48 protein-coding genes (2 of these 48 only partly in view) are annotated in these 57671 nt (G+C 54.0%); 9 read left to right on the forward strand and 39 right to left on the reverse strand.

Annotation, left to right across the window (positions count from 1 at the left end; all coding sequences use genetic code 11):
* The 33 genes from MT962_RS18020 to MT962_RS18180 all read right to left on the reverse strand — a co-directional run.
* Window positions 1–515, reverse strand: the start of a protein-coding gene (locus tag MT962_RS18020; RefSeq protein ID WP_024561406.1) for a glycosyltransferase family 4 protein. It extends 607 nt beyond the left edge of the window; 515 of the gene's 1122 nt are visible here — the first part of the coding sequence; it begins with the start codon at window positions 513–515; its stop codon lies beyond the left edge, outside the window.
* A gap of 3 nt (window positions 516–518) precedes the next feature.
* Entirely contained in the window at window positions 519–1616 is a 1098-nt protein-coding gene (locus MT962_RS18025) for a glycosyltransferase (RefSeq protein WP_247366163.1), read from the reverse strand.
* Window positions 1613–2767 (reverse strand): EpsG family protein, encoded by a 1155-nt coding sequence (locus MT962_RS18030; RefSeq protein ID WP_281732750.1) that lies wholly within the window; start codon window positions 2765–2767, stop codon window positions 1613–1615. The genes MT962_RS18025 and MT962_RS18030 overlap by 4 nt, the downstream gene beginning before the upstream one ends.
* A 1-nt stretch (window position 2768) precedes the next feature.
* On the reverse strand, window positions 2769–3659 hold the full coding sequence (locus MT962_RS18035; RefSeq protein ID WP_007869137.1) for a glycosyltransferase: 891 nt from the start codon (window positions 3657–3659) through the stop codon (window positions 2769–2771).
* Window positions 3656–4648: a glycosyltransferase family 2 protein gene (locus MT962_RS18040; RefSeq protein ID WP_247366165.1), complete on the reverse strand. Its 993-nt coding sequence runs from the start codon at window positions 4646–4648 to the stop codon at window positions 3656–3658. The genes MT962_RS18035 and MT962_RS18040 overlap by 4 nt, the downstream gene beginning before the upstream one ends.
* Window positions 4632–5918 carry an O-antigen translocase gene (locus MT962_RS18045; protein WP_247366166.1) on the reverse strand — a complete coding sequence of 429 codons (1287 nt, stop codon included), beginning with the start codon at window positions 5916–5918 and terminating at the stop codon, window positions 4632–4634. The genes MT962_RS18040 and MT962_RS18045 overlap by 17 nt, the downstream gene beginning before the upstream one ends.
* Complete coding sequence (locus MT962_RS18050) at window positions 5906–7012, reverse strand: DegT/DnrJ/EryC1/StrS family aminotransferase (RefSeq protein WP_032988331.1); 1107 nt, start codon at window positions 7010–7012, stop codon at window positions 5906–5908. The genes MT962_RS18045 and MT962_RS18050 overlap by 13 nt, the downstream gene beginning before the upstream one ends.
* A gap of 4 nt (window positions 7013–7016) precedes the next feature.
* The gene (locus MT962_RS18055; RefSeq protein ID WP_048888092.1) at window positions 7017–7550 is read right to left on the reverse strand and encodes a GNAT family N-acetyltransferase; all 534 of its coding nucleotides are present in this window, start codon (window positions 7548–7550) and stop codon (window positions 7017–7019) included.
* Window positions 7543–7944: an FdtA/QdtA family cupin domain-containing protein gene (locus MT962_RS18060; RefSeq protein ID WP_048888093.1), complete on the reverse strand. Its 402-nt coding sequence runs from the start codon at window positions 7942–7944 to the stop codon at window positions 7543–7545. The genes MT962_RS18055 and MT962_RS18060 overlap by 8 nt, the downstream gene beginning before the upstream one ends.
* A 1-nt stretch (window position 7945) precedes the next feature.
* Window positions 7946–8809, reverse strand: a complete 864-nt coding sequence (gene rfbA / locus MT962_RS18065) for a glucose-1-phosphate thymidylyltransferase RfbA (RefSeq protein ID WP_038880095.1) — start codon at window positions 8807–8809, stop codon at window positions 7946–7948.
* Window position 8810: 1 nt separating this feature from the next.
* Window positions 8811–9884, reverse strand: coding sequence for a dTDP-glucose 4,6-dehydratase (gene rfbB, locus MT962_RS18070; RefSeq protein WP_007869148.1), 1074 nt, complete (start codon window positions 9882–9884; stop codon window positions 8811–8813).
* 413 nt (window positions 9885–10297) lie between these two features.
* Window positions 10298–11188 carry a UTP--glucose-1-phosphate uridylyltransferase GalF gene (galF, locus tag MT962_RS18075; RefSeq protein WP_007869151.1) on the reverse strand — a complete coding sequence of 297 codons (891 nt, stop codon included), beginning with the start codon at window positions 11186–11188 and terminating at the stop codon, window positions 10298–10300.
* Window positions 11189–11360: 172 nt separating this feature from the next.
* Window positions 11361–12776, reverse strand: a complete 1416-nt coding sequence (gene wcaM, locus MT962_RS18080; RefSeq protein ID WP_024555786.1) for a colanic acid biosynthesis protein WcaM — start codon at window positions 12774–12776, stop codon at window positions 11361–11363.
* Window positions 12777–12789: 13 nt separating this feature from the next.
* The gene (gene wcaL, locus MT962_RS18085) at window positions 12790–14010 is read right to left on the reverse strand and encodes a colanic acid biosynthesis glycosyltransferase WcaL (RefSeq protein ID WP_024555785.1); all 1221 of its coding nucleotides are present in this window, start codon (window positions 14008–14010) and stop codon (window positions 12790–12792) included.
* Complete coding sequence (gene wcaK / locus MT962_RS18090; protein ID WP_247366167.1) at window positions 14007–15287, reverse strand: colanic acid biosynthesis pyruvyl transferase WcaK; 1281 nt, start codon at window positions 15285–15287, stop codon at window positions 14007–14009. The genes wcaL and wcaK overlap by 4 nt, the downstream gene beginning before the upstream one ends.
* A gap of 39 nt (window positions 15288–15326) precedes the next feature.
* Entirely contained in the window at window positions 15327–16805 is a 1479-nt protein-coding gene (locus MT962_RS18095) for an MOP flippase family protein (RefSeq protein WP_024561396.1), read from the reverse strand.
* A 9-nt stretch (window positions 16806–16814) separates the two neighbouring features.
* Window positions 16815–18209: an undecaprenyl-phosphate glucose phosphotransferase gene (gene wcaJ, locus MT962_RS18100; protein ID WP_024555782.1), complete on the reverse strand. Its 1395-nt coding sequence runs from the start codon at window positions 18207–18209 to the stop codon at window positions 16815–16817.
* 185 nt (window positions 18210–18394) lie between these two features.
* On the reverse strand, window positions 18395–19765 hold the full coding sequence (gene cpsG, locus MT962_RS18105) for a colanic acid biosynthesis phosphomannomutase CpsG (protein WP_247366168.1): 1371 nt from the start codon (window positions 19763–19765) through the stop codon (window positions 18395–18397).
* 172 nt (window positions 19766–19937) lie between these two features.
* Window positions 19938–21380: a mannose-1-phosphate guanyltransferase gene (gene cpsB, locus MT962_RS18110; protein WP_024555780.1), complete on the reverse strand. Its 1443-nt coding sequence runs from the start codon at window positions 21378–21380 to the stop codon at window positions 19938–19940.
* A gap of 3 nt (window positions 21381–21383) precedes the next feature.
* Complete coding sequence (gene wcaI / locus MT962_RS18115) at window positions 21384–22607, reverse strand: colanic acid biosynthesis fucosyltransferase WcaI (protein ID WP_247366169.1); 1224 nt, start codon at window positions 22605–22607, stop codon at window positions 21384–21386.
* Window positions 22604–23083, reverse strand: coding sequence for a GDP-mannose mannosyl hydrolase (locus MT962_RS18120; protein ID WP_247366170.1), 480 nt, complete (start codon window positions 23081–23083; stop codon window positions 22604–22606). The genes wcaI and MT962_RS18120 overlap by 4 nt, the downstream gene beginning before the upstream one ends.
* 3 nt (window positions 23084–23086) lie before the next feature.
* Window positions 23087–24052: a GDP-L-fucose synthase gene (locus MT962_RS18125; protein WP_024561255.1), complete on the reverse strand. Its 966-nt coding sequence runs from the start codon at window positions 24050–24052 to the stop codon at window positions 23087–23089.
* A 2-nt stretch (window positions 24053–24054) separates the two neighbouring features.
* Complete coding sequence (gene gmd, locus MT962_RS18130; protein WP_024555776.1) at window positions 24055–25176, reverse strand: GDP-mannose 4,6-dehydratase; 1122 nt, start codon at window positions 25174–25176, stop codon at window positions 24055–24057.
* Between the two features lie 147 nt (window positions 25177–25323).
* Complete coding sequence (gene wcaF, locus MT962_RS18135; protein WP_024561256.1) at window positions 25324–25923, reverse strand: colanic acid biosynthesis acetyltransferase WcaF; 600 nt, start codon at window positions 25921–25923, stop codon at window positions 25324–25326.
* A gap of 23 nt (window positions 25924–25946) precedes the next feature.
* Window positions 25947–26699 carry a colanic acid biosynthesis glycosyltransferase WcaE gene (wcaE, locus tag MT962_RS18140; RefSeq protein ID WP_024555774.1) on the reverse strand — a complete coding sequence of 251 codons (753 nt, stop codon included), beginning with the start codon at window positions 26697–26699 and terminating at the stop codon, window positions 25947–25949.
* A 14-nt stretch (window positions 26700–26713) separates the two neighbouring features.
* Window positions 26714–27934 carry a colanic acid polymerase WcaD gene (gene wcaD, locus MT962_RS18145; RefSeq protein WP_024555773.1) on the reverse strand — a complete coding sequence of 407 codons (1221 nt, stop codon included), beginning with the start codon at window positions 27932–27934 and terminating at the stop codon, window positions 26714–26716.
* Entirely contained in the window at window positions 27909–29126 is a 1218-nt protein-coding gene (gene wcaC, locus MT962_RS18150) for a colanic acid biosynthesis glycosyltransferase WcaC (protein ID WP_247366171.1), read from the reverse strand. The genes wcaD and wcaC overlap by 26 nt, the downstream gene beginning before the upstream one ends.
* Entirely contained in the window at window positions 29123–29611 is a 489-nt protein-coding gene (gene wcaB, locus MT962_RS18155) for a colanic acid biosynthesis acetyltransferase WcaB (protein WP_024555771.1), read from the reverse strand. Before wcaB ends, wcaC begins: the two co-directional genes overlap by 4 nt.
* A 2-nt stretch (window positions 29612–29613) precedes the next feature.
* Window positions 29614–30459 carry a colanic acid biosynthesis glycosyltransferase WcaA gene (gene wcaA, locus MT962_RS18160; protein ID WP_024555770.1) on the reverse strand — a complete coding sequence of 282 codons (846 nt, stop codon included), beginning with the start codon at window positions 30457–30459 and terminating at the stop codon, window positions 29614–29616.
* Between the two features lie 177 nt (window positions 30460–30636).
* Complete coding sequence (gene wzc, locus MT962_RS18165) at window positions 30637–32799, reverse strand: tyrosine-protein kinase Wzc (protein WP_247366172.1); 2163 nt, start codon at window positions 32797–32799, stop codon at window positions 30637–30639.
* Window positions 32800–32801: 2 nt separating this feature from the next.
* The gene (wzb, locus tag MT962_RS18170; protein WP_024561259.1) at window positions 32802–33245 is read right to left on the reverse strand and encodes a low molecular weight protein-tyrosine-phosphatase Wzb; all 444 of its coding nucleotides are present in this window, start codon (window positions 33243–33245) and stop codon (window positions 32802–32804) included.
* A 6-nt stretch (window positions 33246–33251) separates the two neighbouring features.
* Window positions 33252–34391 (reverse strand): polysaccharide export protein, encoded by a 1140-nt coding sequence (locus MT962_RS18175; protein ID WP_034881860.1) that lies wholly within the window; start codon window positions 34389–34391, stop codon window positions 33252–33254.
* Window positions 34392–34639: 248 nt separating this feature from the next.
* The gene (locus MT962_RS18180) at window positions 34640–34804 is read right to left on the reverse strand and encodes a hypothetical protein (protein ID WP_154663415.1); all 165 of its coding nucleotides are present in this window, start codon (window positions 34802–34804) and stop codon (window positions 34640–34642) included.
* A gap of 308 nt (window positions 34805–35112) precedes the next feature.
* Between MT962_RS18180 and MT962_RS18185 the strand changes: the two genes are divergently transcribed.
* Window positions 35113–36690 carry a TerC family protein gene (locus MT962_RS18185; protein WP_247366173.1) on the forward strand — a complete coding sequence of 526 codons (1578 nt, stop codon included), beginning with the start codon at window positions 35113–35115 and terminating at the stop codon, window positions 36688–36690.
* Between the two features lie 37 nt (window positions 36691–36727).
* Here the strand turns inward: MT962_RS18185 and asmA are convergent, their stop codons facing one another.
* From asmA to udk, 3 genes are all read right to left on the reverse strand, one after another.
* The gene (gene asmA, locus MT962_RS18190; RefSeq protein WP_024561261.1) at window positions 36728–38572 is read right to left on the reverse strand and encodes an outer membrane assembly protein AsmA; all 1845 of its coding nucleotides are present in this window, start codon (window positions 38570–38572) and stop codon (window positions 36728–36730) included.
* 29 nt (window positions 38573–38601) lie between these two features.
* Complete coding sequence (dcd, locus tag MT962_RS18195; protein WP_024555765.1) at window positions 38602–39183, reverse strand: dCTP deaminase; 582 nt, start codon at window positions 39181–39183, stop codon at window positions 38602–38604.
* An 84-nt stretch (window positions 39184–39267) separates the two neighbouring features.
* Window positions 39268–39909 carry a uridine kinase gene (udk, locus tag MT962_RS18200; protein WP_024559524.1) on the reverse strand — a complete coding sequence of 214 codons (642 nt, stop codon included), beginning with the start codon at window positions 39907–39909 and terminating at the stop codon, window positions 39268–39270.
* Between the two features lie 322 nt (window positions 39910–40231).
* Here udk and MT962_RS18205 point away from each other — a divergent pair, with 322 nt between their 5' ends.
* Window positions 40232–43564: a diguanylate cyclase gene (locus tag MT962_RS18205; protein WP_229701874.1), complete on the forward strand. Its 3333-nt coding sequence runs from the start codon at window positions 40232–40234 to the stop codon at window positions 43562–43564.
* Here MT962_RS18205 and alkA read toward each other — a convergent pair.
* Window positions 43546–44406, reverse strand: a complete 861-nt coding sequence (gene alkA / locus MT962_RS18210) for a DNA-3-methyladenine glycosylase 2 (RefSeq protein ID WP_247366174.1) — start codon at window positions 44404–44406, stop codon at window positions 43546–43548. The genes MT962_RS18205 and alkA overlap by 19 nt on opposite strands.
* A gap of 133 nt (window positions 44407–44539) precedes the next feature.
* Between alkA and yegD the strand changes: the two genes are divergently transcribed.
* The gene (gene yegD / locus MT962_RS18215; protein WP_024559442.1) at window positions 44540–45892 is read left to right on the forward strand and encodes a molecular chaperone; all 1353 of its coding nucleotides are present in this window, start codon (window positions 44540–44542) and stop codon (window positions 45890–45892) included.
* Window positions 45893–45895: 3 nt separating this feature from the next.
* On the opposite strand, the gene MT962_RS18220 is transcribed toward yegD, so the two are convergent.
* Both MT962_RS18220 and MT962_RS18225 read right to left on the reverse strand, forming a co-directional pair.
* The gene (locus MT962_RS18220) at window positions 45896–46192 is read right to left on the reverse strand and encodes a helix-turn-helix transcriptional regulator (RefSeq protein ID WP_024559443.1); all 297 of its coding nucleotides are present in this window, start codon (window positions 46190–46192) and stop codon (window positions 45896–45898) included.
* Window positions 46189–46509, reverse strand: a complete 321-nt coding sequence (locus MT962_RS18225; RefSeq protein ID WP_235146954.1) for a type II toxin-antitoxin system RelE/ParE family toxin — start codon at window positions 46507–46509, stop codon at window positions 46189–46191. The genes MT962_RS18220 and MT962_RS18225 overlap by 4 nt, the downstream gene beginning before the upstream one ends.
* A gap of 261 nt (window positions 46510–46770) precedes the next feature.
* Here MT962_RS18225 and MT962_RS18230 point away from each other — a divergent pair, with 261 nt between their 5' ends.
* The 6 genes in view from MT962_RS18230 to baeR are tightly spaced (at most 4 nt apart) and all read left to right on the forward strand, a layout consistent with a single transcriptional unit that may run on beyond the window.
* Window positions 46771–48042: an MdtA/MuxA family multidrug efflux RND transporter periplasmic adaptor subunit gene (locus MT962_RS18230; protein ID WP_247366175.1), complete on the forward strand. Its 1272-nt coding sequence runs from the start codon at window positions 46771–46773 to the stop codon at window positions 48040–48042.
* Window positions 48042–51164, forward strand: coding sequence for an MdtB/MuxB family multidrug efflux RND transporter permease subunit (locus MT962_RS18235; RefSeq protein ID WP_247366176.1), 3123 nt, complete (start codon window positions 48042–48044; stop codon window positions 51162–51164). The genes MT962_RS18230 and MT962_RS18235 overlap by 1 nt, the downstream gene beginning before the upstream one ends.
* Window positions 51165–54254: a multidrug efflux RND transporter permease subunit MdtC gene (gene mdtC, locus MT962_RS18240; RefSeq protein ID WP_024561785.1), complete on the forward strand. Its 3090-nt coding sequence runs from the start codon at window positions 51165–51167 to the stop codon at window positions 54252–54254.
* 4 nt (window positions 54255–54258) lie between these two features.
* Window positions 54259–55674, forward strand: a complete 1416-nt coding sequence (locus tag MT962_RS18245; RefSeq protein WP_048888104.1) for an MFS transporter — start codon at window positions 54259–54261, stop codon at window positions 55672–55674.
* Window positions 55675–57096: a two-component system sensor histidine kinase BaeS gene (baeS, locus tag MT962_RS18250; protein WP_188724300.1), complete on the forward strand. Its 1422-nt coding sequence runs from the start codon at window positions 55675–55677 to the stop codon at window positions 57094–57096.
* On the forward strand, window positions 57093–57671 hold the 5' portion of the coding sequence (baeR, locus tag MT962_RS18255; protein WP_247366177.1) for a two-component system response regulator BaeR. Its footprint extends 144 nt past the window's final position; only the first 579 of its 723 coding nucleotides appear in the window; its start codon is at window positions 57093–57095; the stop codon falls past the right edge of the window. Before baeS ends, baeR begins: the two co-directional genes overlap by 4 nt.

Consider the following 57671-nt stretch of genomic DNA (forward strand, 5'->3'; position numbering starts at 1 on the left):
ACCTGAATACGATGTTCAATTAGTAAATCTTTATAATCATCGCTGTTAAGAAACAATACTTTTCGTGTCAAAGGCAACGATAACTTATAGAGTAATGTTTGTATTTTTCTGACAACTCTCTTTTTGAAGTTTTCCTGAGTAGCGCCTTTGGTAAAACAATACCCTAATCCCTCTAATAACACATTAACATTTTTTACGCCAGCGAGACGTGCTGCCAATGTACCAAAAATAACAGGCTTGGGAAAAAAGCAAAAAACGACATCAGGTTTAATTTCTTTTATTGTTTTAGCGAGCCTGATAGTATTAATCGCATCCGAGACAGGATTCATACCAGAACGTGAAAATCGATAACAGCCCGGATGTGCGCCTAATTCAATTATTTTTTTGAATGCATTGACGTCACTGTCCATCGTTAAGGTATGAACAACTGCCCCCTCTTCAATAAACTTCTCTATAAGACGCTTTCTGAAAAGCAAAATGGTACTTGTCTGGTTACCAATTAATAGCACTTGCATATTTCAAACCTGCTTAAGTGAATATATATCCAGCCAATTATTAACAATGGAATCGATAGAAAAGGTATCGACAATGTGATTTCGGTTTCGCTGCATAATTTTCGTTTTAGTATTCGCATCAGAATTCGTCACTTCAATTATTTTGCTAGCCAACGCATTTGCATCCGAAATTGGTACAATAAAACGTTTATCGCCGACAACTTCAGCAACTCCGCCAGCGTTAGTAGCGACGACAAGACGTTCACAAGACATTGCTTCCGCAACAACCAGACCAAATCCTTCCCACTGCGATGAAGAAACATAGATATCACATGCTGAATAATATCGAGCAACATCCATTATTCTGCCGAGTAGCATGACAGCGCTCTGAAGTTGCAGATCAATAATATTCCGTTCAACTTGATGTCTGGCTTCTCCTTCTCCTATAATGACGAGCTTGTAATTATCAGGCAATTTTTGCATTGCGCTTAACAAATTAGGATAATCTTTCGCCTCTGTAAGTCTCCCTACAGCTAATATAAGAAAACAGTTATCATTGATATTGAGCTGCTTACGCAATTCGTTTCTTATATTTTCATCATATTTGAATAAATCCGTATCGATGCCGTTATAAACCACTCGTGATTTATATTTTCGAAAAGCATTTTTTTTAATAAAATCAGTAAGTGCTTCATCGCTGACATTCGTAGTTATGTCACACAGGCAGTCGGTAACCCTGTAAGCCAACATACGAACCTTTCCACCTTCATTTTTGCTATGCGCGGTACAGACTAGTTTATAATTTCCCGGTGCGACCAGTCTGGCCAGCCTTGCAATAATATTTGCGTGGAACATATGCCCATGCACGATCTGCGGCTTAGAATCTCTAATAATCTTAGCGAGGCGCAGTACGGCGTTTAGCAAACCCAATGGATTCTTTTGCATTCGTAAATTGATAAGCTTAACCTCGTTACTCTGAGGGGTAACTTCTATTTCACCGTTAAGAGCGACTATAGCCACGTCGTAATTGCGTTGAACTAACTTATCAGCAAGTAGACATAATTGCTTTTCGGCACCGCCCAGACCAAGGCCGGTGATAACAAATAATACTTTTTTTTTCATAAAATGTTATTCATATCCTGCGTGGCATCATAATACTTATCATTTGCAAGTTTCCGGACATAATCATCTTCAAAAAAGGATAGCAATCTGAAAGTCATGTTACTAAATTGTACAGGCGCCTGATCATTTCTAAAGTAAGAAATAAAGTTTAGGGTCAACATGCCTGAAAAGAATAATGCCAATATGAGTGTATTGTAGCTTCTAATAGAGAATAATCTTGTAGATTCTCCTTTTGGTACTACGCAAAATACATAAATAGCAATAAAATAGAAAAAGAAACAAACCCTTGCAAGGAAAGTAATTGAACCACTAAATAAGTGAATGGTTGCCCCTACGAAAATTAGCCGTGTTAATAATCTCACTGACGCAACACGATCAATACTTGCACGATAGATGAAATAAAACAGGACGAATATTAAGTCAAGGATATTTAACCAGCCAAAACTTAGGCTAATAGGGTTTTGCTGGAGATAATACGCAATTTTTGTAAAGGCAAGATTGGCATTCGCCAATGCAGTCACTATAGCAGCTCCGGTAAAGAAGAACCCTATAAAACCTACAATCGAAACTAGCGTCAGCAGGGTAAAAGTCGTGACATTACGGAATGATGCCAAAGCTATAGCGGGGAAAACAATCAGTGAAGATACATGAAAGCAAGCCGCGAGAAAAATCCAAAAAATCAACCAATTTATTTTTCCGTCATTATTATATTTGAGCAATGCATAAAAAATGATAATACATGCTATGAATTGACGAAGTTGCTCCAATATCAAGTTATAACCAAATATCAAAAATAAACATGCCCAAAAAAGCGGTTCGTTCGTTTTGAATCTCTTTATAATGAGGCAAAGAATGCTAAAAGTAATCAAATAAAACAGGAGTATAGCCAAACCATAGTTATTATTTGTTAAAAATAAAATCCCTTCAAAAAAAAGAACAAAGCCGAATTCAAAAGATGAATACGGATCACCTTCATCAACGAATTTTAAATAATAAATGCTCCAGTCCATTCCATTTAAGTAATACGATGTAAAAAACAGACTAAATAGAATGACAAATAGAAACCGAAGAATTGTTTGCGAACTAAAAGCGAACTTATTCCAGATCAGAGATAATAATAGCAATGGCGATGTAAGAAGTAATATAAACATATTATTGCTTTAAGCTCTCATACAAACGAATAACCAGATTAAAAGGATTTATTGTTTTCAGATACCTATAAAAAGCTGTTCTTTTTAGTGAGCAATGTAGATTAAACTTGTGATGTAAATAAGCTAAGTAATGCTTCCGCATTAAGCGAAATTCATTCAGATGTTTTAAATCATTAATCAGAACGTTATTTACTTTTGGGTTAGCTAAAGAAGTAATCTGCGAATCATGTAATCGATATAACACTGTTGTATAGTCAAAAAATAATGTAACTGCATTCTTCTCAATTAATTTTAGCCATAAAGGAAGATCTTCAAGTAATCTATAGGAAGTATCAAATCCATCGAAATGACTTCTATTAATAAAAGCGCAGGGGGCGACATTATTAAAATGGAGCATGGCAAGTTGCCGTTTTAACCACGATGCTCGCATTTTGCATATGTCACGAGTCCAGGATAAAGGATAGCGACTGGATTTCTTTACGTTTGCACCAAAAGTTTCGAAATAGGTAAATACCGCTCCAATATTATCCCAGTGCGCATATAAGTTTAGGCGTTTAATGAACTCAGAAATTGCCTCGGGTAGAAGAATATCGTCTGACCCGATACACTTTATCCACTTACCTTTTATTAAGGGCAGGCTATTATTCAAATTTGCAGGGATACCACTATTCCTTTCACTTTTCACTAAAGAACAAGGAATCGAAGGATGACTAATTTTCTTTTCATCGCACCATTGTTCTATTATCTGCACACTGTTATCGTTTGAACAGTCATCAACAATAATAATTTCAATGTTCTGATAGGTCTGATTAATGCATGACTCTAGCGTTTCTAAGATATATTTCTCTGCATTAAAAGACGCAACAACAATCGTTACAAGCGGTTTATTCATATTCTCACAAGTAAATAATAAATTATAAATAATTGCACAGTAGATTTTTTATTTAAACGAACACTGTGATTAATATTGTCCAACCGTAAATCGTCAACCGCTTTTTTAATAGCCTTGCGCCATTCTGCTTTAACCTCCTTGTTGAAAAGATGTCTCCATCTAATATAGCGAACCGATACACCCCAGACAGTACTGACAAGTAATTTGTACGCTTCACTTATATAGTCAAAACTTCCTGACTTTTTCTCTGCAGCCAAATAACCTTTAAGATAACAAGCGTTATTAATCACTTTGTAATAATTAATATTTACTTTCCTGGTTGTCGACTCAAGATTATGGATAAAATAATATTTTCCAGAAGATAAAAAAATCAATCTGGCCATACCAAAACAAATTCGTGAAATTATTTCGTCATTATTAATATAATTAATTCTGTCTTTATTATATTTGTAATAAGTATTATACGCTTTAGTCAGGATTTTTTTCTTATAAATCCCAAAGCCGTGTAACCCCCATGAAGATATACAGTGAGTTAATGCATCCTCGCCTTTGATCAATGTCGAATCCGTATAATATTTAAATGAAGTTCGATTAAGATCAGCGTGCGATTTAGTATGTATAAGCTCAAATAATGATATCCCTATATCATCATTTTCAAGCATCGGCTTTATTGCTTGTTCCAGCGCATCGGCGCTGAGCGCATCATCACAGTCAACGAATGCGATATAAGTACTTGTCGCCGCATTGATTGCCTTCTCTCTTGCCTGAGCCGCGCCCATATTTTGCTGCTGCACTAGAGTTAATTTGTATTTTGAAGAGGTATAATTTTTTACTATGGAGGCGGTATTATCCTGTGAGCCATCGTCTATAACCACCACTTCAAATCCACTCAGCGTTTGCTCATTCAGATTTTGCAGTATTTTAAGTATATTTTTTTCTTCATTATAGGCAGGTACAATAACACTCAAGCCATTACTGGATACAATCATTAATATGAGTCACCTTAGTTTTTAGATGCCAATAATAAATGCACGCTGTCACTATAAAATACAATGAATAAGTTATACAGTAAGCGATGCTTACACCTTCCAATGCGAAATGGCTAACAAACATTTTAACTAAAACCGGGAACATTATTGAAAAAATAATTTCCAGAATGGCATTTATTTTGAAATAACCTTTAGCCAGGAGAATGGTGGCAAAAAGCCAACTGCATATTCTTAAAAAATCACCAATATTTTGAAATAAAAAAAGATCTCGTGCCTTTGTAAAATCTGCAGTAAACAACACTTTAATAATAATGTCTTTTAAAATGAAAATTGAAAAAGCCATAATCAAAGCAAGAGGAACAACAACGGTAGCGCCGGTTTTTAATATTGATATATATTCATTGTATGATTTAGCTGCGGCTGTTTTGGGGAAATAGTATACCGTTAATGCTGTTGTTAAAACTGCAAGATAAGCTTCAGAAATTTTTGCCACAGCCTGCCAGTAACCTGCATCCTCTAATGAAAAATCATTTGTTAATATCGTACGTACAGCAATCAGGGATATTGGGCCTGTCAAAGCACCTATGATTCCCATAAGGAAGTATTTACGCATTTCTGCGATATGATGTGTTGGAACCTGGCCAACCCAATATTTCCATTTGAACCACGGCCTTTTCATTATAATGAATATAAGCCATGTCCCCGCTACTGCATTATTTAGAGCTGCCGATATCAACGCGCCCTTGAGGCCGAAAAAATATACTAATCCGGTCATTGACAAGAGAGATGATATGATAGCAAAAATATTAGCCAGGAAAAATTTATTATACTCATTTAACCCATTAAGCACGCCCAAAAATATATTATTAATAATATTTAATGGAAGCACGCATAACGCTACTATTATCAGCCAGTAAAGATCGGTCCGATGAAAAAGATATGCTGAGAGTTTTCCTGAAAACAAGACGCCGATGCTAATGATAAAACAGCAAGCTATCGTAGAAAGTTTTACCGAAGCACGCCAATAAGGCTGAGCTTTAGAGTAATCGTTTTTATTCTCAGCAGAATAACGATTTACTCCTTGAGAGACTTGGGAAGAAATGAATCCATTAACAAAGGTGACAAAGTTCTGTAGTTGCCCAAGGTTAGCAATTCCAGCTGGGCCTGTATAAATTGCAACAACTTTTGAAATAAGCAGTCCGCAAACTAAACGCAAACAAGTTACAATCCCGCTAAGGATTGTAACTTTTGCAAAATTCAACTTTTCCATCCATTAACCGCTTCAATAACAGCATCGACATCTTTAGAGCTCATTGTTGGATCCATAGGTAATGATAAAACTTCTTTATGGATACATTCTGTGAGCGGCAAATGGATATGATTATATTCTTTATATGCAATCTGATGGTGTGGAGCGAGCGGATAATGGATAAGAGTTTGAATACCTTTTTCCATTAAATAAGATTGCAAATTCTCTCTTTCTGTTGTGCGGATAACATAAAGATGCCAGGCATGAGAATCCTTTCCTTGAGCGACAACAGGCAAATTTATATGGCTATTTTCAATTCCACCTGTATACTTCTGAGCGATCGCTCTTCTGATTTCATTCTCTTTATCAAGATATTTTAATTTAACATTCAATATAGCTGCCTGCATCTCATCGAGACGGCTATTCACACCTTTATATCTATTTTGATATTTTACGTGGGAACCATAGTTTCGGAGAGCTTTGAGAACATCAGCCAGATTATCATCATTAGTAGTAATAGCTCCCGCATCGCCTAACGCGCCTAGATTTTTGCCCGGATAGAAACTGAAAGCAGCCGCGTCTCCCCAACTCCCTGCTTTTTTATTCTTAAGCTCAGCTCCGTGCGATTGAGCGCAATCCTCCAACACAAGCAAATTATGCTTGTCTGCTATTTCCATAATCTCATCCATCGGAGAGATCTGGCCGTACAGATGAACCGGCAGAATAGCCTTGGTTTTTTCTGTGATAGCCTGTTTTACTGTTTTGGCTGAAAGGTTATACGTTTGGGGGTCCGGCTCAACCAAAACAGGAACAAGTTCATTTTCAGTAATTGCAAGTATGGAGGCAATGTATGTATTGGCTTGAACAATAACCTCATCACCTTTTTTGAGCTGGCCTGTTTCGATCCAAGCCCGTAATACAAGATTCAGTGCGTCAAGGCCGTTCGCAACACTGATACAATGCTTTACGCCACAATATTCAGCGAATTGTTTCTCGAAGTTTTTGACTTCTTCGCCCAGAATATACCAGCCAGATTTAATTACGCGTTCGCATGCCAGCAATATTTCACTCTGATATTGCTCATTTATTTTTTTTAGATTTAAAAAAGTCACCATGTCATTATGCCTCTAAATATTTGTAATATTTATTTTTAAGCTCTATGTAGTCTTCATATTCAAAAATGAAGTTAAAATTTATATCATCTTCAGATACAATCTTAGCGCCTGTTTTTAAATGAAAAGAAATCACACCCACATTTTTTTTATCGACCTGAAAATAAGATGACTTAAACTGTTTATCTTCAAAAGCAAATTTGTAAACGAGGCAGGCGCTCTCTATAGCAGCACTTTTTGTTTTATGTTCATTCAGTATCCAACTACCCCAACAAAATTGCTTATCGTTAGTCAAACCGTAGATTCTAACTGTGCCAACCTCGCAATTCCCTTCATTTTTTTCGATAATAAAGTAAAACTCTTCATTAAGAAGCTCACGCTTTTTGTATTCCTGCAGCCATTCCTTTTGCGTTTCTGCAGAGCCTGAAACCTTTGAAATATGTTGATTCAACGAATCATTTATTCTGAGTGAATAGATGAATTCGGCATCAGAAGCGTCAGCAAAACGTAAGTGAATAGTTTTTGACTTTAAATTATCCATTTGTTACTCGCTGTTTGAATTCCTCATAGTTGCGAATATAATCACTTTCATCGTAATAATCATCCGCCAATACCATGAGTACACAGTTTTCGGAATAATCAAACATTTCATGCCAGATCATAGGTTCTATCATCAGCCCTTGAGTGGGATTATCTACTAAAATTTCAATAGATTCATTACCATCATCAAGCAAAAATTTGCAATGACCTTGTACAGGTATGGCGAGCTGACGTAATTTTTTATGAGCATGAAAACCGCGTCTGACATCCTTTTTTGTATCGAACATGTAATAAATTCGTTTTACATCAAAAGGAACACTTTTTTGTTCTTCCAGAACAACTAACGCGCCTCGCTCATCACCATGCTTAGGGAAATTGATAATTTCTATTTTCATATTAATTAATAAGTTTTAGTAGATATTTGCCGTAATGGTTTTTCTTAAGCATTTGCCCGCGCTCGCGAAGTTCGTCTACTGTTAACCATCCATTACGCCAGGCTATTTCTTCGGGACAGGCCACCATCATGCCTTGTCGCTTCTGAACTGTCTCAACAAAACTGCCAGCCTCAATTAAGCTGTCATGCGTGCCGGTGTCCAACCAGGCGAAGCCACGGCCAAGTTGCTCAACATGAAGTTTATTTCTTTTCAGGTACTCTTCATTTACGGTTGTAATTTCTAATTCGCCGCGTGCAGAAGGTTTTACATTTTTAGCAATTTCAATTACGTTGTTATCGTAAAAATATAAACCAGTCACCGCCCAGTTTGATTTGGGCGCTTTCGGTTTTTCCTCGATAGAAATTGCTTTATTGTTTTCATCGAATTCAACTACGCCGAAACGTTCAGGATCCATAACCTGATAGCCGAATACGGTAGCCCCATCATTACGCTCAACCACGCTTTTGAGTTTAGGGCTAAAACCTTGGCCGAAGAAAATATTATCGCCCAACACTAAGCAAACAGGGTCTTTGCCAATAAATGCTTCTCCAATGATAAAAGCCTGAGCAAGACCGTCCGGTTTTTCTTGTATTTCGTAGGATAATTTTATACCGAACTGACTTCCATCGGACAGGAGCCGTTTAAAGCTATCTTGATCTTCTGGAGTCGTAATAATAAGTATATCCTGTATCCCTGCCAACATTAATACTGACAGTGGATAGTAGATCATAGGCTTATCATAAATAGGGAGGAGCTGTTTTGAGACGCCCATAGTTACGGGATATAAACGAGTTCCTGAACCACCCGCCAGTATTATACCTTTCATATTATTCTAATCCTAAACGTTCGCGCTGATAGCTGCCATCCTGCACCCTTTGGCACCACTCTTGATTTTTTAAATACCATACAATCGTTTTTTTAATACCAGTCGCAAACGTCTCTTGTGGTGTCCAGCCAAGCTCGCGATTAATTTTATCGGCATCAATTGCATAACGTCGGTCGTGACCAGGACGGTCCGCTACATAGATAATCTGCTCACGATATGGCTTTGCCTTAGGCACCATTTCATCCAATAGGTCACAGATAGTCTGTACCACATCGATGTTTTTCTTCTCATTATGGCCACCGATATTATAAGTCTCGCCAACCTTGCCTTTAGTTACTACGGTATAGAGTGCGCGTGCATGGTCTTCGACATATAACCAATCGCGAATTTGATCGCCCTTCCCGTAAATGGGCAGCGGTTTGCCCTCCAGGGCGTTAAGAATGACCAACGGAATCAACTTTTCTGGGAAATGGTATGGACCATAGTTATTTGAGCAATTAGTCACAATTGTCGGTAAGCCATAAGTGCGTAACCACGCGCGGACCAGATGGTCGCTTGAAGCCTTAGAAGCGGAATAAGGGCTACTAGGCGCGTAAGCCGTCTCTTCTGTAAAAAGCGGCAAAACCTTATTTTGATGCCACTCATCCGGGTGCGGCAAATCACCATAGACTTCATCTGTGGAAATATGGTGGAAACGAAAAGCTGCTTTACGCGTTGCGTCTAACTGCGTCCAATAAGTACGTGCAACTTCAAGTAGGGTATACGTACCTACGATATTCGTTTCGATAAAAGCAGCTGGACCTGTAATGGAACGATCAACATGGCTTTCCGCTGCAAGGTGCATGACCGCATCAGGTTGGTGCTCAACAAAGATTTTTTCAAGCGTTAAACGGTCGCAAATATCGGCTTGTACAAAGCTATAACGACGATGACCGGCAATCTCAGCAAGCGACTCGAGGTTTCCTGCATAGGTCAACTTGTCAACATTAATCACTTCATCCGGAGTATTATTAATAATATGGCGAACCACAGCTGAGCCAATAAAGCCAGCCCCACCGGTAACAAGTATTTTCACGTGAAATAGTCTCGCTGATTAAATAAATTTAACTTTCATTTTTAGCTCTGTAGAAATATTCCTTGCTCTACTTTTACACATGACTGTTTTCGAGGAATATTTCAACAATGCTACCGCCCCTGGCTCTACAGCTACCAGTGCACTGAGGGTTGGCTTGGGTTTTGCCGTCACGAATTCCCATCAAAAAAACCGTTTTACTGCATAATTAGCGCTAAATGGATGCTAATTTTGCGCGCTTCGGACAGTAGAAACAAGAAGAATGTTGGTTCTACAAAGCCCCTGTCCACTTTTAATCCTTTGTTTTAAAAGCTTTAATAAAAAAACGGCAACGAGTATTGAGTCTCAGACCCGAACGCTCAGATTGCCGTTTCTCACTTTAACTTCCTCGCCAGCCTCAATGCTGGCAATTGCCATTACGCCAGCAGCTTCTTGATGCTGTCGCGAAACTTCTGACCTTCTTTCAGGTTACGAAGGCCATAGTTTACAAACGCCTGCATGTAGCCCATTTTCTTGCCGCAGTCGTAGCTTTCACCCGTCATCAGCATCGCTTCTACAGGCTGCTTCTCATTGAGGCGCGCAATGGCGTCGGTCAACTGGATACGGCCCCAGGCGCCCGGTTCGGTTTTCGCCAGCTCTTCCCAGATATCCGCCGAGAGGACATAACGGCCAACGGCCATCAGATCGGAGTTCAGCGTCTGCGGTTGATCCGGTTTTTCAATGAAGTCAACGATACGGCTTACTTTACCTTCGCTGTCCAGCGCTTCCTGAGTAGTGATGACAGAGTACTCGGAAAGATCGCCCGACATCCGTTTCGCCAGTACCTGGCTGCGGCTGGTTTCATTGAAACGCGCCACCATAGCGGCCAGGTTATAGCGCAGCGGGTCGGCGGTGGCATCGTCAAGAATGATATCGGGCAGCACAACCACAAATGGGTTATCGCCAACGACCGGGCGAGCGCAGAGAATGGAATGGCCAAGGCCAAGCGGCTGCGCCTGACGTACGTTCATAATGGTCACGCCCGGCGGGCAGATAGACTGAACTTCCGCCAGCAACTGACGCTTAACGCGCTGTTCAAGCAGCGCCTCAAGCTCATAAGAGGTGTCGAAGTGGTTTTCCACTGCGTTTTTTGAAGAATGGGTCACCAGTACGATTTCTTTGATGCCTGCAGCCACAATCTCATCGACAATGTACTGAATCATTGGCTTATCGACGATTGGCAGCATTTCTTTCGGAATGGCCTTCGTGGCAGGCAGCATGTGCATACCCAAACCCGCTACCGGAATTACCGCTTTCAAATTAACCATTTACTCTGTCACCTCAAAATTGGGTTGATGAATTATAGACTGTTGGAATCTCAAAGCCAGCATGAATTGTCAAAAGTTGACGCTTAACCGAGGTGTAACTAATTTCCCTTTACATAAAATATGACGCTTTGATTAGGTGAGGACTCAGAATCCTCGCAAAGTTGATAAAGGCTCACTTCTGGGCTACCGCCAGCTTAAAATTCAACCTTTGCGCGCTAACATGCTGCTGATCCACCCGATCTATATCTACCGACTGCCGGCCTCTTTCATCGATTGCGTGAATATCAGCCAGCGAAAGCAGCGTATCTTCCTTCGCCATAAAGCGCCCCCGCACATCCTTGCGCAAATCAAAGTGCATTTTTAGCGCCGGGCCAACGGCGGAATCCTGCATGACGCTGACATTTCTGAGGAAAAGATGTTGCGGCTTGTTATGGAGCTCAAGCGTAGCGCGCTTCATCGTCAGGTTGGTGATAGCGACGAACGATGTCGCGTTGCCAGACGAGATTTGAATGCCCCGGCTCTTATAAGGCATGTGGGTATTATCGAGGTGGATATCGTTGAGCTTGAAGTTTTGCGGGATGGAAAGGTAGTTACCCTTAACGACGCCATAACCAATCAACATGCCTGCGCTGTTGGTCATATTTACTTGATCGATAATAAAGTTATCGCAGCCATAAATCGCCACCGTGGCGTTATCGATACCCGCTTTTTTACTGAAGGTGTGATTAATATTCTTCGCTTTGATATTGCGAATCACAAAATGTTTGCCGTTTTCCACATGCACCAGCTGGCGACAATTACTGCCGGTGATATTTGCCACAACGAAGTTTTTCACCGCCTGGCTTTCAGGGTAGTCGTTATCATAGGTGCTGCCGGCAAGCCCAATACCGATCCCCCAGTTGATTTTGCCGTTGGTGCAGTCGATATGGTCAATCACATGGTCTGAGATAAGGATATCGCTGTCGTTGATAGCCACGTTCCATTCAATGGCGTCGCCCTGTAAGTGCGTAAAGCGGCCATTGGTAATGCGCACGCCCTCCATTTTGTCGCGGAACCCCTGGCGGAGGATGCCGTAATTGGCATCGTGCACAGTGATGTTATCAATCAGGAGGTTACGCATCGTAGCCGGCTCCTTCTGGCCGATATAAATCTGCGCTACCGGGCCGAAACCGCTTAAGTCTATCCCCTTGATAACACAATCGGAACCGCGGACATCCAGCGTAATATTGTGCAGGCGGCCGCCCTGCTCTCCCACAACCTGACAGCCATCCTGCAACACGAAACGTCCTTTCCCGTTGCCCTTGATGCCGCCGCGCACCAGCAACGTTTTTCCCGCCGGAATAAAGACGGCGCTGTTGAAATTATCGCACACCATATCAGCAGGCACTTCTACCGTCTGCGCCTCGGCGAAAGCCTGTTTAAACGCGGCAGGCATGTCGTTGCGGTTGTACCGGGCAATACTGACGCTGTCGGCGCGGCTTTGCGCGCGAGCGGCGAAGGGGAAGAGCGGAAGAAGCGCCAGCGCGGAGCTGGCTTGCAGAAGGGAGCGGCGGGAAAGAAGGAGTGAAGTTTTTATCTCTTTACGCATGATACCTCAGGCTCTATAGCGCTTGCAGCAGACCGGCAAGCTCACGATAAATGACCTGCTGATTGAAGTCGGTTTCCACTTTGCGGCGGGCGAGGCTTAGCATCGGACGAAGCTCCGCTTCCTGCAGGCTTGCGAAAGCCTGCAGGCGCTCAGCCAGCGCCGCAGCGTCATTCTCCGGCACCAGCCAGCCCGATTTGCCCGCGTCGATAAGTTCCGGGATGCCGCTGTGCAGGGTTGAAACGACGGGAATACCGACCGCCATCGCCTCCATCAACGCCACCGGGATACCTTCCATATCGCCATCAGCGCCAGTGACGGAAGGCAGCAGGAAGAGATCGGCCTGATCGAGCATCGCTTTCACCTCATGGCTTGGCTTAAAGCCCGGCATGAAAACGCGATCCTGCAAATCATGTTGTTGGATAAGCGCGCGCAGGCGCTGCTCCCAGGGACCGATACCCAGAATGTTGTAACGAAAGTTCACGCCGCGCGCTTTTAACAGGCGGCAAGCGTCAATCGCCACATGCAGCCCTTTTTTCTCGGTAAGCCGGGCGACAGAGATAATCTCCAGCGGCGAACCGGGCACTTTAAGCGGACGCAGGGAGAATTTCTCCATGTCGACACCCATACGCGACACCGCAATTTTCTCGTCCGGACAGCCCATCGCCTTCAGCCGGCTGGCCCACAGCTCGCTGATGGGCAACATCAGGTCGCCACGGCGAAAAAGCTGTTGATATTCGGGCGTGTAGTGCGCGAGCGCGTCGCGGTGCGAAATATCGATGCCATGGAAGACGGTAGCGATTTTGCCCTGCAAAATCCCCAGCTCGCGCAGCTTCGCGGCGGTAACGCCTGCCGGGCCGAAATGGGCGATAAACACATCGGCCACGAGCGGCTCTTTTACCCGTCCACAAATGGCGGAGAGGATCAGGTTACGCGCTTCATCGCCGTAGCGTTTTTTATCCAACGCTTTCCAGGTGCGGGGGCGCAGTGCCCCCTTTAAGGTGTTGCCCGCCCGCGAGCGCAGCTTCGCCAGCTTGCCTTCGGGCTCATCCAGCAGCCAGGTGGTTTTTTGCGCAAGGCCGTACTGGGTGTAGGCCGCGTGCGTATTCTGCATGTCCCCTTTTTGCAGAGCCACAATCTCCACCTCATACCCCATGTCGATAAACGCGACAATCTGGTTGAGTACGAACGTTTCCGACGCCACCGGGAATTTTAGCAGGAAGAAACCAACCTTCATTTCCCCTCCCGCGCGCGTTGCAGCACAGCCTCCACCATGCGCAGGCCATTTTCGCGCTCAGCCTGCACCGCCGTCTCCAGGCGTTGGTTAATCTCCGGCAGCTTCTCTAGCGTTTCGCTCACCTTCTGCTGGAGAGAGCCATCAAGCAGGTTGCGAATTTCCACCGCCATTTCCGGCATGCCGAGCTGCTTCATGATGCCCGCAGACTTGTGTTCATAGTTGATGGCGATGGCTGGCGTGCCGAAGTTCATAGAGATAATGGCGGAGTGCAGACGGGTGCCAACAGTGAGCTGGCAGGCGCCGAGCAGCTTGCCCATTTCCAGGTCGTTAAGTTCATCCATCACGACATGATAGTGTTCCGGCTGCTCAATCAGGGATTGCAGCTTAAGCGCCACCATGCGGTCATCTTTGTTATAGCTGTCGATGCCGGTACAGGTGGAGAGCGCCAGCACCTGATAACCGTCGGCGATAAGCTGATTGACCATAATGGCGAAAGCTTTTTCATAAGCCTGCTGCGTAGTGCCAAGGCGTTTGTCGAACGGCGCGAGGTCACGCAGGGTAATCGCCACGGTTTTGCGCTGGCGAATCACGTTCAGCCAGTGGTCAACGGCGTATTCCAGCGTTATATCGTTAGCCTCGCGGTCCACCAGCCAGGCGGTATCCACGCCCTGCTCTACCTTCTCCGTATTAATACCGGACTTTTCCATCAGATCGCGGCTTACCGTTTCGCGCAGCACCAGCGCATCGGCATGGCTAAACACATGGTTAGCCACTTCGTTAAACTGCGGGTCGTTGAACGGCCCAACGCTGTGGCCAATCATGTAGATAGGCTTCTTCGCCATAAAGCTGCACAGCGCATGTTCAAACTGGGAAACGCCATACAGGTCGACAAAAAACGAGCCGCCCACCTGAATAATGGCGTCATACTGCTCAAGCGTATTAACGAAATCCGTAAACGCTTTCGGTACCGAGACCTTACTGAGCTTGCCGCGCTCGGTCACTTTCGCCAGCAACACTTTATGTTGATACTTGCGACGCAGCACTTTTTTCATGCGGCCCATCACGCCCGCCGCGTTATTCGCCTTTTTCATGTGTTCATAGAGGCCATCTTTTATTACCGGGCGGCCTAACAGGCTTGCGGAGCTTACCGGGTAGCGGCTCATCACATCGATTTTTACGCTTTTATCCAGCGAATGGATGGCGTCAATCAGGCCGCGGAGAATGGCGCTGTCGCCACGGTTACCGCAGGTATGGTTACCCAAAATTAAAATCTTCATTATGACCTCGTCATCTTAACAACAGCGCGTGTTTAAAATTCAGCTCACGCGCAATAAGGCTTTCAACTTGTCGCTACGGCACAGCTGTCGCTTAATCTCAAGCACCAGCGGTTCACGAGAAAAAAGCAAGGTCAGCGCAAATGCCGCGACGCCAGCAACCACCTGAAGAATTAGCAACGCCGCGAAAGGGAGTTGCCCCGGGAGGAAATACCCCAGCCCGCCGCTCACCAGAACGGTGGGCAAAGATAAGCGGAAAGGTAACCAGATGCTGTAAATGTAGTCGCGATAACTCGGTCCAAGTATCGGTTTAATAAGAACAAAATAGGTCAGTACGGTATTAATTATCTGCACCGACAAAAAGCCGATGGTCACGCCCAAAACGCCGCCCATATGACCGCCGACGATAATGGCGGGCACAAACAGCACCGTTTTAAACAGGTTGAATTTAAAGCTGATATCCATGCGCGCTTTCGCCATCAGCAGCGAGCCGATAGGGTTGCCGATGGCGCGCAGCAGCCCGACGATGCACAGCAGTTGCAGCACCGGCGTAATAAACAGCCAGCGCTCGCCGAACACCACCCGCACGAAAGAGTCGGCAACCACCAGCAGCCCCAGCAGCGCCGGGAAGTTAATAATCCCCACCATGGAGATGAGTTTGTAATAGTTCACGCGCAGTTTCTCGGTATCGTCCTGAATTTTGGCGAAAGCCGGGAACAGCACGCGGGTAATAATCGGGTTGAGCTTGGCAGGCGGGACTACCGCCAGGTTATAGGCAAGGTTAAAGCCCCCGGCCGCACCCGCGCCAAGAATTCGCGCCAGCACCAGCGTCGAGAGGTTGGTGTTGATGTAGTTCACTACGCTGTCGGCAGTGAGCCACGCGCCAAACTTGAGGTTAGAGGCAACAGAAGGGAGCGAGAAGTGCAGCCCCGGGCGGTAGATTTTACGTCCAGCAAAACCAAACAGCGCGGTGCGCACCACGGTATTGACCAGATAACCGATAATCGCTGTCATCGCCACCGGCCAGTAATGCGCGCTAATCACCGTGAAGGTAAAGCCCGACAGCACCGCCAGCGTCTCTATCATGCCTATCTTGTTAAATTCCAGCTCCTTTTGCATCAGGGCGCGGAATTGCTGACCGTGGGGGATGACCACAAAAGCAAAGGCCAGCGTTTTGATAAGCGGCGCGAGATCCGGGTTATGCAGCAGCGCGGCGATAACGCCGCTCAGCGAGAAAACCACCACGCACACCAGCACGCCAAGCCCGACGTTTAGCCAGTAGAGGGTTGTTAACTCAAGATGGCTAATCTCTTTACGCTGGATAATCGAGTTGGCGATACCGAAGTCGGAAAGCGTATCGGCAAGGGCGATTATCACAAGCGAAATGGTCAGCAACCCGAACTGGTGGTTATCCATCAGGCGGGCCAGCCACGTCATCTGCAACAAGCCGAGGGCGATGATGATGACGGTGGAAATAGCGGACCATTTGGCGCCGCTGATGGTTTTTTCTCTGAGGCTCATGACAAATCCTTAATATGCCGCTTTGTTCACAAAGCCTTTGAAGATAGTGAGAAAGACGATTTTGATATCAAGCCACAGGCTCCACTCGCGAATATACTCGAGGTCAAATTCGACACGTTTTTCCATCTTCTCCAGAGTATCCGTCTCGCCGCGCCAGCCGTTGATCTGCGCCCAGCCGGTGATGCCTGGCTTCACTTTATGACGCAGCATGTAACCTTCAATCAGCGCACGATACTGCTCGTTATGCGCGACCGCATGCGGGCGCGGGCCGACAATCGACATGCCGCCGGTGAGCACATTAATAAACTGCGGCAACTCATCAAGCGAAGTACGGCGCAGGAAACTGCCCACTTTGGTGACGCGCGGATCGTTCTGCGTCGCCTGCACTACGACCGCGTCGTTCTCCATCACCCGCATAGAGCGGAACTTCCAGACCTTAATCGGCTTGCCGTCCATCCCGTAGCGGGTCTGGCGGAAAATAATCGGGCCTGGCGAGCTCACTTTCACCGCCACCGCGATGCACAGCAGCACCGGCGAAATCAGCAGCAGGATTAAGGACGAGAGAATGATGTCCTCAATGCGCTTGAGTACGCGGTTAATGCCCGAAAGCGGCGTGTCAAACAGCGGTACCACCGGCACGCCGTTCACTTCATCAAGACGCGAGTGCAGGATATTGAAGGTGAATACATCCGGGATCATCATCACCGAGCAGGTGGTATCGGAGAGATCGCGCACCAGCTTTTTGATGCTCGCGGCGTCGTTCATCGACATCGCGATATAGACGTTATGAATTTTTCCCGCTTTCGCATCTTCCACCAGCTGTTCCGTGGTGCCTGCCCACTGCGACGGCACGCCGTCCGGCAGCGGGTCGTGATAAACGCCCATCACCTCAAAGCCCAGCCACGGCTCGTTGCGAAAGCTTTCCGCCAGCTCCTGGCCTACCGGCAACGGCCCGGCAATCGCCACCCGACGGGTGTTGTAGCCGTGGTTGCGCAGCCAGCCCGCGCCGATGCGAATACAGGAGCGGCATACCACCATGCCGACGCTGGAAAGCAGATACCAGGCGAGGTAAGTGCCGAAGCTGACGTTAAAATCATCGTTAAAGGCCAGCAGGCCAGCGCTGAAAACGAGCGCCAGCGTCCAGTTTTGCAATAGCAGCAACAGTTCGGTTGATATCTTCACGCCGCGCCAGGAGCGGTAGAAGTCGGTCATGCCGCCAATCATCTGAAATACCACAAGGGCTATCAGCGCCATCAGCAGATGCATATAGAAGAAAGGCAACCCACTGAGCCGGCACACCAGCCATAGCCCGGTGAACATGATGGTGATATCAGAGAACCGTTGCACCATGGAGATTAACGATGCATTCGTTTTAGCTCGTTCGCGCTTTTTTAGATTTGCCATCGTCGTACCTGTAGGGCGCCCAAAGGCGCTGTTAAGCGATCTCACCTTAATGCCCCTCCTCTTCTCCTCCCATGCACCGGGAGGAGGTTGTTCCTTTAGCCCCTTGCGGGACCGTGATTCTTTTATCCCTCGCTACAGAAGGCGCTCTCCCCTTTTGCTGCCGGGGCGAAGGTTCTACCGCCTGGTTACTGATTCAGCAGCGCCAGGATCTCCTGCGTTTTAGCCTGCATGAGTTCCGTGTCGCCGCGGGACTCCACGTTCAGGCGCACCACCGGTTCGGTGTTGGAGCTGCGCAGGTTGAAGCGCCAGCCGGTAAATTCCATGCTGATGCCGTCGGTGCGATCAATGCTGTCCGCCTGCGGGGCAAAATGCGTTTCCACACGCGCAATCGCCGCCGCCGGCTCCGCCAGTTTGCTGTTGATTTCACCGCTCGCCGGGAACGCCGCCATGCGATCGCGAACCAGTTCGCCGAGCGTCTGGCCTTTCAGGCACAGCAGTTCGGTGACCAGCAGCCACGGGATCATCCCGCTGTCGCAGTAGGCAAAATCGCGGAAGTAGTGATGCGCGCTCATCTCACCGCCGTAGATGGCGTCTTCATGGCGCATGCGCTCCTTGATAAAGGCGTGGCCGGTTTTCGACATCACCGGCGTGCCGCCAGCGGCCTTCACCACGTCCACGGTGTTCCAGGAAAGACGGGGGTCGTGAATGATTTTCGCGCCGGGGTGTTTTTCGAGGAAGGCTTCCGCCAGCAGGCCGACAATGTAGTAGCCCTCGATAAACTGCCCGGTTTCGTCGAACAGGAAGCAGCGGTCGAAGTCGCCGTCAAAGGCGATGCCCATGTCGGCGCCGTGTTCGATAACCGCGTTGCGGGTGTCGTCGCGGCATTCCGGCAGCAGCGGGTTGGGAATGCCGTTCGGGAAGTTGCCGTCCGGCGTGTTGTGCACCTTGATAAAGCTCACCGGCGCGTTCATCGCCTTCAGACGCGCTTCAATAGCGTCCACCACCGGGCCCGCCGCGCCGTTGCCAGAGTTAATGACCAGTTTCAGCGGCCTGAGGTTGTTCACGTCGATATAGGAGAACAGATGGTCGATATAGGCCTCGCGCAGGTCGATGCGTTTATAGCCGCCGCGCTTCGCCTCGTTTACCGGCGGGAAGTCGTTGGCCTCGGCGAGACGCTGCACGTCACGAAGCCCGGTGTCGCCGCTGATCGGGCGTGCGCCCTCGCGCACCAGCTTCATGCCGTTATAGTCCATCGGGTTGTGGCTGGCGGTCACTTCAATGCCGCCGTCCACGCCCAGATGGAACGTGGCGAAATAGATCTCCTCGGTGCCGGAAAGCCCGATATCCAGCACGTCGACGCCCGCATCCTGCAGCCCTTTCGCCAGCGCCAGCTTGAGCGCCTCGCTGGTCAGGCGCACGTCGCCGCCCAGCACAATGGTTTTCGGTTTCAGGAATTCGCCATAGGCGCGGCCGATGCGCCAGGCGATATCTTCGTTCAGCTCCTCGCCAAGACGGCCGCGAATGTCATAGGCTTTAAAACAGGTTAACTTTTCCATTTTTATCTCTTGGTTAATCTTTTTTCGGAAAATCCAAATCAGTAAGGCGTCTGCCTGCGGTTTTCACGTTGCGGACAGGCGGCAGCCGCGTGCACTCCCGGGCGCATGGTCCGCCACGCGCCCGGCGCGCAAGGGCGGTCAGCGCGCCTGCGGCGTGAAAAACAAAGCGGGATCAGACGCGGCCATAGCGGTCTGCGAACCGCACCACGTCGTCCTCTTCCAGGTAAGCGCCGGAGCGCACTTCAATCAGGTCGAGGGGAATTTTTCCCGGGTTTTCCAGGCAGTGGGTGGCGCCAAGCGGAATGTAAATCGACTCGTTCTCGCCAAGCAGCGTCACCTCGTCGTTGATGGTGACCTTCGCGGTGCCCGCCACCACAATCCAGTGTTCAGCGCGGTGATGATGCATTTGCAGCGAGAGGCCCTCGCCCGGCTTCACGGTGATGCGTTTCACCTGATAGCGGTCGCCCTCGTCGATGGAGTCATATTTGCCCCATGGACGGTAAACCTCGCGGTGGATATGGTGCTCACGGCGGCCGTCCTGCTTTATCTGCTCCACCACTTTTTTCACATCCTGCACGTGGTTGCGATCGGCTATCAGCACCGCGTCTTTGGTCTGCACCACCACCAGGTCTTTTACGCCCACCGTGGTCACCAGACCCGATTCGGCATAGACGTAGCTGTTCTCGGTGTTGTGGCTGATGACGTCGCCGTGATGAACGTTGCCCTCCGGCGTGCGGCTGGAGATCTCCCACAGCGACGACCAGGAGCCGACATCGCTCCAGCCGGCGTCCATCGGCACCACCACCGCGTCGGCGGTTTTTTCCATCACCGCATAGTCCACCGACTCTTCCGGGCAGGCCAGGAAGGCGGCCTCATCCACACGAATAAAGTCGAGATCCGGGTCAACGGCGCGCATCGCTTTTTCACACGCGTCCAGAATGTCCGGGCGGTACTTGTTAAGCTCTTCGAGATAACGCCCCGCGCGGAACAGGAACATGCCGCTGTTCCAGTAGTATTCGCCGGTATTAACGTAAGCGCGGGCGGTTTCCAGATTCGGTTTTTCCACAAACTGCGCCACGCTGAAGGCCACGGCGTCGACATTCTGCTCGGGGTTGACCACCTCGCCGCGGCGAATATAGCCATAGCCCGTTTCCGGCTGATCCGGCACGATGCCGAACGTCACCAGCTTGCCGCTCTCGGCGAACGGCATCGCCGCGCGCACCGCGTCGCGAAACGCCTCTTCGTTCTGAATGACGTGATCCGCCGCCAGCACCAGCATCAGCGGGTCGCTGTCCGGGCTGTTGCGCTTCGCCGCCAGCGCCGCCAGGGCGATGGCCGGCGCGGTGTTGCGCCCGGCGGGTTCAAGAATGATGTTTTCAGTCAGCTTGTTCAGCTCGCGCAGCTGTTCGGCGACGATAAAACGGTGCTGTTCGTTGCAGATAACCACCGGGCTTTCGCACTGCACGCCGTTTAAGCGAGCAATGGTCGCCTGCAGCATGGTCAGCTCCCCTTTCAGGCAGAGGAACTGTTTTGGGTAAAGCACGCGGGAGAGCGGCCACAGACGGCTGCCGGAGCCGCCTGCCATAATGACTGGGTAGAGTGTCGACTGACTCATGGCTTAACCCCGAATATCAGCAATAAATTGACTTAACACGTTCTCTTTTTCGAGCGTGCGTTCGGCATATTCACGTGCCACCGTGTTGAATTTGGGAAGCTCCAGACAGGCTTCGATGCCCTGCGCCAGGGCGGGTGTTGATTCCGGCTCCACGCAGACGGCGATGCCCGGGTAGTTCAGGCAAAGCTGGCCGAGCTCGGTTTCGTTTTCTGCGGTAATCACCGCATTGCCGCCCACCGCCAGAATGTTGGTGAGTTTGGAAGGCAGCACCGCGTCCGCCGCGCCGCGCTTTTGAATCACCAGATGGCAGTCGGCCATCTTTAGCAGCGCCGGCAGGGCGTCATAAGGCTGAAGCGGGAAGAAACGCACGTTAGAAAGGCCTCGCTCCGCCGCCATCTTTTCAAGGCGCACCTTGCCGCCGCCCTGACCTACTATCACAAATTCCCAGGGCTTATCTTTCAGGCGTTCCGCCGCTTCAATGGCGGTTTCCAGCCCCTGTTTCTCCCCGATGTTGCCGGAGTAAAGAATGATTTTTTTATCCGCTGGCAGGCCAAGCTGCTGGCGAAGCGTTGCGGCTTCTTCCTGCGTCACGTCGCGAAAACGGGATACTTCCGACCAGTTGGGGAAGAAAATCACGCGCTCTTGCGGCACGCCCTTCTCTCTGGCTTTATTCATCATTGAACGAGAGATGGTCGAGACGTTGTCCACGTTATGCAGGCCGCTGCGCTCAAAGCGGGTCGCCAGACGGGCGATTTTGCCGCCTTTTCCCTTGCCCGCCATGCCAAGGCCCAGCATGGCGTCCACTTCGTAATCCTGAATATGCAGCAGCGTTTTCGCGCCGGAGAGCTTCGCCAGCAGGCGCATGCCCGGCGTACAGAACAGCGTCGGCACCACGCCGATAATGCGGTCCGGCTTCCAGTTGCGCTGCGCCAGCAGCGGGAAGAACGAACTCACCGCAAAGCTGCCCAGGTGAATCAAACGCTTCAGCGTCGAAGGCTGCTTCGGCACATAAAGCGGGCAGCGCCAGACGGTGGCGGCGCCCTGCTCTTTGCGGTAGCGCCAGGCGGAGTAATTCTCCCCCACCTGCCACTGCGGGTAATAAGGGGGTGCGGTAATGACCCGCACCTCATGGCCCTGACGGGCCATCCATTCCACCATCTCGCCGGTGTACTTACCGATGCCGGTCAGCTCCGGCGAGTAGTTGATGCCGTAGACCAGGATCTTCATAGCCCCGGCACCTCCGCCTTGCGTTCGGGAAGGAAATAGGCGCGGCTGTTGTCATGCACCTCTTCGCTTACCGTAAGCTGTTCGGGCTTCATCCAGCGGTAGGCATTGTGCTGTTCGGTCGGCAGCGTTAACGCCGCCTCTTTCACCCGCAGGCGAAAGCCCAGCACGATGTAGTGCGTGGAGAAATCCTTCCCGGAGAAGTTGTCGTCGTAAAAATGTTGCCAGACGCCGTAAAACTCCCCTTCTTCCATGGCGAAACGCTTGCCGAGCTCGGCCTGCGTCAGGCGCTCAAAGGCGAGCGCGAGCGGTTCGTCCTTCTGCACGCGCCCGCCCGGCACAAACCAGTAGCCCTGCGCCGGTCGGTTGGTGCGTTTGCCCAGCAGGAACTCCCCGCGCTCGTTCTCCACGATCAAATCGATGGAGATGAGCGGCGTGGAACGCACCACGGTGGCAAAGTCTTCCTGGCTTAAAAACATCGCTTACCCCCGGAACCGGTGCTGGTTTTCAAGGAACCACTGGTAAGTGCTGGCGAGGCCCGCCTCCAGGGTTATCTCGTGATACCAGCCCAGGCTGTGCAAACGCGTCACGTCCAGCAGCTTGCGCGGCGTGCCGTCCGGTTTCGAGGCGTCGAACACCACGCGGCCCTTGTAGCCCACCACTTTGGCGATGGTTTGCGCCAGTTCGCGAATGGTGCAGTCCACGCCGGTGCCGACGTTGATGTGAGAAAGCATCGGCTCGGTATTTTCCAGCCACACCTCATGCGCCAGCTCCATCACGTGAATGCTGGCGGCCGCCATATCATCCACATGCAGGAATTCGCGCATCGGCGTGCCGCTGCCCCAGACCACCACGTCGGCCGCGTTCTCCTGCGTCGCCTCGTGGAAGCGTCTGAGCAGCGCCGGGATCACGTGCGAGTTGCTCGGGTGGAAGTTATCGTTCGGCCCGTAGAGGTTGGTCGGCATCACGGAGCGATAATCACGGCCATACTGGCGGTTGTAAGACTCGCACAGCTTGATGCCCGCTATCTTGGCGATAGCGTACGGCTCGTTGGTCGGCTCAAGCGTGCCCTGCAGCAGCTCGCTCTCTTTAATCGGCTGGTTCGCCATCTTCGGATAGATGCACGATGAACCGAGGAACAGCAGCTTATTCACGTCATGCTTATGCGCCGCGTGAATAATGTTGCTCTCAATCATCATGTTCTCGTAGATGAAATCCGCCGGGTAAGTGTTGTTAGCGACAATGCCGCCCACTTTCGCCGCCGCCAGGTAAACCTGATCGAGCTTCGCGTCGGCGAAGAAAGCATCCACCGCCGCGCCGTCCAGCAGGTTCAGCTCGTCGCGCCCCTTAAGAACCAGTTCAACGTCGTCGCGCTGCTCAAGCTGGCGGACGATGGCCGAGCCCACCATTCCACGGTGGCCGGCGACAAAAACACGTTGTTTCTTCATCCTCAGGACTCCAGCGCGATGGCCACCTCGTAGCCGTGAGATTTGAGCAGCGAGTGTTTTTTGGCCGCTTCAAGATCTTTGGCTACCATCTCAGAAACCATCTCCTGCAGCGTGATTTCCGGTTTCCAGCCCAGTTTTTCATGCGCTTTGGTCGGGTCGCCGAGCAGGGTTTCCACTTCAGCCGGACGGAAGTAGCGCGGGTCAACCTGAACGATAACGTCGCCCGGTTTTACGCCCGGCGCGTCATGGCCGGTTACAGAAACCACGATGCCTTTTTCTTCCACGCCTTTGCCTTCAAAGCGCAGTTTGATGCCAAGCTGTGCGGCGGCCATTTCGACAAACTGGCGAACGGAGTACTGCACGCCGGTGGCGATAACGAAATCTTCCGGCTGCTCTTGCTGCAGCATCATCCACTGCATTTTCACGTAGTCTTTGGCATGGCCCCAGTCACGCAGGGAGTCCATGTTGCCAAGGTGCAGGCAAGACTCGAGGCCCTGGGCGATGTTGGCGATTGCGCGGGTGATTTTGCGGGTAACGAACGTCTCGCCGCGACGCGGAGATTCGTGGTTGAACAGGATGCCGTTGCAGGCGTACATGCCGTAGGATTCGCGGTAGTTGACGGTAATCCAGTAAGCGTAAAGTTTGGCCACCGCATACGGGGAGCGCGGGTAGAACGGCGTGGTCTCTTTCTGCGGGATCTCCTGCACCAGACCATACAGCTCAGAAGTAGAGGCCTGGTAGAAGCGCGTTTTCTTCTCAAGACCCAGGAAACGGATGGCTTCCAGCAGGCGCAGGGTGCCGATGGCGTCTACATCCGCGGTGTATTCCGGCGATTCAAAAGAGACCGCTACGTGGCTCATTGCCCCCAGGTTGTACACTTCATCCGGCTGCACTTCCTGCAGGATGCGGGTCAGGTTAGACGTATCAGTCAGGTCGCCGTAATGCAGGTGGAATTTCGGGTTAGCGGCGTGCGGATCCTGATAGATATGGTCAACGCGCTCGGTGTTGAACGATGAGGCGCGACGCTTGATGCCGTGTACTTCATAGCCTTTCTCAAGCAGGAACTCAGCCAGATAAGAGCCGTCTTGTCCGGTTACGCCGGTAATGAGAGCAACTTTACTCATAATGTCTATTTCCTCTGTTTAAATCGGACCTTGCCTGCCCACCAGGCTCGTTAATCATTCAGGGTTCAGTCGCCTGTTCCCCTTACTCAGGCCCTCTCGCCTGGAGAGGGGAAAATCTTTCTTATCTGGCGGCGTGACGCCGCCGCGTTAATTCATGCCCGCCGCTTTCTTCCGCTCCTGATGGAGAGGATCCAGGGGGGTGGTTTGCGCCACCCGCTCGCGAACGATGTGCGCCGGGTTGCCGCGACAAATCACATTCGCCGGCAGCGGCTTAAATACGCTGCTTCTGGCGCCGACAACCGTGCCGTCGCCAATGGTCACGCCAGGGGCGACAAAAACATCTGTCGCCAGCCAGCATTTCTCGCCAATCACAATTGGCGTGGCGTTAATATCGAAATGGTCTGACATATAGTCGTGGCTGCCGGTGCAGAGATAACATTTCTGCGAAACCACCGAATTGGCTCCGATGGTAATATCGCCAAGGGTATATAAAACGGCGTCGTCGCCGACCCAGGCATAATCCCCAAGCGTTAATTTCCAGGGGTACGTTATTTTTACCGAAGGGCGAATAACCACCCCTTTGCCGATTCGCGCGCCAAAAAGCCGTAATAAAAAGGCGCGCCAGCGATAAAGCACTTGCGGGGACCAGGCAAATAATGTCGCCTGAACCGCCCACCACAGTTGAACCTTAATAGGGTGCCCGCCCCGGAAGCCTTTCGGCACCGAGAATCCGCTTAAATCCTGCATAGTTTTTCCTTATGCTTCAGGCGTTATGCTTTGTGATACATCGCCTTGGCTTTGCCGGTCGTACGCAGGCGCAATAAATAAGATAATTCCGCCCAGAAGCCGGGCACGCCTAATATTTTACGCTGAACATTTCTGGCGTCGCGGCATAATTCCAGATTATTCGAGGTTGACACGCCGCCCATCGAAAATTCCGAAACCAGACCTTTTAATTTTTTAAAACCGTAGCCTGCTTTATAGAGACGAGCGGTTAAAGCGTAATCGGATGAGACTTTATATTGCAGGTCATAAGGATAATTGCGCAGCCCTTCTACCGGAAAGAAGATAGCCTGATGGCTGGCTGGCAGGCTGTGATAAATATACCAGCCATGTTTCGCGCCGCGGCGCACTTTATTGCCATCGCCAAAATCGAGCAGCGCGTCGCCAATATACATAGCGCGTTCAGTGGTCGGCGTAGCGGCGAGTTGATGCGCGACCTCCGCCACTTCCGAATGAAACACGTCGCCGGAATTCAGAAAAATAGCGTAACGGCCTTTAGCCATTGCGATGCCTTTATTCATGGCATCATAAATGCCTTTATCCTTTTCGCTAACGTAGCGTAAATTATATTGGCCGTGCAGATTTTTCAGAAATTCCTCAGTACCGTCGTTAGAGCCGCCATCGACGACAATCCATTCAAATTCAATCCCTTTGGCTTTCGCCAGATGGGCCAGCGACTGCCAGGTTTTCACCACCCCTTCGTAATTGCGCCAGGCGACAGTAATTACACTCAAAAGCATCATGGCTGACCTCATCAGGAAGCTGTAATGTTTAACGCTTTACGCAGAATAAACGGACAAACTATTAAAAACGCATATTCCGGGCTAAATATCGAACCGGTGAAGAACAGCGATACCGGCGTGAACAACCAAAGCTGAACGCGAAAATTCTGATTATTACCAAACGCGTTAAGCATCATTTTCACAACCCGGTACATATACCAGCACGTTAATAAAACCGCGAACCATGAAAAATAAATGATTAGCAGATACAGCCCATTGTCTATGGTTTTACCGACGTCCGCACCGTTAAAAATTCCGAATGATGCGACATATTCATAAAGCGAACCGAAACGCACAACGCCATCGATGTTTGTCAGCGAATACCCGACCATCGCCAGCGGACCGATAATTCGGTAATAAGAGGAAGATCCTTCCGTTCCGAGGTCGCCGAGACGCGTCGCAATATAGGGAAAAGCAAACACAACGCCGACAATGAACACCGCCAGTGAAATAATTGCCAGGGGCAACTTTTTACGGATCGCATTTTTGTTGAGATACTGAAACGCCCATTCCAGCAGATAGAAGAGAATAAACGTCATTACCCCTGAAAACGACCCGGATAAAATTATCCCCAACAGAATCATACCATCCGTTTTCGGTGTTTTGATACCAAACTGTTTGATACTGAGCCAAATTGAGATTAACGCCAGAGCGAAGAAGGCAGGTTCAAAATAGAGCGCCGTAGTTCGCCGCCCGCCAAACTTGATAAAATTCAGTACATAGCTATTGCTGTAGATAAGAAATTTAGAAATATTCTCCATCAGGCTGCTGCCGCCAGTGAGAATAATCTGAGCCATTTCCATCGCCGCGAGCGCCACAATAATCCCCACCACGATGTAAAATAAACGTAATATCTTACGATAGTTTCGCGGCGAGATGGTTTTGAAGCGGATGCTCCAGGTCATGCCAATAATGATGACGATATAAACAAAAAGCATCGTCGAGGTAACATACTTGCTGGCGTCGAGCGACTTACCAAAAACGAAGTTAAACAGCGTCAGCCCGGTCCCGATCCCCAGTGCAATAAGTAATTTCTTAACGCTTATTTTTTCCACGTACAGCAGCAAAATAAGCGGCAAGAAAGTGACAACGGTAATGGGGAAGCTTTCGCCGAGCTGCAGCAGCTTAACGTTCACCACGAGGTAGATGAACGGCAGCAGCAGATAGCTACAGACTCTGATAGAACGAGACATATTCCTCCAGCATCTGTTCGCCGCTGTATGCCGCCCGGCTGCGCGCGGTAAAGTCCTCAAGAGAGGCGTTAAAGACAGCCTGAGCGATTTGCGCCTTACCCTGCTGCGCTAATCGCAGCGCGGTCTCGTCATCCACGGTTTTACCGCCCGATTTATGCAGCACTTCACGGGCCGCGTCGCTGTGGGTGGCGATAACGGGCACACCAATAGAGAGCGCTTCGCACAGAATGAGCGGGTAGTTATCCACGCGTGAGGTAAACAGCAGCGCGTCCATTTGATTCAGCTCGCTCATCAGCTGGCGCTTGTCAGTCAGAAAGCCGTGATTAATCACGTTGCCGCCTTCGAAGGGGGAAAACTTGCCGAAGGTATGCACTTCCACTTTATCCCCCAGCGCCACCAGTTCACGCATCAGGCGCTGGTTAGTTTTTCCGTCGTAGCGCAGGTCATGCGCCACCACGGCAATCTTCGGCCTGGCTGACGCCGCCTGGACCGGCGGCAGCTCCGCCAGAATCGCCTCGGTGGCAACGTCGATGCCGTTGTTGATGATGTGGCAACGCCCTGCCCCGTAGAGTTCGTTAAACGCGTCCGCCACATGCTGGCTTGGCGAAATAAAGCGGCAGCCCAGGGCCAGCATGTCACGAAAGAGCTGGCGCTTGCCTTCCACCAGGCTGTGGGCGCGGTCGATTTTTACCGGCGGATAGTTGCTGAGCGTCGGACATTTGCGACAGCCGCTCTTCCAGCCTTCGCAGCCGTCGAGAAAGGCACAGCGGCCGGTCACGCTCCAGTGGTCATGCAGCGTCCAGACAAACGTGACGTCCGCTTTATGCGCTTTCAGTCGTTTGCAGAAATCCACTACCTCTTCCAGATTCAGCCAGTAGCTGTGCAGCACATGAAAATGCAGCACCACTGGTCCTTCGGTACGGGTCAGACGACGATAAAGGCCGTTGAGATTGCCGAACAGGTCGCGGTTGAAAAGCCGAAACAGCGCGATATTGGCGACTGACGTTAAACGCGGCGTATGTTTTTCAACATGCGGGAAGCGGTCATGGCTGACGCTTTTTTTGCCGCCCTTGCCATAGCCGTAGATAAAGCGAGAACGCAGTCCCTTTTGCAGCGCGCGCTGGTGAAGATCCAGCGCCACGCCCGCCGCCCCGCCCTCGGCGAGGCGAACATTAAATTGCAGAATGTTCATTTAATTACCTTTACCCGCGCTTTTTCGCCTACCACCAGCGCGTTGTCCGGCACGCTGTCCAGCACCACGCTGCCTGCGCCAACGGTCACGTTATTGCCGATGGTGATATCGCCAATCATGACGACATTCGCCCCCAGTTCGACGTTATTGCCGATAACCGGACAGGCGAGGTTTTCGGCGCCGCGGTTGCCAATGGTTACGCCGTGACGGATAACGAAATCGTCGCCCGCCACCACGTTTTTGTTAATCACCACCGCGTAGCCGTGATGGATGGTGAAGCGGCGCCCGATGGTGGCGGCCGCCTGAATTTCATAACCAAACAGGCATTCCGTAACAAAACGGTAAAGCAGCAGTACCGGCGCCGCCCAGAGGTTGTTCAGTACGTTTTTCTTGCGCCAGACTGAACAGAAATGGGCCACGCGATAGGCGGTCACCATGCAGCAGGGGCGAAGATTCCATGAGTTGGCGCGTAGATCCTCAAGCAGCATTATTTCCCCCGCAGTCCGTCAGCCAGTCGCTTGGTATTGCGAACGGAGAGCAGCGTCAGCAGCGTGCGCCAGGTCATGCGTTTGTTGCGGATCTGGTAGAGCGTGAAGAGCTGATACTTTTTGCTCGCACGGTCGAATTTATCTTTGTGTTTACGGTAGAAGTGAAAATAGCCGGCAAACTTTTTCGCCGATTTGGTTATCTGCATCTCGCCGTGGTTTACGTGCAAGATTTGCGTCGCCTCTTCCACTTTCCACGGTTCGCCGTATTCCACCACCATGCGCAGGAAGATGTCGTAATCTTGCGCGGCGGCAAGCTCCGTATCGAACAGGCAGCTTTTAAAACGCCAGGCGTAGGTAAAAACTTGGTTGCCGACGATATTGCGCTTGAAGAAAAGCTTCAGCGACCAGGGCGATTTGGGATAGAGCGGCAGGCTGGCTGGCTGCGAATAGACCTGCCCTTCGCACAGGTAATCGTTGGCGTATAAAAACGCATGAGTGACCAGCTGGTGCTTATGCTCAAGAAACGTGGAAAGGCGATCCGGCATCCACTCGTCATCGTCATCGATACCGGTAATAAACTCCCCTTTCGCCTGCAAAATAGCCTGGTTGCGTACCGCGCAGGCGCCGGAGTTGTAATCATTGCGGGTATAACGCACGCGAGGGTCGTTCAGCCCCTCCACGAAGCTTTGCAATTGTTCATAAGAGGACGAACAGTCATCAACTATGATCATCTCCCAATGCTCATAGTCCTGGCGCAGCACCGAATTGATGGCGCGGATGGCCAGCTGTTGGCGATTCCATGTCGGCATATAAATGGAAATTAATGGGCGCGCTGTGCGGGTCATTGTTGTTTCTCCGAATGCAGATGGAAGTTATGCACGTTAGCGGCGACTACCTTTGACTTCCGGCTTCGCTCAGGGAGGAAAACCAGAAGCGTTCTCTTTGTCGTATTCCCCCTCTCCCGGGCAGGCGCTTTTCCCTCTCCCTTTGCGGGAGAGGGCGGGTTCAGGGACGATCGGGGGTTATTTGTGGTCGGACTTATACTCGTACTCGTAATAGCCGTAATCCTGGTACCCGGTCGCGCGGCGGAAAATGGAGTTCAGAATCACCCCTTTAACCTGAATGCCGTTCTGCTCGAAGCGGCTCAGGCTGGTTTCCACCTCTTTCAGGGTGTTGACCGCGTAGCGCGCCACCATCAGCGTGGTGCCCGCATGGCGGCCCACCACGGCGGCGTCGGTGACGGCGAGGATAGGCGGCGTATCGATAAGCACCATGTCATACTGGCTGCTCGCCCACTTCACCAGCTCAGCGAAACGCTCGCTCATCAGCAGTTCAGACGGGTTCGGCGGGATCTGCCCGCGCGGCACCAGGTCAAAGCCGGGGATAGAGGTTTTCTGCGCGCAGCGGGAGATATCCCCCTGCCCTGCCAGCACGTCGGAAAGACCGTTGACGTTAGTGGTGCCGAGCAGCTCGTGGGTATATCCCTTGCGCATATCGCAGTCGATGAGCAGCACGCGCTTGTTGGTCTGACTGATAACCGCCGCCAGGTTGGCGCAAACGAAGGTTTTACCGATAGAAGGGCTTACCCCGGTCAGCATCAGCACGTTGTTGCGCGCCTGCATCATGGCGAAGTGCAGGCTGGTGCGCAGGCTGCGGATCGCTTCAACCGCCAGATCGGTTGGGTTGCCCACCGCCAGCAGTTGGCTTTGCTTGTAACGCTTAACGCCTTTGACGATTTTCACGCTGTCGCGCTCTTTTTGCCATTCAGAGAGCGGGATGCTGGCGTAAACATTGATACCCGCCTCTTCCAGCGCCTGCGGGCTTTCAATGCCGCGGTTAAAGAGCGAGCGCAGCAGCACCACCACGACCGAGAGCAGCAGGCCAAGAATCAGGCTGCCCAGGATTATCAGCGCTTTTTTCGGCTTCACGATGCCCGGCTGGGTGATAGCCGGGTCGACGATGCGCACGTCGCCCACGGTGCTCGCCTGGGTAATTTTCAGCTCCTGCTGTTTGTTCAGCAGCTGCATGTAAACCTGCTGGCCCGATTCCACATCACGCGTCAGGCGAACAATCTCCTGCTGCGTTTTCGGCATCGCGGTCACGCGCTTGTTCAGCTTCGCTTTTTCATCTTCCAGCGCCTGACGTTTTTCCAGCAGCGTGCGGTACGCCGGGTGCGCCTTGGTATAGAGCTTGGAGATTTCCGCCTCTTTAAAGGTCAGCTCGTTGAGCTGGGCGTCAATGTTAACCATGGAATCCAGCACCGACTTGGCCTCAAGCGGCAGGTCGACCGAGTCTTTTTCCTGGCGGTAAGCGTTAAGCTTGTTCTCTGCATCATCCAGGCGCGCGCGCACTTCCGGCAGCTGTTTATCAAGGAAGGCCAGGCTCTTCGCCGCCTCTTCCGACTTGCGCTGCACGTTCTGCTCAAGGTAGTTGCGGGTAATGCTGTTAAGAATGTCGCGAATCTTATCGCGGTCTTCGCCGGTGAAGGTCAGACTCAGCACGCCAGTATCTTTACCGTTTTCCGTCACCGTCAGGTTGCCCTGCAGCTGATTAATCATGCCGAGCGTGGAGTATTTGGTTACGGTAAAATCGCTGCCTTCGCCAGCCTGAATGGCGCTGACCATCATCTGCACGCCATCTTTGGACAGCATCTGGCCTACGGTGCCGCGCGCGCTAAAGCCCGCATCGCTGGTAAGCTGATACTGCTGCGGCCCCAGCACTTCCAGAGTGAACGTATCCTGCGCCATGCCTTTTGGCAGGTTGAAGGTCGTCACCTTCACCGTGTCATTGGCATGCCCTGTCAGGCGATCCCAACCGGCGCCGAAGACGGGAAAGGTGTTTTTCTCAACCGCGATATCAAGGTCAAGATCGTCCACCGTTTTGCCGAGCACCAGGCGCGACTGGATCAGCTGAATTTCCGCATCGGATGCGGGCGGCTTGTTGGTCAACGCGCTATTGATATCCTGCACCAGCGAGTTGCCGGCATCCTGTTCTATCTGCACCAGCGCGTCGGCGCTGTAAATAGGCGTGGCGAATAAAACATAGATAAGCGCCAGCAGGCCGAACAGCGCGGTGATGCCAAGCACCCACCACTTCGCTTCAATCACCGTGCCGATAAGGCGCCCGATATCAATTTCGTCACTGCCCTCAGACGAGGCGGCAGAATGTCTTACTTTCTCTGTCATCGTTATCCCTGCTGCGTATTCAGTGCCTGCGCCCACTTACGGGCCGACCGATCGAGAAGTGAATAGACCGCTTCAAACGCTTCGCGGCTTTTACGGTAAGGGTCCGGAATTTCGCTCTCGCCATCCCAGTGGCCAAACAGCATGACCTTGCCGCGCATTTCCGGCGCGATGTCGCACAGCGAATGAATATGCCGCCGCTCCATCGTCAGGATCAGATCGTATTCACGGCACATCTGAGCGGTAAGCTGACGGGCGCTATGCCCGTCAAGCGACAGATCGTTAGCCTGCGCCACGCTCACCGCATTGGCATCGGCCGGCTTTCCCACCAGCGCGCCAAGGCCCGCTGAGTGGACGGTCAGTTCCGGCTGGTAGCGCTTAAGCAAGCGCTCCGCTGTGGGGGAACGGCAAATGTTCCCCACGCACACCACAAGAATTTTGTTAAACATAGGCCGTTACCAGTTGTGAACGTCGCTTGCCGTATCCGTCATATAACGAACACCACTGATGGTCGGCAGCAGTTGGTTGATAAGGCGGTTCCAGCGGGCCACCGGCGCGGTTGTGACGTAAACCACGTCGTACGGCTGCAGGCGGAACTCGGTCGCCATCACAAGCGAGGTGGCATCCGACATATCCAGCTGGTAGATGTTGGCAATCTTGCCGTTGCGCTGCCCTTCGCCTTTGAGCGGACGAATAACGAAGATGCCGCTGGCGTTGGAGGTATTGAGGTCGATGCCCTCCGCCTGGCCGAGCGCTTCGGTCAGCGTCATGCCGCTGAAGTCCATCTTGAGCGTGCTCTGTTTCTTCACTTCACCCATGACGAACACTTTGAGATCGTCATTACGCGGCACGAAGAGGATATCGCCCGGATAAAGCAGGCGGTTCTGGCTGAGATCGCCGTTTTGCATCAGCGCCTGCAGAGAAATGCGGTTTTCACGTCCGTTATGGGTAAGCACGACGTTGCGCCAGTCGGCGTCTTCGGTCAGACCGCCTGCGGCGTTGATCGCATCCAGAACGGTAAGCGGCACGTTGGTGATAGCCTGCTGCCCCGACTTCTGCACCTGGCCTGATACATAGGCTTTTTGCGAACGGAACGCGGCGATATTAACGTCCACCTGCGGGTCAGCGATGTATTGCGCTAAACGGCCGGTAATATCACTACGAATTTCCGAAAGGGTTTTACCCGCGACATGGACGCGACCGATATAGGGGTAGAACATGGAGCCGTCGGGCTGCACCCAGTTGCCGGTGTCGCTGGAGCTGCGGTACTGCCCCGCTGGCGTGGTCAGTTCAGGGTGATCCCAGACGGTGACGTTAAGCACATCGCCCGGCCCTACCCGATACTGATAATTAGAGATTTCCTGATCCAATGACATATTGGGCTGCGCGACATTGGGCCGGGGTCTTAATTGCTCAACCAGCCTTGGCGTAAGAGGATAAACATTTACCATCCGGTCAAGGTCAAAGTCTGCATCCTGTTGTTTGATCACATCTTTGCCCATTGTGGACATATTACTACCGGGAAAGACGGTGCAACCACCTAGCAAGGTTACAGACACCAATAAAGGCATCAGTTTCAGTCTGGATCTCATCATTGAATATTTATCACTTAGGCAAAGTTATTATCCAGGATGTTTTAAATAAGCAACCCTGTTTTTCACTGCCCGCAATAGTGATGCCTGCGGGCGAAGTTAATAAACAGAATCAGTCCTAAAATTGCTTATTAAACCGCATATCGTTGACAGAAAAATTATCGGCTCATCTCCGGGCGCGGGCATGCTACCGCCCTTGGCTTACAGCAACCAACCCACTGAAATAACGCAGATAATTTAGAGAGTATGAGTTAAACCAGAATAATCTTATTTATTAATACCATCAGCAAAACAGCAGTATCCGGCCCCGCAAAGCGTGCGGAAAAAGAATAGCCGGCGCGGCGTTGATGAATATCGAAAGTTAGTTTTGCAGTTCCTGCTCTTTCAGGCAAGGCATGCGGACGGGAACGATTCATTTTAAGAAAATCCCGGTAAATACCCCTCTGGTTTTAGGATTTTCTTCATCTTGACGAAATGGCATTGATAAATTAAAGCCCCAATATTTAATGAAGTGCTACATGCGGAAATTCTTAAAAAAAAGGAGCCATCAGAAAGCGCTATGAAATAATAATGAAGGGTTCATGGCATATCAGTGATTAAATAATGACAAAACAATCAGCCGTCCCGAAATAATAAGATAAATCTCAGTAGTGATTGCTTTTCAGGACGCCTTTAACCATGATCATCAAAGACATTTGTAGACAACACAGGTAAATAACCCTTTATGGAATGGATTGCCGATCCGTCAATCTGGGCCGGGCTCGTGACGCTGATTGTCCTCGAGTTGGTGCTCGGTATTGATAATCTGGTGTTTATCGCCATCCTCGCCGAGAAACTTCCCCCCGCTCAGCGCGACCGCGCCCGTATCACCGGCCTGCTGCTTGCAATGGGGATGCGGCTGCTGCTGCTCGCCTCTATCTCCTGGCTGGTGACGCTCACAACGCCGCTTTTTACGCTTTACAGCCACGCGTTTAGCGCCCGCGACCTGATAATGCTCGTCGGCGGGCTTTTCTTACTGTTTAAGGCGACGGTAGAGCTCAACGAAAGGCTGGAGGGGAAAGACGCGCAGGGAACCACGCAGCGGCGCGGCGCGAAATTCTGGGCGGTGGTTACGCAAATCGTCATTCTCGACGCTATCTTCTCGCTGGATTCGGTGATTACCGCCGTCGGCATGGTGGATAAGCTTGCGGTGATGATGGCGGCGGTCGTTATCGCCATCTCGCTGATGATGCTCGCCAGCAAGGCGCTTACCCGCTTTGTAAACAGCCACCCGACGATAGTTATCCTCTGCCTGAGCTTTTTGCTGATGATAGGCTTTAGCCTGATTGCCGAAGGCTTTGGCTACCACATTCCGAAAGGCTACCTCTATGCCGCTATCGGCTTCTCGATAATTATCGAGGCGCTGAACCAGCTTGCTATCTTTAACCGCCGCCGCTTTCTTTCCGCCACCAGCCAGAACCTGCGCCAGCGTACGGCGGAAGCGGTGCTTCGTCTGTTGAGCGGCAATAAAGAGGAAGCGGATCTGGACCCGCACACCTCATCCCTGATCGCCGATTATGACAACACCCCGGTGTTCGACCCGCAGGAGCGGCGGATGATTGCGCGCGTGCTGCACCTCAACCAGCGGCGCGTCGGCAGCATTATGACGCCGCGTCACGATATTGAGCATATCGACCTCAGCGCGCCCGAAGAGCAGGTGCGCGCCTTGCTGGATAAAAACCAGCATACCCGCGTGGTCGTGACCGGCGGCGAGGAAGACCTGCTGGGGGTGGTGCATATTATTGACCTGCTGCAACAGGCGCTACACGGACAACGGCTCGACCTGCGCGCGTTGATTCGCCAGCCGCTGGTCTTTCCGGAGTACTTGCCGCTGTTGCAGGCGCTGGAGCAGTTTCGCAATGCGCGTACTCACTTCGCTTTTGTGGTGGACGAATTTGGCTCGGTGCAGGGGGTTGTCACGCTGAGCGACGTTATGGAAACCATCGCCGGCAACCTGCCAAATGAAGTCGATACCCTGGACGATCGGCACGACATCCAGAAAAACCCGGACGGCAGCTGGACGGCGAACGGCCACATGCCGCTGGAGGATCTTATCCAGTACGTGCCGCTGCCGCTGGAGGAGAAGCGCGATTACCACACGCTTGCCGGGTTGATAATGGAATACCTGCAGCGCGTTCCGCAGGAAGGCGAAGAGGTGCAGGTGGGCGACTACCGGCTGAAAACCGTGCAGGTAGAAAACCACCGGGTGCAGAAGGTGCATATCACGCCGCTGGCGCAGCCGGAGCATAATTACGACATGTAGAAAAGAAAAACCGGGAGACAGGCTCCCGGTTTTTTTATCAGAGTTTATCAAGCAGCTTCTTCAAATCCTTGCTTTTGCTGCTGTCCTGATGGCGTTCCACCCAGCCGTTCAGCCGACGCTTAGCCTCTTCCTGCAGCCGCTTACGCAGCAGGTCGTCAACTTCAAGGTTGTAGTTAAGTTTCTGCCAGGGGCCGTAAACCCGCAGCGGCACCGGCGTCTCTTTCAGCCAGGCGATCAGCTTGTCATTGCCCTGCCAGCCGCCGCTGACCAGCACCTTAAAGCGCGTATCGCACTGCTCGCGAACCAGGTCCAGCGCCCCTTCGCCCGTAAGCGTCAGCAAAGACGAGCGCCCCTGCATATCGTTAAGCGTCAGCTCGCCGTTATCCAGCGTCGCCGCCGCGCTGAACTGCTCAAGAGTGGTGGCGTTATCGTAATCCTGCTGCGCTTTTACGTCGCCGTTGCTGCGGGCCACCGCCTGCTGAATAAGCTGCTGGAAGTTCATGCCTTCAAGCCGGGAGTGACTCATCATCACGGAAGCGTCGCCGACCCAGCGCTCGCGGAAGGCTCTGGCATCAATTCTGTCGCCTTCAAACTCGCCATTCAGGGAAAGCTTGCCGGTCAGCGCAATGGGGTAATCAAAGGCTTTAAGAATCGAGCCGACTTCAATGTTCTCTAACTGCGCTTTGAACGCGGCGTGCGGCTCGTCGTTTCGCGCGTCCAGGCTGCCCGGCAGCGAAAGTTTGCCGTCGCCGAGATGGCCTTCCAGTTGCGAAATCGTCAACATTCCCGCGTCATTGGCAAGCTGGGCGCCAACGTTGGTGAATTCGAGCCCGCGCCAGCGCACTACGCGGGCGTGAAGATTGGCCCTGGCGGTAAAACCGCGCAGCTCATGATACTGCGCTTCCTCCACCTCGCTTGCGACGACAGGGCGCGGCAGCGAAGCCTGCTGCTGCCCCTGCTGGGGCGCGGCTGAATCGGTGGCGGCGTCAGAGACCAGCAGGTTTTCGAAATTAAGCCGATCAGACTGCAAATCAAGCGTCCACTGCGGCTTATCCGCCAGCACTACGCTCCCCTGCCCTGTCAGCGCGCTGTCGTTCGCTTTAAGATTAAGCTGCGAGAAAGAGAGGGTTTTTGACGCTTCCTGCCACTGCGCCTGCAGCGTCGCCTGGCCGTTTATCCCCTGGCGCGGCAAATCGGCACCCTGAAGCTGCCAGCTGAACTGCGAAACCGAGGCGAGCAGCCGCTGAGGATAGTCCGCCGCGTTCAGATGCGCCGTTAGCGAGAAGGTTAAATCGCGCTGATCGCGATTCACCCTGGCGCTCATTTCAAGCTGCGCCTGATCTTTCTCATCCTGCTCCATTTGCAGGTTAAGGTTACGCACCGTGACCTGCTCATCGTTTTCATGCTGGAACACCAGCAGGCTGTCGGCCACTTTCAGACGAGAGATATCAAACGACCAGCCGCGCTCGCTTTCCTGCGGCGCCACGCCGCCTTTCGGCCCAACCGGCGCCCCTTGCGGGTGGCGCTCTTCGCTTTGCGGAGTCAGTTGCACCACGGCGCCTTTCAGCATCACCTGGCGCACCTCTAAGCGATGCGAGAACAGCGGCAGGAGCGCTACGTCAAGGCGCATATTGTCGGCGCTCACCATCGGCACGCTCGCGCCCGGCGCGGTAAGACTCATGCGGCCGGACAGAATGCTCAACTGCGGCCATACATGCCAGCGCAACGGGCCGTCGAGCTTGAGCTGATAGCCGCTGCGCGCCTCGACCTGGCGAACCATATACGCGCGAAAATCGTTAGGATTGACCAGCAGAACAAGCGCGGAAAGGCCGGCGAAAAAGACCACCAGCAGAATCATCAGCGCGGTCAGAAGTCGTCTCATGTCATCCTCAGTTGACTGTGCCGACAGGCTCAGTCTTTATCAATTCGACTGGCGACCGCACCCTGCTGATCGCGATATTTAGCATCCTGACGGCGGTTATAAGGCCGCGCGGCGGGGCCTGAAAGCGGCTCGAAGCTGAGCGCACCGATAACCATGCCGGGGCGCAGCGCCAGCGGCAGCTTGCCGGAGTTATAAAACTCAAGCACGATGCAGCCCTGCCAGCCCGGGTCGATTCGGTGCGCGGTCACATGGACCATCAACCCCAGGCGCGCCAGCGATGAGCGCCCGTCAAGCCAGCCGACTAAATCTGCAGGCAGCGTGACGGATTCAAGCGTTACCGCCAGCGCCAGTTCGCCCGGATGCAGGAAAAACGCCTCGCCGTCGTTAAGAACTATCTCGTCGCTCATAACGCGATCGAGCGCGGCGCTGACTTCATCCTTCGGTCCGCTGAGATCGATATACGCGGCGGTATGGCCGCTAAAAGTACGGAATTTATTGCCGAGGCGCACATCCACGGTCGCGCCGTTGATGCGCTCCACCGGTGGACGCGGGGTGATCGACAAACGGCCTTCATCAAGCCAGGCTTCAATATCTCGGTCACAAAGACGCATCGCACGCTCTCCTGTTGTGCTGTTGTCCCGGCCTGCAGGCCGGGAGCGGAGGTAACTCTTTGAACGTTACACGCAAAATCTGCGTTATTCAAAAAACTGGCTGATTTTAGCCTTCAGGATATCAATCGCGATGCGGTTTTTTCCGCCGCGCGGCACGATGATATCGGCATACTGTTTGGAAGGGTCGATGAACTGCAGGAACATCGGGCGCACCGTTTTCTGATACTGCGCCATCACCGAGTCCATTGAGCGGCCGCGCTCATTCACGTCGCGCTTGATGCGGCGCATCAGGCAGATATCAAGCGGCGTATCGACGAAAATAGAGAAGTTCATCTCTTCACGCAGGCGCGCGTCGGTCAACAGCAGGATCCCTTCCAGAATAATGACCTTTTTCGGCTCGATATGAACGGTTTCTTTCATGCGGGTGTGTTCAACATAGCTGTACACCGGCAGCTCGATGGGCTTGCCCGCCTTCAGCATTTGCAGATGTTGAAACAGCAGATTGTGGTCCATCGCGCTTGGATGGTCGTAGTTGGTTTTAACCCTTTCTTCCATCGACAGATGACTTTGATCTTTGTAATAGCTGTCTTCCGGAATTACACCAATGTGTTCATCACCTACCTGTTCACGTAACTCCCGATAGAGCGTACTGGCGATTAAACTCTTACCTGAAGCCGATGCGCCGGCGATACCGATAATGACGCATTGATGGGACTTGTCAGTCATAAATTAGCGACCTGGTTTACTTAATTGTTAAGGAAGGGAGACGCGGGGGGCGTCAAACGCCGCAATTATAGGGATTTCCCTGTGGTGATACCAGCAAGAGCTTAATCGCGTCTGGGTGCGCCATAAAATCTGCTGAAAAAACAATAAGCCAAAAGTCGCAGGCGCAGATAAATCTCTACGAAATAATTATGACGGCGGAAAGGCAATTTCTGATCGTGCGCCATAGGAATTGTAAATTGTTTGTACTAGCATACCGAAAACTCTTTTTAAGATGCGTCCGGGCCTTGCTCCTGACGGCAATGCTTTTGCGGATTATGCGGTAATGACCAATAAAAAGAATAAGCGCGCTTTAGTTGCTACGCCACAGCCCCTGTTGCGCTGCCTGACGCTTGGGCTGCTTTCCTTTATTTTTACGCTATTTTCGCTGGAGCTGACGCTGCTCGGCACGATGCTGGCGCCGCTGTGGTTTCCCACGTCCTTAATGATTGTGGCGTTTTATCGCCACCCGCTGCGGCTGTGGCCCGGCATCGCCGTCGCCTGTTCGCTCGGCAGCATAGCGGCGACCATCGCGCTTTTTTCCGTCCAGCATGTCTTGCTGGGGTATACCTTTATTAACCTGTTCGAAGCGCTGGTCGGCGCGGTTTTGCTGCGAAAGTTACTGCCTTATTACAACCCGCTGCAGAATCTTAATAACTGGCTGCGGCTGGCGCTTGGCAGCGCGCTTATTCCTCCGCTTCTCGGCGGCCTGCTGTTACTCGCCTTTACTCACCCGGCCGACCCGCTGCGCAGCTTTTGCGTCTGGGTGCTTTCTGAAGCTATCGGCGCGCTGTCGCTGGTGCCGCTGGGGCTACTTTATAAATCGCACTATTTATTGCGCCATCGCGACCCGCGCCTGTTGCTGGAAACGCTGGGCACGCTCGCCGCTACGCTTTTCCTGAGCTGGTTCGCGCTGCATTATCTCCCCTGGCCTTTTACCATCGTTATCGTGCTGCTGATGTGGAGCGCTCTCCGGCTGCCGCGCCTGGAGGCCTTCGTCGTTTTTCTCGCAACGGTAATGGCGGTTTCCTTTATGCTCGCCTCCCAACCAGAGCTGGTGCAGTTGCCGAAGCCTAATGCGATGGCGAATGCGCCCTGGTTGCCCTTTTTGATGATTTTGCTACCAGCTAATATCATGACGATGGTGATGTACGCTTTTCGCGAAGAGCGTAAGCATATTTCTGAAAGCGAAGCGCGTTTTCGCAACGCCATGGAGTATTCCGCTATCGGCATGGCGCTGGTCTCGACAGACGGTCAGTGGCTGCAAGTCAACAAAGCGCTGTGCCGTTTTCTCGGCTACACCCCGGAGCAACTGCGCTCGCTGACCTTTCAACAGCTGACCTACCCGGAAGATTTGCACGGCGACCTCGAACAACTCGACAAGCTCACGCAGGGCATTATCAATAATTATTCTCTGGAAAAACGGTATTACACCAGCAATGGGGATATCGTCTGGGCGCTGCTGGCGGTTTCGGTCGTGCGCCACACCGACGGCTCGCCGCTCTACTTCATCGCCCAGGTGGAGGATATTACCGATCTCAAGCATACCGAGTGGGTTAATAAGCGTCTGATGGAGCGCATTACCCTTGCCAACGAAGCGGGCGGCATCGGCATCTGGGAGTGGGAACTGGGTCCTGACGTGATTACCTGGGACAAACGGATGTTTGAGCTTTATGACGTGCCGCTGCATGTCAAACCGACCTGGCAGCTCTGGCGTGAACGGCTCATTAAAGAAGACAGGCCGCTTGCGGAGAAGACCGTTCAGGAAGCGCTGCGCAACCGCATTCCCTTTAAGCTTGAATTTCGCATTCAGGTTCAGGGCCGTATTCGTCATATCCGCGCCCTGGCCAACCGCGTGCTGAATAAAAACGGCGAAGTGGAACGCCTGCTTGGCATCAACATGGACATGACCGAAGTAAAACAGCTTAACGAAGCGTTGTTTCAGGAAAAAGAGCGTTTGCACATTACGCTCGACTCCATTGGCGAGGGGGTTATCTGCGCCGATCAGGAGCTGAACGTCACCTTCATGAATCCGGTGGCGGAAAAAATGAGCGGCTGGACGCAGGAGCAGGCGTTGGGTCAGCCGCTCGCAAACGTGCTGCGCATTACGGTGGGGGATAACGGCCCGCTGCTTGATAACATCCACAGCGGCGACTCATCCCGCACCAGCGCCATTGAACAGGATATCGTTTTACACTGCCGCAGCGGCGGCGCTTACGACATCCACTACACCATCACGCCGCTCAGCACGCTCGACGGGCAGAATATCGGCTCGGTAATGGTTATCCATGACGTCACTGAATCGCGCAAAATGCTGCGCCAGCTCAGCTATAACGCCTCGCATGACGCCCTGACTCATCTCTCCAACCGCGTCAGCTTTGAAAACCACCTCAAGCGCTTGTTGCAAAGCGTAAATGACAACCATCAGCGTCACGCGCTGGTGTTTATCGATCTCGATCGCTTTAAAGCGGTTAATGATACCGCCGGCCACGCGGCGGGCGACGCGCTGCTGCGCGAGCTTGCCTCAATGATGCTTGGCATGCTGCGCACCACCGATGTGCTGGCGCGCCTTGGCGGCGATGAATTCGGCCTGCTGTTGCCTGATTGCAGCGTGGATAACGCCCGCACCATTTCCGAGCGCCTGATTGCCGCCGTCAATGATTACCATTTTATCTGGGAAGGCCGGCTGCACCGTATCGGCGCCAGCGCCGGGATTACCATGATTGACGCCAGCAATAATCAGGCCTCTGAAGTGATGTCGCAGGCGGATATTGCCTGCTACGCCTCAAAAAATAACGGTCGCGGCGTAGTGACGCTGTATGAGCCGCAACAGCAACGGCTACAGCAAAGCCGCGAAGCGCTGCCGCTCGATGAACAGTGGCGCATGATAAAAGAGAACCCGATGGCGTTAGTCGCGCGCCCTGTCGCATCGCCCCGCATACCGGAAAGCACCAGCTTTTTGCTGCTCTCAGTCCGACTGTGGACCAGCGAAGGCACGGTAGTGGAAGAGCAGGCGTTTCGTTCCACCATCAACGAAACGGAACTGTTGCATGCGCTCGATCGCCGCGTACTGCACGACTTCTTTAACGAGCACGCCGCCGACGCGGCGCGCAAAGGCTTTGGCGTCGCGCTGCCGCTCTCCGCGGGAATAACCGGCCCGCGTCTGGTTGATGAACTGCTGGATTTGCTCGACGCCGGTCCCTTCCCGCCTCGCCTGCTGCATCTGGTCATCAATAGCGACGCGTTTGAAAAAGATCCGCTCATGACCAGCCGCCAGCTTGACAGGCTGCGCCAGGCGGGTTGCCATATCATCCTGAGCCATGTCGGCCGCGACCTGGAGGTCTTTAACCACATCAGCCGCGCCGTTGCGGATTATGTCATGCTCGATCCGGAAGTGGTGATGAACGTCCATACCAATCTGATGGACGAAATGCTGGCTACCATCGTGCTGGGCCACGCGCGGCGGCTCAAGGTCGCCTGCATCGCCGGCCCCGTGGCCCATCCGGTCATGATGGAGACGCTGGCGGGCATCGGCGTCGACATGGTTTACGGTGACGCCCTGGCGCCAGGGCAGCCGCTCAGCCTGCTGCTCAACAGCAGCTATTTCGCCATCAACTGATCGTCAGGCCGCCAGCCGTAACTAAACCAGATATGCAGCAGCGCGTAGGAGCGCCACGGCTGCCAGCGCAGCGCATAACGGCGAATTTGCGCAGGCGTCATACCGGCGAAGCGCTGTTTGATGGCGTAGTCGTCAGCCAGAAAAACATCCGGCGCCTGCCAGCCGCGCAGTGCGAAATAGTTCGCCGTCCAGCGGCCTATGCCGGGCATTTGCATGAGCGCTTTCATCCCATGCTCTACATCCGTCGGCCGCGTCAGGGGGAAGCGCCCCGCTTCGCATTCGCGGGCCAGATGAATAAGCGCCTCGGCGCGCTTAAGCGGCATCCCCAGCGTCTTCAGCACCAGCGGGTCGGCCAGCGCCAGCTGTGCGGCGGTGGGAAAAAGCCGCCATTCTCCCTGCGCATCCAGCGGCGCGCCATACGCCGCCACCACTTTGCCGGTCAGCCGCGCCGCCTGCTTGACGCTGACCAGTTGACCGAGAATGGCGCGTACGCCCTGCTCAAACACATCCATGCAGCCCGGCAACCGCAGGCCGGGGCGGTTGCTTGCCAATTCGCCCAGCGTCTGGTGAACGATAGCCGGGTTCATATCCAGATCCAGCAGCCGACGCACGCGTTCAACCACCTTATCGACGACAGGCTGCAACCCTTCGCTTATCTCCACCTCCAGATGATGATTTTCCGCACGCGGCGTCAGCGTCAGCCATCCGTGATGCCCTTCCATCGCGAGCGTGCGGCGGTAGCGCTCGGGCGTGACGGTTTCTACGCCTTCAACGGCGCGGTCACCCAGAAAAGCGAACATCCACGTCCAGTCATAGGGCGGCTGATAGCTAAGGATTATCATGGCGTCTCCTTTGTTAATGATTTCCTTAGCATAATGGGTAATCGCGCTTTTCGCCTTGCCCACATATTCTGTTTGCCCGGCAGGCCGCATTCGGCTAAAGTCGCCCCCCTTCTTCACCGGCATGGGGATAACGATGTTTATTGGTTTTGACTACGGCACCGCCAACTGTTCGGTAGCGGTGATGCGCGAGGGCTCGCCGCAGCTGCTGACGCTGGAAAACGGCTCGCCGCTTCTGCCTTCCATGATAAGCGCGCCGACGCGCGAAGCCGTCAGCGAATGGCTTTATCGCCACCACGGCGTCGCCGCGCAGGAAAAAGAGACGCAGGCGCTATTAAGACGCGCCATCGCTTACAACCGCGAAGAAGATATTGAGGTGACGCCAGGCAGCGTGCTGTTTGGCCTGAACGCGCTTGGGCACTATATGGTCGACCCGGAAGAGGTCTGGTTCGTCAAGTCGCCGAAATCCTTCCTCGGCGCAAGCGGCCTGAAGCCGCAGCAGGTGGCGCTGTTTGAAGACCTGGTCTGCTCCATGATGCTGCACATCCGCGACACGGCGCAAACTCAGACGCAGGAAGCGATAGACCAGGCGGTAATTGGCCGCCCGGTTAACTTCCAGGGGCTCGGCGGCGATGAAGCGAACGCGCAGGCGCAGGGCATTCTGGAGCGCGCGGCGAAACGCGCAGGCTTTCGCGATGTCGTGTTCCAGTTTGAACCGGTGGCGGCCGGGCTTGATTTCGAAGCGACGCTCAAAGAAGAGAAGCGCGTGCTGGTCGTGGATATCGGCGGCGGCACCACCGACTGCTCTTTACTGCTGATGGGGCCGCAGTGGCGTGGACGCCGCGACCGCGAGGCGAGCCTGCTTGGCCACAGCGGCTGTCGCGTGGGCGGCAACGATCTTGATATCGCGCTGGCGTTCAAACAGCTCATGCCGCTGCTGGGGCTTGGCGGCCTGACGGAAAAAGGCACCGCCCTGCCGGCGCTGCCCTGGTGGAACGCCTGCGCGATTAACGACGTCCCGGCGCAGAGCGATTTTTACAGCGCAGCCAATGGTCGCCTGCTGGCGGACCTGGCGCGCGACGCGCGGGAAAGCGAAAAGGTGGCGCGGCTGCAAAAAGTCTGGCGTCAGCGTCTGAGCTACCGGCTGGTGCGCGCGGCGGAAGAGAGCAAAATCGCCCTTTCCGGCGCCCGCGAGACCCGCGCGATGCTGCCGTTTATCGCCGAGGCGCTGCAAACCGATATCACCCAGGAAGCGCTGGAGGCTGCGCTTGCCCAGCCGTTGCAGCGCATTCTTGAGCAGGTTTCCCTGGCGCTGGAGGAGAACCGCGAGCGTCCGGATGTGATTTATCTCACCGGCGGCAGCGCCCGTTCTCCGCTGATTAAAACGGCGCTGGCGCAGCAGTTGCCCGGCATTCCCATCATGGGCGGCGACGACTTCGGCTCGGTTACCGCCGGGCTCGCGCGTTGGGCGCAGGTGGTGTTTGGCTAAGGCTTAAAGGGGAAACGTCGACGTTTCCCCGTTCATTTCCACTTTAAGCGAAAGTTTGCCGCCCAGCGCCTCAATATAGCGTTTGAGCGTAATGAGTTTGATATCCACGCCGCGTTGCTCCAGGGCCGCGATCGCAGGCTGAGTCACGCCCATGATTTCCGCAACCTGCTGCTGAGAGATAGCAAGTGTTTCACGCAGCCGTTGAAGTTCAACCTCCAGCACGCTTTCTTCCGCCATCTTTTTTACCCGCTTGCGCCGTTCTGGCGGCATTTGCGCGATGACATCCTGCAATGTTTTCATTTTGTTTTCTCCACTGAAAGCAGATGGCGCGAAAACGCCTCGTCGGCAAGACGAATGCAGGTCTCGTAAAAACGCTTCTGATTCGATTTATCGCCACCGCACAAAACCACAGCCCGACGCTGCGGGTCGAATGCATAAAACAGTCGATAAGGCGCGCCTGAAAAAAGAAAACGCAACTCTTTCATATTCACAAAAGCCGAACCTTTTACCCGGTCGGTCCAGGGGCGGCCTAACAGGGGACCATACTGTTCAAGCTTCGCCAGTTCCGCAATAGCTTTATCCTGCAACTCAGGGCGTTGCTGCTGATACCACTGCATAAATTCAGGGCTAAAAAGCACAGTCCATGTCATGCCTGCTCCATAAATTGTAGTTTATATTTTATCGATAAACCACACTTTAAGCGCGGATAACCATCACCACGAGCCTGTCGGCATAACTTTGCGAGGTATTTCCCGCAACCCGCGCCATTCAGACTTATCCTGACCTTGTTTCATATTTCCTCCATTATTCTCCGGCGTCGCGTCACTAAACTAGTATCATTACGCCTAATCGTTTCAGGAAAAGAAGACGTTTAACTTATGAAAGGCAATAAGCATTCCCGCTGGTGGCTGTGGGCTGGCGTTGTCGTGGTGGTGATTGCCGCCGTGCTGTACTGGCGCAACGCGCATCAGAGCCCGCCTGAGTCATCGCAAGCTTCCGCGCAGCAGCGCCCGACGGCTGGCGGCCGTAAAGGGATGCGCGGCGGAGCGCTTGCGCCCGTACAGGCCGCCGTCGCCACCAGCCAGACCGTGCCGCGCTATCTCACCGGCCTTGGTACCATTACCGCCGCCAATACCGTTACGGTGCGAAGCCGCGTCAACGGCCAGCTGATGGCGCTCCACTTCAAGGAAGGCCAGCAGGTAAAAGCAGGCGATCTGCTCGCAGAGATCGATCCGAGCCAGTTTAATGTCGCGCTCGCCCAGGCGCAGGGGCAACTTGCCCGCGATAAGGCAACCCTCGCCAACGCCCGCCGCGACCTGGCGCGCTACCAGCAGCTTTCAAAAACCAATCTGGTTTCACGTCAGGAGCTTGACGCCCAGCAGGCGCTGGTGAGCGAAACCGCAGGCACCATCAAAGCGGATGAAGCGGCGGTCGCCAGCGCGCAGTTGCAGCTCAACTGGAGCCGCATTACGGCGCCGATTGACGGCCGGGTCGGTTTAAAGCAGGTGGATATCGGCAACCAGATTTCCAGCAGCGACACCACCGGCATTGTGGTGCTGACGCAAACCCATCCTATTGACCTCGTTTTTACCCTGCCGGAGAGCGAAATCGCCACGGTCGTACAGGCGCAAAAAGCGGGCCAGACCCTGACGGTGGAAGCCTGGGATCGCACCAACAAGCAGAAACTCAGCACCGGCGCGCTGTTGAGCTTTGATAACCAGATAGACGCCACCACCGGCACCATCAAGCTGAAAGCGCGTTTTGAAAACCAGGACGACGCGCTGTTTCCTAATCAGTTTGTTAACGCCCGCATGCTGGTGGCTAAAGAAGAGAACGCCGTGGTTATCCCTACCGCCGCGCTGCAAATGGGCAATGAAGGCAACTTCGTCTGGGTGCTGAACGACAAAAACCAGGTCAGCAAGCACACCGTCACCACCGGCATTCAGGACAGCGAAAAAGTGGTGATTACCGCCGGACTGTCGACGGGCGACCGCGTAGTCACCGATGGCATTGACCGTCTGACCGAAGGGGCGCACGTAGAGGTAGTTGAGCCTCAGGCGCAGGCGAGCGGTGAACAGAAAAAAGCGCCCGCCACCGGCTCTCACGCCGGGCCGCGCAGTGAGGCCTCGCGCACGGGAGCCGCGTCCTGATGCAGGTGTTACCTCCGGGGTCTACAGGCGGCCCGTCGCGCCTGTTTATCATGCGTCCTGTCGCCACCACGCTGCTGATGGTGGCAATCCTGCTCGCCGGGATTATCGGCTACCGCTTTTTACCCGTTTCGGCGCTGCCGGAAGTGGACTACCCCACCATTCAGGTGGTGACCCTCTACCCGGGCGCCAGCCCGGATGTGGTGACGTCCGCCATTACCGCGCCGCTTGAGCGGCAGTTCGGCCAGATGTCGGGCTTAAAGCAGATGGCGTCGCAAAGCGCCGGCGGCGCTTCGGTGGTGACGTTGCAGTTCCAGCTGACGCTGCCGCTGGATGTCGCCGAGCAGGAAGTGCAGGCGGCGATTAACGCCGCCACCAACCTGTTGCCGAGCGACCTGCCCAACCCGCCGGTCTACAACAAAGTTAACCCGGCGGACCCACCCATCATGACGCTCGCCGTCACCTCCTCCGCCCTGCCGATGACGCAGGTGGAAGATATGGTGGAAACGCGTGTGGCGCAGAAAATCTCCCAGGTGGCGGGGGTGGGACTGGTGACGCTTTCAGGCGGCCAGCGTCCGGCGGTGCGGGTGAAGCTTAACGCCCCGGCGCTGGCCTCGCTGGGGCTGACCAGCGAAACGGTGCGCACTGCCATCAGCAATGCCAACGTCAACTCGGCGAAAGGCAGTATGGACGGCCCGACGCGGGCGATCACGCTCTCCGCCAACGACCAGATGACCTCCGCCGCCGAGTATCGCAACCTCATCATCGCGTACCAGAACGGCGCGGCGATCCGCCTGGGCGACGTGGCAACGGTGGAGCAAGGCGCGGAAAACAGCTGGCTTGGCGCCTGGGCTAACAAACAGCGGGCAATAGTAATGAACGTGCAGCGCCAGCCGGGCGCCAACATCATCACCACTGCCGACACCATCCGTCAGATGCTGCCGACGCTCACGCAGAGCCTGCCGAAGTCAGTGAAAGTAGAGTTGCTCACCGACCGCACCACCAATATCCGCGCCTCGGTGGATGACACCCAGCATGAATTGATGCTGGCTATCGCGCTGGTGGTCATGATTATTTACCTGTTTCTGCGTAACGTGCCGGCGACCATTATCCCGGCGGTAGCGGTGCCGCTCTCGCTGGTAGGCACCTTTGCGGTAATGGTGTTTCTTGATTTCTCCATCAACAACCTGACGCTGATGGCGCTGACCATCGCCACCGGCTTTGTGGTGGATGACGCCATCGTGGTGATTGAGAACATCTCGCGCTATATCGAAAAGGGCGAAAAACCGCTGGCCGCCGCGCTGAAAGGGGCGGGCGAAATCGGCTTTACCATTATCTCCCTGACCTTCTCACTGATAGCGGTGCTGATCCCCCTGCTGTTTATGGGCGATATCGTCGGCCGTCTGTTCCGCGAGTTCGCCGTTACGCTGGCGGTGGCTATCCTGATCTCCGCCGTCGTCTCGCTGACGCTGACGCCAATGATGTGCGCGCGCATGTTAAGCCATGCCTCGCTGCGCAAGCAGAACCGTTTCTCGCGCGCTTCTGAACGCTTCTTTGACCGGGTGATTGCGGGTTATGGTCGACTGCTGAAACGGGTGCTTAACCATCCGTGGCTCACGCTCGGCGTGGCATTGGGCACGCTGGCGCTCACCGTTCTGCTGTGGGTGCTTATCCCGAAAGGCTTTTTCCCGGTGCAGGACAACGGCATCATTCAGGGAACGCTGCAGGCGCCGCAGTCTACGTCGTTCTCCAGCATGGCGCAGCGCCAGCGGCAGGTGGCGGACGTTATCCTTAAGGATCCGGCCGTAGAGAGCCTTACCTCGTTTGTCGGCGTGGACGGCACGAACCCGTCGCTCAACAGCGCCCGCCTGCAAATCAACCTCAAAGCGCTGGACGAGCGCGACGACCGCGTGCAGACGGTTATCGAGCGCCTTCAACAGGCGGTGGCGAAGGTGCCCGGCGTGCAGCTCTATTTGCAGCCGATTCAGGACCTGACGATTGACACCCAGGTGAGCCGCACCCAGTACCAGTTCACGCTGCAGGCGAACTCCCTTGACGCGCTCAGCGTCTGGGTGCCGAAGCTGATGGATGAGCTGCGCACGCGCCCGGAACTGGCGGACGTCAGCAGCGACTGGCAGGATCAGGGGCTGGTGGCCTACGTCAACGTCGATCGCGCCAGCGCCAGCCGCCTTGGCATCAGTATGGCGGACGTGGATAACGCGCTCTATAACGCCTTCGGCCAGCGCCTTATCTCCACCATCTATACTCAGGCGAACCAGTATCGCGTGGTGCTGGAGCATGATGCCGCGGCGACGCCCGGCCTTGCGGCGCTGGACAACATTCGCCTCGCCAGCAGCGAGGGCGGCGCGGTGCCGCTAAGCAGCATTGCGAAAGTGGAGCAGCGCTTCGGGCCGCTGTCGATAAACCATCTCGACCAGTTCCCGTCCACCACTATCTCGTTCAACGTGCCGGAGGATTACTCGCTGGGCGACGCGGTGCAGGCGGTAACCGAGGCGGAGCAGGCGCTCGCCTTCCCGACCGACATTACCACCTCTTTCCAGGGCAGCACGCTGGCGTTCCAGGCGGCGCTCGGCAGCACCATCTGGCTGATTGTCGCCTCGGTCGTGGCGATGTATATCGTCCTTGGCGTGCTCTATGAGAGCTTTATTCACCCGATAACCATTCTCTCAACGCTGCCCACCGCAGGCGTCGGCGCGCTGCTGGCGCTGCTGCTGGCTGGCAGCGAGCTGGATGTTATCGCCATCATCGGCATCATTTTGCTCATCGGCATCGTGAAGAAAAACGCCATCATGATGATCGACTTCGCGCTGGCGGCGGAGCGCGAACAGGGGATGTCGCCTTATGAAGCCATTTACCAGGCCTGCCTGCTGCGCTTCAGGCCCATTCTGATGACTACGCTGGCGGCGCTGCTTGGCGCGCTGCCGCTGATGCTCAGCACCGGCGTGGGCGCGGAGCTCAGGCGCCCGCTCGGCATCGGCATGGTGGGCGGCCTGCTGGTAAGCCAGGTGCTGACGCTCTTTACCACGCCGGTGATTTATCTGCTCTTCGACCGGCTTGCGAACGCAGCCCGCAGCCGCTTCCCGCAGCGTGAAGAGGAGGCGTAGGTGAAGTTTTACGCCCTCTTTATCTACCGCCCGGTGGCGACGATTTTATTAACCGCCGCCCTGACGCTCTGCGGCGTACTGGGCTTTCGCCTGCTGCCGGTCGCGCCGCTGCCGCAGGTCGATTTCCCGGTTATCATGGTCAGCGCGTCGCTGCCGGGCGCGTCGCCGGAAACCATGGCCTCGTCGGTGGCGACGCCGCTTGAGCGCTCACTCGGGCGCATCGCGGGCGTTAACGAGATGACCTCGTCAAGCTCCCTTGGCAGCACTCGCATCATTCTGGAGTTCAATTTTGACCGCGACATCAACGGCGCGGCGCGCGACGTGCAGGCGGCGATTAACGCCGCGCAAAGCCTGCTGCCAAGCGGCATGCCTTCGCGCCCAACCTACCGCAAGGCAAACCCCTCAGACGCGCCCATTATGATTCTGACGCTCACCTCGGAGACCTACTCCCAGGGCGAGCTCTACGATTACGCGTCGACGCAGCTTGCGCAAACCATCGCCCAGATTGATGGCGTGGGCGATGTGGACGTCGGCGGCAGTTCGCTGCCTGCCGTGCGGGTGGCGCTTAACCCGCAGGCGCTCTTTAACCAGGGCGTCTCGCTTGACGACGTGCGCAGCGCCATCAGCAACAGCAATGTTCGCCGTCCGCAGGGCGCGGTGGAAGACGCCAGCCGCCGCTGGCAGTTACAGACCAACGATGAGCTGAAAACCGCCGCCGAGTACCAGCCGGTCATTGTGCACTACAACAACGGCGCGGCGGTGCGCTTAAGCGATGTGGCGACCATCACCGACTCGGTGCAGGATGTACGTAACGCCGGGATGACGAACGCGAAGCCCGCTATCTTGCTGATGATCCGCAAGCTGCCGGAAGCCAATATCATCCAGACGGTGGACCGCATTCGCGCCAAAGTGCCGGAGCTTCGCGACACCATCCCCGCCGCTATCGATTTGCAGATAGCGCAGGATCGCTCCCCGACTATCCGCGCCTCGCTCGCCGAGGTGGAGCAGACGCTGGCGATTTCCGTCGCGCTGGTCATTCTGGTGGTCTTTTTGTTCCTGCGCGACGGGCGCGCCACCTTTATCCCGGCGGTAGCGGTGCCGGTTTCGCTGATAGGCACCTGCGCGGCGATGTATCTGTGCGGCTTTAGCCTCAATAACCTGTCGCTGATGGCGCTGACCATCGCCACTGGCTTCGTGGTGGATGACGCTATCGTGGTGCTGGAGAATATCGCCCGCCACCTGGAGTCGGGAATGAAGCCGCTGCAGGCGGCGTTGCAGGGGGTGCGCGAGGTCGGCTTTACGGTGCTCTCCATGAGCCTGTCGCTGGTGGCAGTTTTTCTGCCGCTGCTGCTGATGGGCGGCCTGCCGGGCAGGCTGTTCCGCGAATTCGCCGTCACGCTTTCGGTGGCGATAGGCATCTCCATGGTCGTTTCGCTGACGCTGACGCCGATGATGTGCGGCTGGCTGCTGAAAAGCGAAAAACCACACCGCCCCGCCCGCAAGCGCGGCGTGGGCCGACTGCTTATCGCCTTGCAGGGCGGCTATGCCCGCTCGCTGAAATGGGTGCTTAACCATGCGCGGCTGGTGGGCGTTATTTTTATCGCCACCCTCGCGCTGAACGTCTGGCTTTATATCGCCATTCCGAAAACCTTCTTCCCCGAGCAGGATACCGGCCAGCTGATGGGCGGCATTCAGGCGGACCAGAGCATCTCGTTCCAGGCGATGCGCGGCAAGCTGCAAAACTTTATGAAGATTATTCGCGACGACCCGGCGGTGGATAACGTCACCGGCTTTACCGGCGGCTCGCGGGTGAACAGCGGCATGATGTTTATTACGCTCACGCCGCGCGACGAGCGCAACGAAAGCGCCCAGCAGGTTATTGACCGGCTGCGTAAAAAGCTCGCCAAAGAGCCCGGCGCCAGTTTGTTTCTGATGGCGGTGCAGGATATCCGCGTCGGCGGGCGCCAGGCCAACGCCAGCTATCAGTACACGCTGCTTTCCGACGACCTCGCCGCGCTGCGGGAATGGGAGCCGAAAATTCGCGCCGCCTTCGCTAAGTTGCCCGAGCTTGCCGACGTTAACTCCGACCAGCAGGACAACGGCGCGGAGATGAACCTGATTTATGACCGCGAGACCATGTCGCGCCTTGGCATCAGCGTGCAGGACGCCAACAGCCTGCTGAACAACGCCTTTGGCCAGCGGCAGATCTCCACCATCTACGAAGCGCTTAACCAGTACAAGGTAGTGATGGAGGTGGACCCGCGTTATACCCAGGATATCAGCGCGCTGGACCAGATGTTTGTGGTCAACGGCGAAGGCAAACCGATCCCGCTCTCTTATTTCGCAAAGTGGCAGCCCGCGAACGCGCCGCTTTCTGTGAACCACCAGGGGCTGTCGGCCTCCTCCACCATCGCGTTTAACCTGCCGACCGGCGTGTCGCTCTCTGAAGCGAGCGCGGCTATCGAGCGCGCCATGGTCACGCTTGGCGTGCCCTCAACGGTGCGCGGCAGCTTCGCCGGCACCGCTCAGGTGTTCCAGCAGACGATGAACTCGCAGGTGATTCTGATCCTCGCCGCTATCGCCACGGTCTATATCGTGCTCGGCATTCTCTATGAGAGCTATGTACATCCGCTCACCATTCTCTCCACCCTTCCCTCGGCGGGCGTGGGGGCGCTGCTGGCGCTGGAGTGGTTTGGCGCGCCGTTTAGCCTGATCGCGCTCATCGGTATTATGCTGTTGATTGGCATAGTGAAGAAGAACGCCATCATGATGGTCGATTTCGCCATCGAGGCGCAGCGCAACGGCAATCTGACGCCGCAGGAGGCGATTTTCCAGGCGAGCCTGCTGCGCTTTCGCCCCATCATGATGACCACGCTGGCGGCGCTGTTCGGCGCGCTGCCGCTGGTGCTTTCCGGCGGAGACGGTTCGGAACTGCGTCAGCCGCTCGGCATCACCATTGTCGGCGGGCTGGTCATGAGTCAGCTGTTAACGCTTTACACCACGCCAGTGGTTTACCTTTTCTTTGACCGCTTACGGCTGCGCTTTGCGCGCACGCCAAAACAGGATAAAACGCTATCGATAAGTGAGTAAGCCTATGACAGACCTGCCCAACAGCGTGCGCTGGCAACTGTGGATAGTCGCCTTTGGCTTCTTTATGCAGTCGCTCGACACCACCATCGTCAATACCGCCCTCCCCTCCATGGCGGAAAGCCTGGGGGAGAGCCCGCTTCATATGCACATGGTGATCGTCGCCTATGTGCTGACGGTAGCGGTGACGCTGCCCGCCAGCGGCTGGCTGGCGGACCGGGTTGGGGTACGCAATATCTTCTTTTGCGCCATTGTCATTTTTACGCTCGGATCGCTGTTTTGCGCCATGGCCAATACGCTCAACGGCCTGGTGGCGGCGCGCGTGGTGCAGGGGATCGGCGGGGCGATGATGGTGCCGGTGGGCAGGCTGACGGTAATGAAAATCGTCCCGCGCGAGCAGTACATGGCGGCAATGACGTTCGTGACGCTCCCAGGCCAGGTCGGGCCGCTGCTTGGCCCGGCGCTCGGCGGTGTGCTGGTGGAGTACGCCTCCTGGCACTGGATCTTCTTAATCAACCTGCCGGTAGGCGTAGTGGGCGCCATCGCCACCCTGTGGCTGATGCCGAATTACACCATGCAGACCCGGCGCTTCGATTTTTCCGGCTTTTTGCTGCTCGCGGTGGGCATGGCGGCGCTGACTATCGCGCTCGACGGGCAAAAAGGGCTTGGCATCTCGCCGGTGACGCTCAGTTTACTCATCTCGGCGGGGGCCGCCGCCCTTATCTTTTATCTCTGGCACGCGCGCGGTAATGAGTCGGCGCTCTTTAACCTGCGGCTTTTTGACACCCGAACCTTCTCGCTTGGCCTGTTCGGCAGCCTCTGCGGACGCATCGGCAGCGGCATGCTGCCCTTCATGACGCCCATCTTCCTGCAAATCGGCCTCGGCTTTTCGCCGTTTCACGCAGGGCTGATGATGATCCCGATGGTGCTTGGCAGCATGGGGATGAAGCGCATCGTGGTGCAGGTGGTGAACCGCTTTGGCTACCGCAACACGCTGGTGGTTTCCACGCTGGCGCTGGCGCTTATCAGCCTGCTGTTTATGTGGGTGGGGCTGATGGGTTGGTATTCTCTGCTGCCGGTGGTGCTTTTCTTCCAGGGCGTTGTTAACTCCGTGCGCTTTTCTTCCATGAACACGCTGACGCTTCGCGACCTGCCGGACGAGCTGGCAAGCGGCGGCAACAGCCTGCTTTCGATGGTGATGCAACTTTCCATGAGTATTGGCGTTTCGGTCGCCGGGATCCTGCTCGGCGCCTTCGGCCATAACCAGCTGGCGGCCGACAGCGGCATCGCGCATGAGGTTTTCCTCTACACCTATTTCTGCATGGCGGCGATCATCGCCCTGCCCGCGCTGGTTTTCGCCCGCGTGCCTAAGGACACCATGAAAAACGTCGTTATTGCGCGGCGTAAAAGGAGCCACAAGTAAATGAAATTCTGGCGGCCCGGCATCACCGGCAAGCTGTTTTTAGCGATTTTCGCCACCTGCATTCTGCTGCTTATCACCATGCACTGGGCGGTGCGGTTGAGCTTTGAGCGCGGCTTTATTGACTACATTAAACACGGCAACGAACAGCGAATGTCGATGTTAAGTGACGCCCTTGCCGAGCAATACACCACGCACGGCAACTGGGAATTTTTGCGCCATAACGATCGCTTCGTGTTTCAGATCCTCCGCTCGTTCGATCGGGAAAATGAACATGATGACCGTCCGCCGCCGGATCGCCCGCCGCCGGACCTGCCGCCTCACGGCTGGCGCACGCAGTTCTGGGTGGTCGATCAGGATCAGAACGTACTGGTTGGGCCGCGCGCGCCGGTGCCGCCGGACGGCGCGCGCCACGCAATCCAGGTGAATGGCGCCACGGTAGGCTGGGTTATCGCCTCGCCGGTCGAGCGGCTGACACGCAGCACGGATATTAACTTCGACAAGCAACAGCGGCGCACCAGCTGGCTGATTGTCGCGCTCGCCACGCTGCTGGCCGCGCTCGCCACCTTCCTGTTGGCGCGGGGGTTGCTGGCGCCGGTAAAACGGCTGGTGGAAGGCACCCACAGGCTGGCGGCGGGCGATTTCACCACCCGCGTGGCCTCTACAGGCCAGGATGAGCTTGGCAAGCTGGCGAACGATTTTAACCAGCTCGCCAGTACGCTTGAAAAAAACCAGACCATGCGCCGCGCTTTTATGGCCGACATCTCCCATGAACTGCGCACGCCGCTCGCCGTGCTGCGCGGCGAACTGGAAGCGATACAGGACGGCGTGCGGCAGTTTACGCCGGAATCGGTCGCCTCGCTGCAGGCGGAAGTAGGCACGCTCACGAAGCTTGTGGACGATCTGCATCAGCTTTCGCTTTCTGACGAAGGGGCGCTGGCTTATCAGAAAGCCCCGGTGGATGTGGTGAACCTGCTGGAGATGGCCGCTGGCGCGTTTCGTGAGCGCTTAGCAGGGCGCGGGCTTACGATTGCGCTCTCTTTGCCAGACAGCGCTCAGGTCTTCGGCGACCGCGATCGCCTGATGCAGCTTTTCAATAACTTGCTTGAGAACAGCCTGCGCTACACCGACGCGGGCGGCCAGCTGTTGATTCAGGGCGAAGCGCAACCAGGGCGGCTGGTGCTGACCTTTGCCGACAGCGCGCCGGGCGTGAGCGACGCGCAACTCGGGCTGTTGTTTGAGCGCTTCTACCGCGCCGAAGGGTCGCGCAACCGCGCCAGCGGCGGCTCCGGCCTTGGGCTTGCCATTTGCACCAATATCGTTGAAGCGCATGGCGGCACCATTTCCGCCGCGCATTCGCCTTTGGGCGGTGTAAGCATTACAGTAACCTTACCGCTCGATTCTGACCTGCCGAGAGATGTATGACCGATATGCCGATTGACGACAATGCGCCGCGTATTTTGATTGTGGAAGACGAACCCAAGCTCGGGCAGCTGCTTATCGACTATTTACGCGCCGCGAACTATGCGCCGACGCTCATCAGCCACGGCGACAAGGTGTTGCCCTGGGTGCGCCAGACGCCGCCGGACCTTATCCTGCTCGATTTGATGCTGCCGGGCACCGACGGCCTGACGTTGTGCCGTGAAATCCGCCGCTTCTCTGAGGTGCCGATTGTGATGGTTACGGCGAAGATTGAAGAGATTGACCGCCTGCTGGGGCTGGAGATTGGCGCCGATGACTATATCTGCAAGCCTTACAGCCCGCGCGAAGTGGTGGCGCGCGTGAAGACTATTCTGCGCCGCTGCCGTCCGCAGCGCGAGGTGCAGGCACTGGATGCCCAAAGCCCGCTGGTTATCGACGAGAGCCGTTTTCAGGCCAGCTGGTGCGAGAAAGCGCTGGATCTCACGCCTGCGGAATTTCGCCTGCTGAAAACACTCTCCAGCGAACCGGGCAAAGTGTTCTCTCGCGAGCAGTTATTAAACCACCTGTATGATGATTAC

The organism is Franconibacter sp. IITDAS19 (assembly GCF_023079515.1).
Classification (GTDB): domain Bacteria; phylum Pseudomonadota; class Gammaproteobacteria; order Enterobacterales; family Enterobacteriaceae; genus Franconibacter; species Franconibacter pulveris.

What these genes read in the sequence shown, in the direction of transcription:
- cpsG (WP_247366168.1), bottom strand. Translation starts at nt 19,765, where the DNA reads ATGGAAAAGTTAACCTGTTTTAAAGCCTATGACATTCGCGGCCGTCTT.
- udk (WP_024559524.1), bottom strand. Translation starts at nt 39,909, where the DNA reads ATGACTGACAAGTCCCATCAATGCGTCATTATCGGTATCGCCGGCGCA.
- MT962_RS18185 (WP_247366173.1), top strand. Translation starts at nt 35,113, where the DNA reads ATGGAATGGATTGCCGATCCGTCAATCTGGGCCGGGCTCGTGACGCTG.
- MT962_RS18235 (WP_247366176.1), top strand. Translation starts at nt 48,042, where the DNA reads ATGCAGGTGTTACCTCCGGGGTCTACAGGCGGCCCGTCGCGCCTGTTT.
- MT962_RS18175 (WP_034881860.1), bottom strand. Translation starts at nt 34,391, where the DNA reads ATGATGAGATCCAGACTGAAACTGATGCCTTTATTGGTGTCTGTAACC.
- wcaC (WP_247366171.1), bottom strand. Translation starts at nt 29,126, where the DNA reads ATGAACATTCTGCAATTTAATGTTCGCCTCGCCGAGGGCGGGGCGGCG.
- MT962_RS18245 (WP_048888104.1), top strand. Translation starts at nt 54,259, where the DNA reads ATGACAGACCTGCCCAACAGCGTGCGCTGGCAACTGTGGATAGTCGCC.
- yegD (WP_024559442.1), top strand. Translation starts at nt 44,540, where the DNA reads ATGTTTATTGGTTTTGACTACGGCACCGCCAACTGTTCGGTAGCGGTG.
- cpsB (WP_024555780.1), bottom strand. Translation starts at nt 21,380, where the DNA reads ATGAGTCAGTCGACACTCTACCCAGTCATTATGGCAGGCGGCTCCGGC.
- baeS (WP_188724300.1), top strand. Translation starts at nt 55,675, where the DNA reads ATGAAATTCTGGCGGCCCGGCATCACCGGCAAGCTGTTTTTAGCGATT.
- dcd (WP_024555765.1), bottom strand. Translation starts at nt 39,183, where the DNA reads ATGCGTCTTTGTGACCGAGATATTGAAGCCTGGCTTGATGAAGGCCGT.
- MT962_RS18040 (WP_247366165.1), bottom strand. Translation starts at nt 4,648, where the DNA reads ATGATTGTATCCAGTAATGGCTTGAGTGTTATTGTACCTGCCTATAAT.
- MT962_RS18050 (WP_032988331.1), bottom strand. Translation starts at nt 7,012, where the DNA reads ATGGTGACTTTTTTAAATCTAAAAAAAATAAATGAGCAATATCAGAGT.
- MT962_RS18045 (WP_247366166.1), bottom strand. Translation starts at nt 5,918, where the DNA reads ATGGAAAAGTTGAATTTTGCAAAAGTTACAATCCTTAGCGGGATTGTA.
- asmA (WP_024561261.1), bottom strand. Translation starts at nt 38,572, where the DNA reads ATGAGACGACTTCTGACCGCGCTGATGATTCTGCTGGTGGTCTTTTTC.
- MT962_RS18225 (WP_235146954.1), bottom strand. Translation starts at nt 46,509, where the DNA reads ATGCAGTGGTATCAGCAGCAACGCCCTGAGTTGCAGGATAAAGCTATT.
- alkA (WP_247366174.1), bottom strand. Translation starts at nt 44,406, where the DNA reads ATGATAATCCTTAGCTATCAGCCGCCCTATGACTGGACGTGGATGTTC.
- MT962_RS18025 (WP_247366163.1), bottom strand. Translation starts at nt 1,616, where the DNA reads ATGAAAAAAAAAGTATTATTTGTTATCACCGGCCTTGGTCTGGGCGGT.
- galF (WP_007869151.1), bottom strand. Translation starts at nt 11,188, where the DNA reads ATGGTTAATTTGAAAGCGGTAATTCCGGTAGCGGGTTTGGGTATGCAC.
- wcaA (WP_024555770.1), bottom strand. Translation starts at nt 30,459, where the DNA reads ATGACCCGCACAGCGCGCCCATTAATTTCCATTTATATGCCGACATGG.
- MT962_RS18205 (WP_229701874.1), top strand. Translation starts at nt 40,232, where the DNA reads ATGACCAATAAAAAGAATAAGCGCGCTTTAGTTGCTACGCCACAGCCC.
- MT962_RS18220 (WP_024559443.1), bottom strand. Translation starts at nt 46,192, where the DNA reads ATGAAAACATTGCAGGATGTCATCGCGCAAATGCCGCCAGAACGGCGC.
- wzc (WP_247366172.1), bottom strand. Translation starts at nt 32,799, where the DNA reads ATGACAGAGAAAGTAAGACATTCTGCCGCCTCGTCTGAGGGCAGTGAC.
- wcaM (WP_024555786.1), bottom strand. Translation starts at nt 12,776, where the DNA reads ATGCGTAAAGAGATAAAAACTTCACTCCTTCTTTCCCGCCGCTCCCTT.
- MT962_RS18180 (WP_154663415.1), bottom strand. Translation starts at nt 34,804, where the DNA reads ATGAATCGTTCCCGTCCGCATGCCTTGCCTGAAAGAGCAGGAACTGCA.
- rfbA (WP_038880095.1), bottom strand. Translation starts at nt 8,809, where the DNA reads ATGAAAGGTATAATACTGGCGGGTGGTTCAGGAACTCGTTTATATCCC.
- wcaE (WP_024555774.1), bottom strand. Translation starts at nt 26,699, where the DNA reads ATGCTTTTGAGTGTAATTACTGTCGCCTGGCGCAATTACGAAGGGGTG.
- gmd (WP_024555776.1), bottom strand. Translation starts at nt 25,176, where the DNA reads ATGAGTAAAGTTGCTCTCATTACCGGCGTAACCGGACAAGACGGCTCT.
- MT962_RS18055 (WP_048888092.1), bottom strand. Translation starts at nt 7,550, where the DNA reads ATGGATAATTTAAAGTCAAAAACTATTCACTTACGTTTTGCTGACGCT.
- MT962_RS18095 (WP_024561396.1), bottom strand. Translation starts at nt 16,805, where the DNA reads ATGAGCCTCAGAGAAAAAACCATCAGCGGCGCCAAATGGTCCGCTATT.
- MT962_RS18035 (WP_007869137.1), bottom strand. Translation starts at nt 3,659, where the DNA reads ATGAATAAACCGCTTGTAACGATTGTTGTTGCGTCTTTTAATGCAGAG.
- MT962_RS18060 (WP_048888093.1), bottom strand. Translation starts at nt 7,944, where the DNA reads ATGAAAATAGAAATTATCAATTTCCCTAAGCATGGTGATGAGCGAGGC.
- wcaL (WP_024555785.1), bottom strand. Translation starts at nt 14,010, where the DNA reads ATGAAGGTTGGTTTCTTCCTGCTAAAATTCCCGGTGGCGTCGGAAACG.
- wcaD (WP_024555773.1), bottom strand. Translation starts at nt 27,934, where the DNA reads ATGTCTCGTTCTATCAGAGTCTGTAGCTATCTGCTGCTGCCGTTCATC.
- wcaJ (WP_024555782.1), bottom strand. Translation starts at nt 18,209, where the DNA reads ATGGCAAATCTAAAAAAGCGCGAACGAGCTAAAACGAATGCATCGTTA.
- MT962_RS18230 (WP_247366175.1), top strand. Translation starts at nt 46,771, where the DNA reads ATGAAAGGCAATAAGCATTCCCGCTGGTGGCTGTGGGCTGGCGTTGTC.
- wcaF (WP_024561256.1), bottom strand. Translation starts at nt 25,923, where the DNA reads ATGCAGGATTTAAGCGGATTCTCGGTGCCGAAAGGCTTCCGGGGCGGG.
- MT962_RS18030 (WP_281732750.1), bottom strand. Translation starts at nt 2,767, where the DNA reads ATGTTTATATTACTTCTTACATCGCCATTGCTATTATTATCTCTGATC.
- wcaI (WP_247366169.1), bottom strand. Translation starts at nt 22,607, where the DNA reads ATGAAGATCCTGGTCTACGGCATCAACTACTCGCCGGAGCTGACCGGC.
- wzb (WP_024561259.1), bottom strand. Translation starts at nt 33,245, where the DNA reads ATGTTTAACAAAATTCTTGTGGTGTGCGTGGGGAACATTTGCCGTTCC.
- MT962_RS18125 (WP_024561255.1), bottom strand. Translation starts at nt 24,052, where the DNA reads ATGAAGAAACAACGTGTTTTTGTCGCCGGCCACCGTGGAATGGTGGGC.
- MT962_RS18120 (WP_247366170.1), bottom strand. Translation starts at nt 23,083, where the DNA reads ATGTTTTTAAGCCAGGAAGACTTTGCCACCGTGGTGCGTTCCACGCCG.
- wcaK (WP_247366167.1), bottom strand. Translation starts at nt 15,287, where the DNA reads ATGAAGATTTTAATTTTGGGTAACCATACCTGCGGTAACCGTGGCGAC.